Genomic DNA, 46537 nt, shown 5'->3' with positions numbered 1-46537 from the left:
CGACGGAAAGAACCGCCAAAGTGACGGATAGAATCATCGAAGCGACGGATAGAAGTCGAGGCGACGGATAGAACTGCAAGGACGACGGAAAGAACTGCAAGGACGACGGAAAGAACCGCCAAAGTGACGGATAGAATCATCGAAGCGACGGATAGAAGTCGAGGCGACGGATAGAAGTCGAGGCGACGGATAGAACTGCAAGGACGACGGAAAGAACCGCCAAAGTGACGGATAGAATCATCGAAGCGACGGATAGAAGTCGAGGCGACGGATAGAACTGCAAGGACGACGGAAAGAACCGCCAAAGTGACAGATAGAATCATCGAAGGGATAGAATCACATATGTAAAGATAAGAAATTCCTAGAAAATGCGCGTTCTAAGTGTTACGCTATAGGCGAATTAAATAGAGGGGTGTTCGGAATATGAAAAAGAAATTATTTATTACACGTAAGTTCCCAACGCATATAGTTGAGCCGTTAAAAGAGTATTATGATATCGAGCAATGGGAGGAAGAGGAAATTGTTATACCGCGAGAAAAACTACTGGCAGCTGTCGCGGATTGTGAAGTATTGTGGGTAACGCTTGCTGATCAAGTCGATGAAGAGTTATTATTACACGCACCCAATTTAAAACTCGTGACCAATTTAGCGGTTGGATTTAATAATATTGATATTAAAGCTTTGCGTAAGCGCGGAATAATGGCGACAAATACTCCAGGAGTTTTAACAAATACAACTGCTGATTTTGTAATAGGATTATTGCTTGCGACTGCTCGTAGAATACCAGAAAGCGAACGATATTTACGTGAAGGTAAATGGAAAAGCTGGTATCCAATGCAATTAGTAGGTAAAGATGTGTCAGGAGCTACTATAGGAATTATTGGCATGGGGCGTATTGGACAGGCTGTTGCAAGACGAGCAAAAGGGTTTGATATGAAAATTTTATATAACAATCGTAGACGTCGCCATGAGGCTGAGGAAATGTATGGATTTGAGTATGTGTCGTTGGAGGATCTTTTACAGCAATCGGATTTTGTTGTGATTATGACGCCGTATAATAATGATACGGTAGGACTTATAGGAGCAGAGGAACTTGCTTTAATGAAAGATGACGCGGTGTTAATCAATGCATCACGAGGTGGCATTATTGATGAGAATGCACTATATGAAACTTTGAAAAGTGGTAAGCTGTGGGCAGTAGGTCTAGATGTGTTTGAACATGAACCGATTGCGTTGGATCACCCATTATTAACGCTTCCAAATGTTTTGGCACTTCCGCATATCGGTAGTGCCTCACTTCAAACTAGAACGGCTATGCTGACGCTGAACGTTAAGGCTCTTACTGCATTTGGGCAGGGCAAGGCTCCATCGAATCGAATAGATTAATGACAAATATGACGCCTTAATTTCATTAACACAATAGCTTTTCAACAACATTAAAAGAGCACATCGAAAAAAGATGTGCTCTTTTAAAAATAAGGCTAGCGTCTATTATTTATTAAACATATCAAATAAACCGCCGATGCCGCCTTCACCTCTGGATTGACCGCCACCGCCTTGTGAAATTGGTGCTGCAGCGAAGACGCGGCTTGCTAAACGGCTAAATGGTAATGATTGAATCCATACTTTACCTGGACCCTTTAAAGTCGCAAAGAAGATACCTTCACCACCGAATAATGCAGTTTTTACGCCCCCAACCATTTCGATATTGTAATCTACATCGGATGTCATAGCAACTAAGCAACCTGTATCCACACGTAATACTTCACCAGGTTGTAGCGTTTTTTCGTGAATTGCTCCACCTGCATGTACAAAAGCCATACCATCTCCTTCTAGCTTTTGCATAATGAAGCCTTCACCACCGAAGAACCCTGCACCGATTTTTTTCTGGAATTCAACACCAACTGAAACTCCTTTTGCGGCAGCTAAAAACGCATCTTTTTGACAAATAATTTTGCCGTTTAATTGACTTAAATCCATTGGTATAATCTTACCAGGGTATGGAGAAGCAAAATACACATGACGTTTACCTGAACCAACGTTCGTAAATGTCGTCATAAATAAACTTTCACCTGTAATTAGGCGTTTTCCAGCTCCGAATAATTTCCCCATAAGACCATTTTCTTGGCTTCCGCGTGAACCGTCACCAAAGATTGTTTCCATATGGATAGAATCATCCATCATCATTAAAGCGCCAGCTTCAGCTACCACTGTTTCCTGTGGATCAAGCTCAACCTGCACGTATTGCATATCATCGCCATATAATTTGTAGTCAATTTCATGATTATTCATAATAGGATTCCTCCAAAAAAAGTAATTTTGTTATATATACGATTATAAGTCACATTAGTTTCAATGTATAATTAATTAATTTAGAAAAAAAGGGATTAAGATAGGAAATGTCGAATATAAAAAACTAGAATGTGTATTTTATTTTCGTTTAGCTAAAATTTTGTGATTGTATATCCAGTGCTCACAAAAGAATTCCATCAGTGACTCTTCATCTATGTTTAGCTAAAAGAAAATAAAGCCTCTGGCGATTGTCATCGATGTTGTTAAGCTGAAAGTATAGCTTTATAGATTATCATCCATTGAAAATTCGGAATTTTGACACATTTTATTCTGTAATAGATGATATCTGTCCGAAGCGATGCGGCTGGTAACAACGGAGCAGAGGCATCATAGATATTTCAGGGGGTGTTTGTAGTGGAAATCAAAAACTATATCGGTGGTGAATGGGTAACATCACATTCACATTTGCAAAGTATAGTAGTGACCAACCCTGCAAATGGGGAGCAGCTAGCTACAATACCGCGTTCTACGGCAAGTGAGGTAGATGAAGCGGTAGCAGTTGCGAAGCAAGTACAAAAAAGCTGGGCATTAGTACCTGCGCCTAGACGTGCTGACTATTTATATGCCATCGGTCAAAGAATGAAAGAGAAGAAGGAGCATTTGGCGACCGTTTTAACAAAAGAAATGGGAAAGGTCATCGAAGAAGCTAGAGGTGAAGTACAAGAAGGAATCGATATGGCTTATTATATGGCTGGTGAGGGGCGTAGGTTGTTTGGGGAAACAACACCGTCTGAGCTTGCCAATAAATTTGCTATGAGTGTACGAGCACCTATTGGAGTTGTTGGTTTAATAACTCCGTGGAATTTCCCTGTTGCCATTGCTACATGGAAGTCGTTCCCTGCAATTGTTGCGGGTAATACGTTTATTTGGAAGCCGTCTAATGAGACACCAATGATGGCGTATGAAATGGGCAAAATTTTTGAAGAGGTGGGCTTACCAGGCGGAGTAGCAAATATTGTCTTTGGTACAGGCCCAACAGTAGGATCTGCATTAATTGAACATCCTGACGTCAAGGTCATTTCATTTACCGGCTCTACAACAACAGGCAGTAAGGTGGCAGAGCTAGGTGGTAAACATCTGAAAAAGGTTTCATTGGAGATGGGTGGAAAAAATGCAGTCATCGTTATGGATGATGCCGATTTACAGCTAGCTACTGAAGGCATCTTATGGAGTGCATTTGGCACTGCTGGTCAAAGGTGTACGGCATGTAGTCGTGTTATCGTGCATAAAGATGTAAGAGAGGAATTAGAAAAACGTCTATTGGAAGAAATGCGAAAGCTAACAATTGGAGACGGCCTAGATGAAGGCGTAAAAATCGGACCTGTCATTAATAAAGCCGCATTGGAAAAAATTAATCACTATGTGCAAATCGGCAAACAAGAAGGGGCGACATTATTAGCTGGAGGTAGAATTTTATCTGAGCCTCCTTATGATAAAGGGTTTTATTATGAGCCTACGCTATTTACTAATGTGAAGCCTGACATGATTATTGCACAGGAAGAAATCTTTGGTCCGGTCGTTTCGCTAATTGAAGTAGCAAGTTTGGATGAAGCAATCGAAGTAAACAATGGCGTAAAATTTGGCTTATCAAGTTCAATTTTCTCACAAAATGTTAATACGATTTTCCGCGCACAACGAGATTTAGATACAGGTATTGTTTATGTGAATGCAGGCACAACGGGTGCTGAAATCCATTTACCATTTGGCGGCACAAAGGGTACGGGGAATGGTCACCGTGATTCAGGTGTTGCTGCTTTGGATGTTTATACAGAATGGAAAAGTATTTATGTAGACTATAGCGGTAAATTACAAAGAGCACAAATCGATACAGAATAACAGATCAATGAAAGGGGATGTTCTTGATGAAAGTTGTTGTATTAGGTGCAGGTTTAATGGGGAAAGAGGTAGCTCGTGATTTAATAAAAAATAGCAAAGTAGAGCGTGTGTTTTTAGGGGATATAGACGTAAAAATAGCGCAAGATTTTGTGGACTCGTTAAATACAGAAAAGGTTGAAGTTGTAGAGCTTCATGCGGAGCGTGATGACTCGTTAATGGGGGTCATCTCTAAAGGCGATGTCGTCGTTAATGCTTTATTCTATTCCTTTAATGAACGTGTAGCAAGAGCGGCCATTGAGGCGGGGGTTCATTCCGTAGATTTAGGTGGTCATATTGGCGGTGTAACGGAAAAAATATTAGATCTCAATGAAGAGGCAAAAGCAAAAGGTGTAACGATTATTCCAGATTTGGGTGTTGCCCCAGGTATGGTCAACATATTAGCGGGTTATGGTGCTTCGAAATTAGATGAGGTAGAATCGATTAAACTTTTTGTTGGCGGCATTCCTACAGAGCCTAAGCCACCTCTTCATTATACACGGGTATTTTCTCTAGATGGTGTCTTTGATCATTATACAGAGCCATCAAAGACGATTCAAAAAGGCAAACTTCAAGAAGTTCCATCATTATCAGGTGTTGAACCTATTTATTTCGAAGGTTTTGGTGTGCTTGAGGCATTTTATACATCTGGCGGCATATCGACATTGTATAAGACATTCCCAAATGTCAGCACATTAGAATATAAAACAATTCGTTATAAGGGACATGCAGAGAAATTTAAGCTATTAGCAGACCTAGGATTCCTTGATGCTGGTAATAAGGTAGCGGTAGAAGATCAGGAAGTTCCTGTGCGTGCAGTTGTTCGTGAGGCACTTAAGAAGAAGCTTGAACTTGGTTCAAAACAAGATGCAGTACTACTGCGTGTTATTGTAGCAGGTGAAAAAGCACAACAGCAGGTGACTTATGAGTACGAAATGATTGTGCGTAAAGATATGACGATTAATGAAACAGCTATGGCTCGTTCAACAGCTAATACAATTTCTGTCGTTGCACAGATGATTGGTGAAGATAAAATTACAGAGCGCGGTGTATTTGCGCCTGAATCAATTGTACCAGGTGATACTTATATTGAAGAGATGGCAAAAAGAGGCGTTGTTATAAAGGAAACCTCTCATAAATCTACAATGATCGTGAAATGGTAGGTGCCTAGTCTTGAATTTCGAATTTACTACTGAGCAAGAAATACTACGAAAAACAGTCCGGCAGTTTGTAGATGATGAAATCATTCCACATATTGCGAAGTGGGATACTGAAGGTGGCTTTGATCCGAAGATTTGGTCAAGACTTGCTGACCTTGGACTAATGGGGGTTTGCGTACCTGAACAATACGGTGGCAGTGGCATGGATTACAATGCGCTGGCCATTGTCTGTGAAGAACTTGAACGTGGAGATACAGCGTTTCGCACAGCTGTTTCAGTTCATACAGGGTTGAATAGTATGACCTTAATGCAATGGGGAACAGAGGCTCAAAAACAGCAATACCTTGTTCCGCAGGCGAAAGGTGTTCGGATTGGGGCGTTTGGTTTAACAGAGCCTGGCGCAGGGTCAGATGTAGCGGCGATGTCTACCACAGCTGTACGTGATGGAGATGACTACGTCTTAAATGGGCAAAAAACATGGATTTCCTTATGTGATATAGCTGACCACTTTATCGTCTTTGCCTACACTGATAAAGCGAAGAAACATCATGGTATTAGCGCCTTTATCGTAGAGCGATCCATGGCGGGCTTCACATCAAAGGCCATTAAAGGCAAATACGGTATTCGTGCTGGCAATACTGGGGAGCTCTTTTTCGAAGATCTACGTATACCTGTAGAGAATCGTCTAGGAGAAGAAGGAGAAGGTTTTAAAATCGCCATGTCTGCGCTAGATAATGGTCGTTTTACAGTAGCAGCAGGTGCTGTCGGTCTCATTCAAGCATGTATCGAGGCGAGCGTGAAATACTGTCATGAACGCGAAACATTTGGAAAATCTATTGGAGAGCATCAGCTAGTTGGGCAAATGATTGCCAAAATGGAAGCGGGCTATCAAATGAGTCGCTTGCTTGTATATCGTGTTGGTGAGTTGAAAAACAAAGGGGTACGCAATACACGAGAGACATCATTAGCAAAGTGGCAGGCTTGTGATTTTGCCAATAAAGCAGCAGATGATGCTGTACAAATTTATGGTGCATATGGTTATTCGGATGAATACCCAGTCGCTCGTTATTTACGTAACTCGAAAGCTCCAGTGATCTATGAAGGTACGCGTGAGATTCATACAGTTATGCAGGCGGACTATGTATTAGGAAAACGTCAAGATAAGCCACTAGCAAAAATGCTACCGAGATGGCCATTTGAAGAGTAACCATCTTATCAAGACTTTTTATATTAGGTTTATTTTCTAAACACATGAATACACAGATCTAAATGTCAAATGAAAAACAACTTGGTCCCCTTTCTAAGGAGAGGAGGCTAGGTTGTTTTTATTTTAACTTTAAAATGACATGTAACTACTTATTGTGGTTTGTAATGAAGTTTGATTAAAGTTCCTCACAAACATTGAATTTAAAATAAAGAAAACGACCTCTCTTTGAACAATATTTGATAAAACAAGGTCACTTTTTAATATTGATAGATTTCAGGTGTGTTGAGTAACCATTTTCATACATTCGAAGAGGCTGATTTCCGCTACAGGCTACTTGCTAACCTGAGATCATTACCTGAACCTCGCTTCAATCTTCTTCAATCAACCTTTTTACAGTATTTAATTAGTTTTTTTATAACAATTGACAATGAAGATTATTTGATTTAGTATAAACTTAAAATATTTTAATTAAAAATTTTTAAGTTTATTGTGGAAAGGAGAAATAAATGTGTTGAATGAACTCTTTGAAGATTTGTATATGAAACTTGCTATGAATTTTTATAAAAATTCATCTCGAGGTCAAACAGTAGAGATTGAAAATATAAGTGCTGTAGAAATGGCATGCCTTGAAGTTGTATATTTCTTGAAAAAGCCTACCTATAGCGAGCTAGCAGAGTTTTTTAATATATCACAGCCGAATGCCACGTATAGAATCAACAAATTGATTAAAAAAGGATATCTTACAAAATTCAATGACGAAAAAGATAAACGTGTATATTACCTTCAAGTAACAGATAAATTTATGGAGTATTACAGTCTTAATGATAATTATATTAATAATATAATTATGAATTTGAAAAAAAGATGTACCGCAGAGGAAATAGAACAATTTGAAAAAATGTTAAAAATACTAGTAAAAGAAGCTATGGAGTAATTACAGATGGAATTTAAAATTGCAAAATAGAATGAGAAATATCAATACAGTATCTTTAGTTAGTAGAATTGCAAAAGCGTTTAGATATTGAAGTATCTATTTCAGATTTCGATCATGATAAATGGGAAACACCAAATACGATTGTTAAGAAATTGGGAGATCTACGATGAAAAAAATAACCTTTGGAGAGATGACATGGGATGGATTTATGAATTATTTCAACAGTATGGATACTATGTTGTATTAGTTGGATTGCTGTTAGAGTATATCGCCTTTCCATTTCCAGGGGAGCCAGCATTAGTTTATGCAGGGTATTTAGTACATACAGGAGACTTAAACTTACTGATATTAATTATACTATCGTTTATTGGGACAAGTGTTGGGATGACGATTCAGTATTTTCTAGGTAATAAACTAGGTATGCCGTTTGTACAAAAGTATGGAAAGTATGTGTTTTTAACACAGAGAAAAATCGATTTAACGAAAATGTGGTTTGATAAATATGGATATTCCCTGCTTTTTATTGGATTCTTCATTCCAGGTGTACGTCATTTTACTGGATACTTTGTAGGAATAATCAATTTATCATTTCGCCGTTTTGCAATAATAATTTATTCAGGTGCTCTGTTTTGGGTATCGTTCTTCTTAATTGGTGGTTACTGGTTAGGTGATAAAATGCATGATGTCTTTAGTATGATGGGACAACACATCGGGAAGATTGTTTTTGGCGGTATTATAATTGTGGTTATTATCCGATTCCGTAAACAATTGAAACGTTTATTTGTACAAAAGACAAAGTAATTTGAAAACTATTCTATGTAAAAAATTAGAAGCCTCATAGACAGTTAGAGCTATTTCACATCAGTGATTCTAATAGAAAGAGAAGTTGATACATGAAGAAAACAATAAAAGAACAAAAGTCGATATTAATTATACTTCTAAGCAATGTATTCATTGCATTTTTAGGAATTGGTCTCATCATTCCAGTTATGCCGTCATTTATGAATAGCATGCAATTATCAGGAAAAACGATGGGTTATCTTATTGCCGTATTTGCGATGGCACAACTACTTATGTCACCACTCGCAGGTCGTTGGGTTGACCGTTATGGCAGGAAAAACATCATCACAATCGGTTTATTCCTTTTTGGTATTTCAGAACTTATCTTTGGTTTAGGCACGCATGTATCGGTGCTTTATCTATCAAGAATGTTAGGGGGAATTAGTGCCGCCTTTATTATACCAGGTGTTACTGCATACGTTGCAGATATTACATCCGTTCAGGAACGACCAAAAGCGATGGGTTATATTTCTGCCGCTATTAGTACTGGTTTTATTATAGGACCTGGCTTTGGTGGCTTTATTGCAGAATACGGTATACGCATGCCCTTCTTCTTTGCGGCAGCCATTGCCTTTTTAGCGTGCATTGCATCAATATTTATTTTAAAAGAGCCGCTAACGAAGGAACAGCTTGCAGAAATTTCTGCTAAAACAAAGCAAACAAACTTTATAAACGATTTAATAAAATCACTTAGTCCACTTTATTTCATTCCATTTATCATTGTATTTGTACTCGCTTTCGGCTTGTCTGCGTATGAAACTGTTTTTAGTCTATTTTCTGATCATAAATTCGGCTTCACGCCGAAGGACATCGCAACCATTATTACGATAAGCGCAATCTTCGGTGTTATTGTGCAAATATTTATGTTTGGAAAAATGGTAGATAAACTCGGTGAAAAGAAATTGATCCAATTATGTTTAATTACAGGTGCAATATTGGCGGTTATATCCACCGTGATCTCAGGATTTTGGGCAGTGTTGGTGGTAACTTGCCTTATCTTCCTCGCATTTGACTTGCTTCGTCCGGCATTGACGACATTTTTATCAAAAGCTGCCGGTAATGAGCAAGGATTTATTGCTGGAATGAACTCAACCTATACGAGCTTAGGTAATATCATCGGGCCAACGATAGGTGGAATACTATTTGACGTAAACGTCCACTATCCTTACCTTTTCGCTGCTGTTATTATGGTCATTGGCCTCGGTATTACATTTGTGTGGAAAGAAAAACAATTGACAGAAAACTTAGTGGAATAACTAGAAAAGTGGGGGAAGTCTTCAGAACAATCAAAACTCAGATTGTTCCTGTGACATTCAAAGAAGCCTCTTTGTGGACATAGACAATTCCCTAATTCGAAAAGTTTTACCTAGTATTATCGTTTACTTATATACCATTCACAATATAATTAGCAGTTTGTGAAGAAGTCGAGAAATCAATTTCGCATTTATCTCACCACCTTCAGAGGGGGATTATTCAGTAGTTTACGTTTTACTTTCTCTACAAAAACATTTACCGAATAAAACCTCTATTTTTCAAGGTGTGCTGTAAGACTGTTTTTTATCCATTGTGTTGGTTTGAATGAATTGGAGGTTTATTATACTGTGAAATATATACCCTGTATGATTACAATTGGAAACTTTATTTGCGGACTTCTTGCTATTCGCTCTTTGTTTATTCAAGATTTCTATTCAGCAGTGTTCTTCATTTTTGTTGGTATGTTTCTCGACTTTTTCGACGGTATGGCCGCACGTAAGCTGAATGCCGTTTCGGATATTGGGAAGGAACTTGATTCTTTTGCTGATTTGATTACGTTTGGTGTGGCTCCGGCTATGCTCGCTTACAATGTAGCATTGTATAGTATTCCGTTTTTGGGGATTTTGTGTACGCTGGCATATGGCACTTGTGGAGCAATTCGCCTTTCAAGATTTAATGTTCTTCAAAGCAAGTCTCCGACATTCATTGGAATGCCGATCCCGTTCGCGGGAATATGTCTTGTTATATTAAGTTTCATGAATAACTCAATCGTATTAGCATTAAGCACATGTGTACTTTCTTATTTGATGGTGAGCACAATTAAGTTTCCACATTTTAAAAGACTTGCGGTTGAAAATTCAGAGGTGGAAAGATGGGAACAATTCAAGAATTAATCGGATCTTATGGGTATATAGCAATTTTTTTCATGTTGCTTCTTGGAATCGTTGGATTGCCGATACCCGATGAAGTCCTAATGACAATTGTCGGTTATTTTACAAATATTCATGTCCTGAATTATGAACTTGCTATTTTCGTTAGTTTTGCAGGAGCGCTTATAGGGATGATGATTAGTTATCTAATCGGAAGAAAAGCTGGTCGTCCTTTAATAGCTAAATATGGAAAATGGATAGGACTGAAAGAAAAGAGAATGATGAAAGTAGAAAGGTGGATGAAGAAATACGGGCCATATACACTTCTTTTCGGGTACTTTATTCCCGGTTTCAGACACGTAACCTGTTACTTTGCGGGAATCGGCAAAATGAAATTAAAAACATATATTACGTTTGCTGCGATTGGTGCTTTTTTATGGTGTTTCACCTTTATTACAATTGGAAAGGTCGTAGGGGTTATACAGGATTAATCCCATTTCCTATATTTGAGTATTGCCCCACATCCATCAACTTAAGAATTTAATAACGCTAACGCCCAAAAATGAGGAAATGTACAATTTTATATAAAGTTGTACATTTTCTCATTTTTGGGATATTTGTATTGACGCTAGTGATAAAGTTAAATTAACAATATCAGCCTTAATATGAGAATAAATCTAAAGAGTGGTTTAATTTGTCTAATTAGCAGGTGTGTTGATCGAAAAAAATTCAGAATAGTGTAACTTTCCTATTCTTTGGTAGTCTAATTAATAAACAACATTATGAAAGGAAGGAAAAATGATGAAAAATAAGTGGATAGCCATTTTACTCATCGCCGTACTAGCTATTTTGCCAGGAACTTTTTCGTTGATGGTGCCCCCAAAAGTGGAGGCACAGACTGCAAGTGCGAGTATGACAAAGCATAGCTGGCAAGTGTCCTTTACAGAGGTAATAAAGGAAAGCAAAATAACGGATACCAATGTATACGTAACAAATAGCAAAAATAAAAAGGTGCTAGCAACAATAACATTGGAGGACGATAAAAAGACACTGATCGTTAGCGATTTAGCACCTGGTAGCTATAAATTACATGTGAATAAAGAAGCATTTGCACTAAGCGGAACTAAAACAGCCTCACAAGTAATACCATTTACCATCATTGAAAAGCTAGAAGCAGTAAAATCAGAAAAAGAGCTGCAACAATATTTCGAAGCACTTTTAGCCAACCACTCACAAAAAGAGTTGGACTATGAAACAAGCGTAGAAATGGCAAGCAGCGAGGATAAAGCGAGTGCAAACGATGCCTCCACAACAAATAATCAAGTAGAGGGCGTGGAGGAAGGTGATATTGTTGTTGTTAAAGATGACTTTATTTATGCTGTAAAGGATCAAGGTATTACGGTAGTTGATGCGAAAGATCCGAAAAATTTAAAATTAGCAACAACAATCAAGCTGAAAGGATCACAATATATTTCGAAGCTAGCATTATATAATAATTTATTAATAGCGATTGGAGATGAATATTTAGAAAAAGCAGGCACAAGTATGTCGACAGCTACTTTGTATGATATTTCAAATCCTAAGAATCCTAAGTTTATACGTGAAGTGGGGCAAGAGGGATATTTACAGGATATTCGAATAACAAACGACACATTATATTTAATCGGTAATATGTATCCGAATTATTGGATGCTTCGAGAGCAAAAAGCGCCAGATTTAAAACCGAAAACATTTGATAGTTTAGAAGGTAAAGAGTACAAAAGCTTACCTTTAGAGAAAATTTCTATTTTACCAAATACTATGGATGGAACATATAGCTTGATTACAGCTATAGATTTAAAAAATGGTGCCAAGACAACTGCGAATACTAAGGGATATTTAGGTGGCAGTAGTGGGCTTTATATGTCGGAGAATGCACTTTATTTAACAACACCAATTTATGATGGAAGTCCAGCCGTTCCTGCGGCTGGTCGCATTACGGATATGATCTGGATGCCGAGAACAACGGATACACAAGTTTTTAAATGGAATGTTGATGGAACTGCCATGAATTTTGTAGGTACTACGAAAGTAAAAGGATCCGTGTTAAACCAATATTCAATGGATGAGTATGAGGGCAATTTCCGCATCGTTACAACGGAAGGGGATACATGGAATGAACAAAATATATCACGTAACCATCTATTTATTTTGGACGAAAATTTACAACAGCTTGGTGCAGTAAAAGATTTAGCTCCTGGTGAAAAAGTATATTCTGCACGCTTTATGGGTGAAAAAGCATATGTGGTAACTTTTAAACAAGTCGATCCACTGTTTGTGATTGATGTAGCAAATCCGAAGAATCCAACTGTGTTAGGTGAACTGAAGATCCCAGGTTTTAGTAACTATTTACATCCATTAGACGATACGCATTTAATCGGCATTGGCTATGATACAGAGCAACGTTATGATGCCAATTCGAAGCGTAATTTGACAGTTACAACAAATATGAAAATGTCATTATTTGATGTTTCAGATTTCCAAAATCCAAAGGAACAATCATCAGTGAAAATCGGTGGTAAGGGCTCGTACTCGGATGTTCAATACAATCCTAAAGCGCTATTCCGCAATAAGGAATACAATTACTTTGGTTTCCCAGTCGTCCTTTATGAGGCAGGGAAGGGCGATGAAATTGTCTACAAAGGTCAAGGCGCACAAATCTATGAAATCACTGCAGATAAAGGCATCGTGCTAAAAGGAAATATCATTAACGAAAGCACTGGCGAGCAGTATGAAAATTGGGAGCAGCTTGTACAGCGTGTAGTCTATATAGATGACGCTCTTTACACAGTTGCACGTAATGAAGTGAAGAGTTATCGCTTAAAAGACTTTAAGCCACTTGATACATTAACAATCAAATAAAAAGAAAGTCCAATAAACCTTGAGTTTATTGGACTTTTTCTTTAGTTAGCTATTGGCGATATGGAAGAATCTCTGAAACTGTCACGAATTCATAGCCCTGCCCTTGCAAATAAGCAAGTGCGGCATCAAGGCCGTCAGCAGTTGATTGATGAATATCGTGCATTAAGACGATCGCATTATTGTGTAAATTATTTTTGATATTAGGTAGTAACTGTTGTGCATCGCGATGCTTCCAGTCCAACGTATCAATCGTCCATAAGACAACAGGAACAGGGATTTGAGCGTTAATAGCATCATTTGTTGCTCCGTATGGTGGTCTAAATACAGTTGGCTTTTGATTAATGGCTTTCTCTATCTCCGCAACTGTAGATGTGCATTGGTTTATTGCCGACTCTAGTGACAGTTTTGTTAGTACAGGATGGTTCCATGAATGATTACCTATTTCGTGTCCACGTGCAAGTACGTCTCTCGCAATATCAGGGTAATATTGTACACGACTGCCAAGCATAAAGAAGGTAGCCTTTGCATGATATTTATCAAGAGTATCTAAAATTTGTTCTGTAACGTTTGGATGTGGGCCATCATCAAAAGTTAAGGCAATACGTTTTGCATTAGGGTCACCTGTATTAATTGGTTTTGCCGGTTTTTCCATGGCAATCTGGAAATCAGGGGCTAACAACGGATTAATAAGTGAAAGGGGAAGCTTCACAATTGGCGCACCTGCTGCTCCGCTAGCAATCTCATACTCATCAAAATAGAATTGTAATGAATCATCAACGATGGCAAAGCGATTGAAGTTAGACCACTTCGGTTCAGTTACCTTTAATAGCTCATCCTGGATAAGCTCATCTTTTAACTGGGGGTTTCGTTGTAAGTCATTACGTACATGAGTTGCTAATGTCGATAAGTTGTTTTCATCGTTGTGTAATAATGCTTGAATAGAAATTAATTCACCAGTTTCATTATTGATGAAGAATGTTTTGGTTGAAACCTCGTGATTGGCTCCGCCTGTGTACAGCATTGTTGTTAGAACAAAGGAATAGTAATGCTTTTGATATGGGAAAGTTTCCAGACTAATATTAAGCTCGCCCTTAGCCTTTTTATCTTTATTTTTTTTCATAGATGCCAGATAGTTTTCTTTTGAATCCTTTATGTACTGTAATACAGCGTCGTTAAAAGCTTCATTATCTGTTTCTGGGTAGTGAATAGCAAAAGGTGTTCGCTTATCATTAGAAACATCTGTTACAATACGTATACCTGGAAACGCAGAACTTTCTGTAGATAGATTACTCTTTATTGAATCTGAAGTTGTCTCTTTTGAGGCACTAATTTTTTGAAACTTAAAATCATCCTTTGATAGGATAATGACTAAAATAATAGTAGATAATGTAATGATGAGGCCAATTAATAGAAAATCAATTTTTTGGCCGCGTCTTCTTCTTCTGCGTTCCGGCATTTTGATGGATACGCTCCTTTCCTTATTTATTTTTCTATAAAATCAGACGTGTTAGTCATTGAAAAAGTTATACGAATCTACGAAGTTTTGCAATCAATTAATAGGGAACCGATCTTCATGAATAAATAACTCAGCAACTTACACATTTCAGCATATGAAAGCCAAAGTCTTTTTGTTAAAAGTTAAAAATTTTCAGTTGAGTTTTTATTTGCAGTTCGATACTATGGGCAAGGAACCTTTTGAAGGAGGCAGATAGCTGTAATGGTTTTACATGAAGCAGATAATGAATTTACGTTGGACTGCTTATTGCTTGCAGGGCGCATTATGATTGAAAGTGGTGCAGAAACATACCGTGTCGAGGATACGATGCTACGCATGGCACATTCTCAAAATATGCTGGATGCGCAATGTTATGCCACACCAACAGGAATCATTTTTTCGTTAGGCAAGACACAGCCAACGAGAATTGTATCAATTTCCAACAGAATTACAGATTTACAAAAAATAGCCTTGGTAAATTCAGTCTCTCGGAGACTCACATCTCACATGATAACATTAGAAGAAGCTTATGACGAGCTAAAGTCGATACAAAAAACAAATTATTTTTTACCAACATATATACAAGTCTTAGCAGCGGCTCTTGCGAGTGGTTTTTTCCTTATAATGTTTAAGGGAGGATGGTCTGATTTTCCTGTAGCGTTTTTAGCCGGAGGGGTAGGCTTCCTAGTACTTGTGATGATAAATCATTTAACAAAAGTAAAATTTTTCTCAGAATTTACTGCTTCATTAGCAATAGGATATATAGCTGTTTTTGCCGTGAAATGTGGCTATGGTGTTGAATTAGACAAAATTATCATTAGCTCCGTTATGCCGCTCGTACCAGGTTTATTAATTACAAATGCAGTTCGGGATTTAATGGCAGGTCATTTTATATCGGGGATGGCAAAGGGAGTGGAAGCTTTTTTAACAGCTTTTGCCATCGGTGCAGCTATTGCTGTCACTTTATCGTTTTAGGAGGCAGACGACATGGACTATATCATACAATTGATTGTTAGTTTTTTTGCGACTGCTGGTATCGCAATTATATTTAATGTACCAAGAAAAGTATTACTTTATTGCGTTTTTGTCGGGGTCATAGGCTGGATGATATATTTCGTCCTAACAGAACATGGCATGGATATTGTGAATGCCTCGTTCTATAGCTCATTTGTCATTGCCATTGTTGCGCATTTGTATGCTCGACGCTTTAAAATGCCGATGATTATTTTTATTGTTGGTGGTATTATCCCGTTAGTTCCGGGAGGTATGGCTTACAATGCAATGAGAAATGTTGTAGAGGATGATTATTTACAGGGGCTACAGTATGGGTTAAAGGCATTTTTAATTACAGGTGCAATCGTTATGGGGCTTGTGTTCGCGGAAGTATTTATGCAGCTTATTTTTCGTTCTGTTCGTACTAGTAAAGCGACATTCCGAAAGGTCTATAAGAAGTAAGGCTCTACAGCAAATGTGGGGGAGAGCTTGGAGGATAGAAGACCAGAGCGATGGATAGAAGCTAGAGCGGCGGATAAACCCAACCAAAGTAACGGATAGAAAAGCCGAAGCGAAAGATAAATAAATAGGAAGAAGGAGGTTACGTTCTTAATCGTAACCTCCTTCTTTAAATTAACTATTTAACGAGTAATGCTTCAACTTCTTCTGACGTAATTGGTTTACTAATATGGTAACCCTGAATAACATCGCAACCATAAGTAATTAAAAGGTCTGCTTGTTCAGCAGTTTCAACACCTTCTGCTACGACTCTAAGTTCCATGGATTTACCAAGTTGTATCATACCGTTAATTAGCTTTTGTGTTTTTTCAGATTTCAATAAAGCACTAGTAAATGCTTTATCAATTTTTAATGTATCTATTGGTAAAATTTGCATATATCTAAATGAGCCATACCCGGTACCGAAATCATCTAGTACAAAGGAGATGCCTTCATTTTCAAGCTTATGCATTTGTTGTGTAATAAAAGTAGCAGCTTCTGCTTCTAGGGCAAATTTTTCTGTAATTTCTATTTGAATAAGGCTTGCAGGACAGCCCGTTTTCGCTAACATTTCAAGTATTGACTGTGCCATGTTTTTATCACGAAATTCGCGTACAGAAGAGTTAATGGATACTTTTAAATCAAGACCGGCTTTTTTCCAGATTAGTGCCTGTTCACAAGCTTTTTCTAACATAAAGGAACCGATATTATTAATGAGCCCCGTTTCCTCAGCAATTGGAATAAGCTCATCTGGTGAGACAACGCCTATTACTTCATCTTCCCAACGAACTAATGCTTCTACAGCTGTGATTTTACCTGAATAAACGTCAATTTGTGGCTGATAAAGGACTTTTAGATTTTTTTGGTCAAGTGCCTGAAGTAAACGTTTTTCAATTAAAGCTTTACGATTTAATGCCTTGTGTGTTGCTTTTGATAGTGAGACGATTTTACCGCCACCTGCTTGACGAACAGTTGTAATAGTAGCAATTGATGCTTTCATTAGTTGGGAGAATGTAGCTTGATCCTCAGGGTAACGTGTAATTCCTCCACTAATAGAAATAGGGACAGCAACATTACTGTTATAAATTGGATGGTGTTGTAAATAAGACAGGAAGCCCTGAATAAACCATTCACTTAAAGGTGTAATTACGACAAAATCATTTTCGTTAATGCGTGCCATTGTGCTATCTTGGAAATACATTTTTATACGGTTTGTAAACTCTACAATAAGGCCTTGGTCGATATGATGATCATGTAACTCTTTTAACGTATAAAATTTATCTATACTTAAATAGACAAAAGAGAAGTTTCTTTCTTCTTCAATCATGCTGGAAATCTCTTTTTCGAGTCGATGTGCATTCATGAGGCCTGTTTCTGTATCAATATAAGCGATTTTTTCAAGCTGATGTTGTATTGTCTTTGACTTCGTAATGTCTTTTTCAATTAAAATAAATTGTTGCTCGTTTGCTTCAAGATTAAATGTCGGGATAGCTGTTAATAGTACCCAATAAGACTGGCCCGTTTTTGTGATTTTTTCAACTTCACCTTGCCACGTGTTGCCATTGTTCAAATTACGCCAGATAGTATTTGTGATCTTTTCGCTCACTTCATTATTAGGGAATAGCTGCCAAAACGTTTTACCGATAACGCGCTTAGGTGTCCATTGACTCGTTTTTAAAAATTCAGCATTACATTCTAAAATAAATCCATCATGATCAAGTGTTATTGTCATAAATGTCGAATCTAAGCCTTGTTTTAAGTCTACGAGAGTACTGCTATTTGAGACAGAATGAATCATTAATTCTGGTAACATAAACACTATAAGGATAAAACGCTCTCCTTGTTCAGTAAATGGTTTAGTTAGCAGCTTTGTCGTAATTTTTTCATTGGTATACGTGTTCATTTGAATTGGATCTATATACATGCTGTCATCATTTTGTAAAATTGTTTTAAACGTCTCTGGTGAAAGCTGGCGTAGTAAATTTTCATGTATGAATGAAGCAGTAAGTTCTTTAGTATCAGTAGCTGAAAAACCAAATAGCTGTTCAGCAAGTTTTCCCAAAATTATAACTTGTCCATCTTGATTTATGACAATTGAAGGAAAAGGAAGTGAATTTAAATAATTTTCATCAATCGTAAATGATTTGTGCATATGACTCATGATTATTCGATCTCCTTGAGTAATCTATATATACTAATATTATAGTTAATTATCGGGAATTAGTCATTATGAATATAATTGTAAATATTTGATAATGAACAAAATTAGGACTTTTCTAGTGAAACTTAAGAAAAAAATTGGAGAAAAATAACATTCCTTAGTACGTATATAGGATGTAGGAATTGTATGGAACGGTTAAAAGGAATAATATTTATCGTCTTTAGTTCGATGAAATTGATCATCAACTGGAAAAGATGTGAAATTCACAGCAAAAACTATGGAGTAGACAGCCCCTTATTCTCGGATATAGTAGGGATGTTGATTGTACAGTTTGCTCTCGTGGCAGCGATCAACGAAAGTAATGCTGTACTGTTTACCTTACTACAGTTTTTTAGAACCGATATTTATTATTGCTTTTGTCTCTCTTAGTTTAAATAAATGGCCCCTAAAATATCAAGTGATAAGGATTATTGTTACGCTTAACGGTCTTTTTCTCCTACTAACGAACGCTTTGTTTGAGATTTTGTTAGTTAGTAAGAAAGTCTTATTATGGGGAGTAGCTGTTGATCACATTGTATTCTGCACGTCGGATGAAAGAAAGGAGTGTACTTCTTGTTGTCGGCTGGGGAATGCTTATAGGTGGTGTAACGCTTAATATTCTTTGGAACTGTGGCTTTTAAGTAACATGAAATATATTACAACAGTTGAGACTAGTATTCTTTCTAGTATTGAACCATTAACAGCTATGGTTATTTCAGTGATCATATTTGGTACATCATTAGGTTATTGGCAATTAGTTGGGGTGTTCGTTATGCTTGTTTGTGTAACGTGGCTTTCGATAGCAGGAGAAAAAGCATAAAAATACTATCTTTACAGGAGATTATTACTATGTTCGAGTTATAGGGAATCTCTTTTTAGGACAAGGGGGAAGAATATGAAAGAGGTTTTTTCCTATGTAAAGCCTTATAAATGGACTGCATTTATTGCGTTATGTTTAATGTTGTTGGAATTATTTGTCGAGCTTGCTCAACCACTTATAATGGCTAAAATCATAGATGATGGAGTGCGAGCCCAAAACGAAGGGATGATTTTGCAATGGGGTGCTGTTTTACTGGCTTTATCCTTTGTAGCTTTTTTAGCTGGTATCGTTAATTCATATTTTTCATCACATACAGCACAAAGCTTCTCCTATGATTTACGAAATGCACTGTTCGAAAAAATACAATCCTTCACATTGGCTACTTATCAAAAATTTTCAACGGCGTCACTTATTACAAGGTTAACAAATGATGTGACACAAGTGCAGACGGTGTTGTTTATGAGTCTACGAATTATGCTCCGAGCACCACTTGCGGTTGTTGGCAGCATTGTGATGGCTTTTGTTGTAAATGCAAAGCTGGCATTGTGTTTAGTTATTGGTGCACCCATTATTTTTGTTTTTCTTATTTTTATGGTGGCCAAAGGTGTGTCTTATTTTGGGCTTGTACAAAAAAGAATAGATCGTTTAAATCGTGTACTACAAGAAAATTTGCAGGCGATTCGATTGGTGAAGGCTTATTTACGCGGTGCTTATGAAGCGTCGCGTTTTGATGAGGTTGCCTCACGCTTAAAGATAGATACAGTAAAGGCTCTTCGTACAATGGAGTATATTATGCCGGTATTGTTATTCATCATGAATATGAGTTTACTTGCAGTACTATGGTTTGGGACGAAGCAAATAGCTTCAGGTACGACACCACTTGGAGATATTGTTGCCATTGTTAATTATGCAATGCGTATGACAGGCTCGTTTTCGATGTTTGCCTTTATCATTATTTTTTATGCGCGTGCAAAAGCCTCAGCAGAGCGTATGGCAGAAGTACTTTCTATTGAAAATGAGATTGAACTACCGTCATCTTTAGAGAAAACATCTAAGGGCATGAACTTTGGAGAATTAGCTTTTGATCATGTTAGCTTTACTTATCCTGGGGGAGATTCACCTGCACTATCCGATGTAAGCTTCCAAGTGAGATCTGGTGAAAAGTTAGCCATTATGGGGGCAACAGGTGCAGGGAAATCAACATTGCTACAGCTTATTCCTCGCTTCTACGATGTCACAGAAGGCAAAATAGAAGTAGAGGGAAAAGATGCGCAGCGGTGGGATTTACAAGAACTACGTGAAATCATTGGTTATGTCCCGCAGCAATCGTTGTTGTTTACAGGAAGTATTGCCGATAATGTTCGTTGGGGGGATGCAGAGGCTGAAATGGATGCCGTGCTACAGGCTACAATGCAAGCGCAAATCCATGCTTCTGTGGAGGATTTCCCGAATGGTTACGAGACAAGAGTCGGACAGAAGGGTGTCAATCTTTCAGGTGGTCAAAAACAAAGACTATCTATTGCAAGAGCGTTATTAAGAAAAGGTCATATATTGATGCTCGATGATAGTACAAGTGCGCTTGATGTTAAAACGGAACAAGCGTTGTGGGAGGCATTAAGTGAAGAACAAGCAACAATGCTAGTGGTCACTCAAAAAATTCGTACAGCTAAGGGTGCAGATCGAATTTTACTCATTGATACAGGAAAAGTGGTCGCATACGGGACACATGAAGAGCTATTGCGAACTTCAGCGCTCTATAAAAAAATCGCAATCTCCCAACAGGAGGTAGAGGAATAATGGGATTTTTCCAAAAACCTTTTGGCTATGAACCGATTTTGACGCAAGATGATGTGAAGCAGGCTGTTAAGAAAAAGAAGGGACCTCGTGCGGCAGATTGGAAAAGTACACTGTTACGTTTATGGAAAATTGTTGATGAACAACGTGCACTATTAATTGTTGTGCTGTTACTAGTCACGGTGAGCTCAATATTGGCTCTACTCGGGCCATATTTAATCGGTAAAATGATTGACATGTATGTAATGCATGGAGAGCTTGCAGGATTAGGCAAAGGAATTAGGCTGTTAATCGGCATTTACGCTCTATTAGCAGTATCATTATTTTTACAAAACTATTGGATGATTGGTATTGCTCAGCAAACAATTTATAGATTACGAACGAGTGTATTTGCCCATTTCCAAAGACTCCCGATTGCCTTTTTCGATCGTCGTCAGCATGGAGAATTAATGAGTCGGATGACGAATGATATTGAAGCAGTTAGCTCAACTTTAAACAGTTCCTTTATCCAAGTGTTTTCCAGTGTATTAACGCTTACAGGAACAGTGATTATTATGTTAAGTTTAAGCCCTTTGCTAACGGTATTAACGATGACGATTATACCAATAATGTTTTGGGCAATGCGTTGGATTACACGGAGAACAGCACCATTATTTAAAGAGCAACAAGTGGCCTTAGGAGCGCTTAATGGCATGATTGAAGAAACAATCTCAGGTCAGCGGATTGTGAAGGCTTTTTCACAAGAGGAACGGATGAAAGAGGAGTTTCGCGAAAAAAGTTTACGATTAAAAAGAACTGGCTTTTGGGCACAGACATACTCTGGGTATATTCCAAAGGTCATGAACTTTTTAAATAATATGAGCTTCACAATTGTGGCTGGTATAGGAGGCGTACTTGCTTTTTATGGCCATGTGTCAATCGGAGTAATTGTTATTTTTACAGAATATGCAAGGCAATTTACACGACCATTAAACGATTTAGCCAACCAATTTAACACAGTACTGTCAGCGATTGCTGGTGCGGAACGTGTATTTGCGTTACTGGATGAACAGCCTGAAGAGGAAGCTGCTTTCGCACAGAAGCATAAACTATTAGGACAGGTGTGTTTTCAACATGTGTACTTTAAATATGAGCAAGAAGCGGAAGCTTACACTTTAAAGGACGTTAATTTTAACGTAGAGCCTGGACAGACGGTAGCTCTTGTTGGGGCAACTGGGGCAGGGAAAACAACGATCTTACAGCTTATTGCAAGGTTTTACGAGGTAGTGAAGGGTGAGGTTTTATTTGATGGTGTGAACGTTCAGCAAATAGCACGACAAGCTTTGCGTTCGCAAATGGCCTTTGTATTACAGGATCCGTTTTTATTTGAGGCTTCTGTACGTGAAAATATTCGTTATGGGCGATTAGATGCTAGTGATGAGGAGATAGAAGAGGCGGCTAAGCGTGCGAATGCACATGACTTTATCATGAATCTAAAGAATGGCTATGATACAGTACTTGCGGCAGATGGTCGTGAAATTTCGCAAGGTCAAAAGCAGTTATTGTCAATTGCACGTGCATTGATTGCAGACCCGAAAATTTTGTTGTTGGACGAGGCGACAAGTAGCATTGATACTGTGACGGAACTTGCGATTCAAGAGGCTCTAGACACGTTAATGCAGGGACGAACAAGTTTTGTTATTGCTCACCGCTTAAATACAGTGCACAATGCCGATATTGTGCTTGTTATGCACAAGGGTGAGTTAGTCGAAGCGGGGCCACAACAAAAGTTAATTGAATCAGGTGGCATTTATGCACAGATGTTACAATCTTCATCTTATCATCTTGATGAGTAATTGTAGCAATGTGTGAAAAACAAAGAGCAGGGTGAGGAGTAAGGTGTTGAACGTTACTACTCACTCTTTTTATCTGTTGAAATTGATTTTTTTATGTATCCACAGGTTTTTACTAAGCGTTCTTCAGGATGGAATATGTAGTCAAGTACATATTTGGGTGAAGAATCTAAAACGGAAATGTGATTTAATGGAATTAATGGTAGTGTTGGTTATAAAATAAATGAATCTATTGACGATAAATAAGATGTAAATATAATTATATGTATCTATAGCTTCTAGTTAGTTTTAGTCATTTTAGAGATGGATAGTAGTAAAAAACCATTATTTATTATTTAAAAGTGAAATAGCTGATTATGAGAAGTTACAATTATATTTTGTTGCCAGCTTATTTTCTTTCTTGCTACAATAGGGCAATAGTTTGATACAAGAACGGAGTAAACAATGGATATTTCAGTAATTACAGTGTCTTTCCCGTTAGATGGGGAAACCTTAAATGAATTAAAATCATTATGTGAAGAAGCAACTTTAAACGATTATCGTGTATATGAAACGATTATGAATATACCAATGGCAAGCTCCTTTGATTCGAAAGGTTTTATGGTTCTTGCGTATGACGATGACAAGGATGTGTTAGTCGGTGCGGCTAGTGCAATTGATTTAATGGGGTTACATACGTATGAATGGTCGTTAGTAGTTACACCATTATATCGTCAAAAGGGAATTGGAACCGCTTTAGTCGGGGGGCTACAAGCGGGACTAGATGAACGAGGTGCAGAAGGTCAATTGGCACTAGTCATTGATGGATCACCTTTCGGCCATGCATTTATTGAAAAAAGGGGCTATACATATAGCTTCTCAGAGGCAACGCTAGAAACAAGAGCGGAACGAGTTGAATTACGTAGTGATATTGAGATTTCTCCATATGCTGGGGAGCATGCAGCGTTAATGACTATTTATAGTGAGGCATTTGGTGATTTACCAGAAGAATCCGAGGAGCTAATTGCCTTTAATACGTCAACGGATGGACGAAAGCTTTGGGTAGCACGTAAAGACGATATGGTAGTCGGTACAGTAACAACGGTTGAAGAAAATGAAATTCAATGGGTAACGGCACTTGCTGTTCTTTCAACTTGTGAAGGACAAGGTATTGGTACAGCTTTACTGACATTTTCAAAGGATTTTGCAAGTGAAAATGGAGCGAAATATGTCATGCTTGATGTAGAAATTGAAAATAGAAAAGCACTTTCTGTTTATGAGAAGGCCGGCTTTATGAAAGCTCAACAAATAGATTATTTCGTGAAAAACTAAAAACAGGGTGAGGAGTGATGTATGGTGCATCGCTGCTCACTCTTTTTATTTGGTTCTCTACAATTTGTTTAGGGTCAGCGTGAACGTTTGATTCGAATTTTACCATGAACGAGTTAACAATGTCAGTTGAATAGAAACTTTGCTGGCACAATTCAAAATCCGGCCGCAAAAATCATCAGTACCTGCCGCTACGCTTTCGGTACAAAAACCATCAGTTGAAAGAAGTTAAAATTGAACATAAGTTTGTCACTATCTTCATATAGTATTACGAAGCCTATGAAAGGAGTCGTTATCATGCGTATGCCGGCATTGCCTAAAAAAAAGTCTCCTCGAAAGGAAGCACCTCGTTCATGGTGGAAGGTTGTTAAAGCGTATTTATTCAGAGGGAAGTTTTACCGTCTACCACCTCGGAATTGATAAATGAGCATTCCATAAAATAAAAAAGTCGCCGAGATAGCGACTTTTTTATTTTTATTCAGCAGAAGACTCCCGCCTCAGAAAGTGGTGAGATGTATGCGTGTGTGGTTTCTTTTCAGTAACACCTGCTGAAATAGAGGAACTCAGTCTACCAAGGCGAAATTGATTATTATATCTGTTCATTTTCTAATAGAAAAGTATTTTTTGATGGGCCAATTAAATAAAGCTCATGCATTGCTCGAGTGAGTGCCACGTAAAGTAGCTTTCGATCAATCTTCGTATCATAGAAAGGGATATTGAAGGCAGCTACGATGACCGCATCAAATTCAAGGCCTTTAGCTAAATGACTTGGAACAACGAGCAATAATTCCTGATTGATGGACTCAGTTTCAGTTAGGAGCTGAGCAGCAATCTTATTGTTTTTTAATGCTTGCTGCATGGATCTTGCCTCTGCAGTAGTTTTGCAAATTAAAGCAATGGAATGATGTCCATTGGCTCGAATGTTCTCAAAAATTTGCTTAATTTGCGGGGCATCAAATGATTGTGCCTGTATATAGGTAGGTACATTGCCATGACGAACCACGGGCTCAACTAAGGGAAGCTGTTCGTCCATTTGTGCTAAAATCTTGTTCGCTACCTCCATAATTTCAATTGTTGTTCGATAGCTTTTTTGAAGTGTTCTGAAGCTTGCTCGGGGAAATAGATTTTGAACGGGTTCCCAGGCAGTAAGAGATCGATAGCTGTGAATGCCTTGTGCTAAATCACCAACCATAGTAAACATATCCGTTTCAAGGCCTGTTTTTAAAGCAGCAAGCTGAAATAAACTATAGTCCTGTACTTCATCGATAAAGACAACTCGCATTTTCCATTCATCTGGAATTCCTTTTATACGAGCTTGTAAATAATAAATTGCAGCTAAATCTTCAAGCACCCATTGTTCTTTAGCATGCATTTGTAAAAATTGCTGTTGCTCAAGATAATGCCATTCTGGTGCAAGCTCTGCTAAAAGCTCAGCATTTGTTAGAAGGGTACGATAGAGAGTTTTGATGTTATGTTTAGCAAAGCGACGCATATAAACAGATACTGTTGATTTTGCCTCTTTCTCAATAGCAGGAATACGTTCATCACGTTCATCGATAAACTTAGTGACAACGCGACGACGTTTGTCATCATCACGAATTCCATTCAGTGCTTTGCCAAGTGCTTCGTCATATTTTTTATGGAGCATATTTAAAATAGCCTGTTTCTTTTGACGAACATGGCTTGCTAGCACCTTTTTAATATGAGCTAGTCGTTTTTCAATCGGCATATAAGAAAATTCATATAAAAATAGCTTCTTTAAATGGGAGGCGCGCATAATGCAATATTTTTCAATGGAAACATCCTCGAATTGGTTGGCAATTTCCTGTTCTATTTTTTGAACATATCGTTCTATTACATCTCGATAATAAAGAGAGCCCTTTATTTCGGATATCCAAGAGATGGACTGTTGGGCTTCTCCTGCAACAAGAGATTCTAATTGTTCATTAGGGTTTTGAAGTTTCAGTTTCAGTTTAGTTGCAGCTAGAACATAATCAGTAAAGGTTGTTTGACAAATTTTATCGACACCAAGCTCTGGTAAAACGTCACCAATATAATCGATAAATAACTTATTTGGTGCTAAAATCATGAGCTGCTCAGGGTTAAAATGTTCGCCCATTGTGTAGAGGAAGTAAGATATTCGGTGTAGGGCAATTGTTGTTTTTCCACTACCAGCAGCCCCTTGTACGATGATCGGCTGACGAAGATGTGCTCGAATAATTTCATTTTGCTCTTTTTGGATGGTGGAGACGATTTCTGTTAAACGCACATCGGCTTTTCCAGCTAACGCTTCTTGCAGTAATTCATCGTTTGTTGTTAAATCAATATCCCGTATATCAAGCAATTCACCATCTTCTATTTTATATTGACGCTTGGCAAATAGGTGTCCCTGATGGATCTCTCCACGCACATCATATTCCATATCCCCAAGGCGACCATCATAATAGACGTTTGCTACCGGTGAACGCCAATCGACTATAATAGGCTCATGGGTTTCTCGATGAAACAAAGAGGTTTTACCGATATAAAGAAATTCTTCAGGATCTCCAGTTTTTTGAAAATGAATTCGGGCAAAGTATGGCTTTTTTTGAACAGCCTCTAAGCCTTCCTTTTGGTTTCGAGCCATTTCAAAGAAACGAGCATTTGCTAAGATATTTAGATAGCTCAAACTTGAATCTAAATAATCAAGATCTGCCATCGACTTACGGATATTTTCCTGAGCAGATTGCAAATCTTTTTGCGATTCATTTAAAATTTGCTGCATGTAATTTTTGGTGTAAACTAGCCGTTCCACTTCAGCCTGAAAATCTGGATGTTTTGCAGTCATTTTTTAGCACCTCCTAAGTACTTACAATTTCAAGTAGATTCTCATACTACTATATAAAATATTTACCATCAAGTGAAATTGTAATAGGATTATTTAGGAAGAAGGGAAACCGAAAATCAAGGCCCGCCCGCTAATCTGATGAGAGGTGGGCGAAATAGGAGGTTATTAGATATGGATATTTTTGCCCATAGGGGCGTTTCTGCACATTGCCCTGAAAATACTATCGCTGCGTTTGTAGCTGCATCAAAGCTTGCGATTGCAGGGATTGAATTAGATGTTCATTTAACAGCGGATAGGGAGTTGGTCGTGATTCATGATGAAATGATTGATCGCACATCTAACGGTTCTGGCTACGTAAAGGATTATACGCTACAAGAACTTCGTGCATTTGATTTTGGTTCATGGTTTTCTCCTGAATTTGAGGGTGAAAGCATTCCAACGCTAGGTGACATATTCGAGCTGTTTGCAGGTACAAATCATCGTATTAATATTGAACTTAAAACAGATATATTTCCGTATAACGGTATAGAAGCTCTTGTCATTAAGGAAGTTGCTGCATACCAAATGACAGAGAGAGTGATTATTTCCTCCTTCAATCATGAATCCATTCAGATTGTCTCACAAAGAGCACCGTATATCGAAAAAGCGGCGCTATTTGCAGAAATTTTAGTTGATTTTTATGGCTACACAGTTCAAATTCCGGCAAATGCTATACATGTCAGCTTAACAACGGCGTTTCGGAAATCAGTTAAAGAAGCTCTTAATGAAGGAGCCACTGTACGTGTGTATACAGTCAATGATGTTGAGTATGCAAAGCAATTGCAGCAGCTTGGTGTACAGGCAATATTTACAGATGACCCAGAGAAGATAGTATTTGGATTGGCAGATTGATTGGATGGAATGGCCGGGGGGATAGAAGTAGTGATGGAACGGTCAAAGTGGCGGATGAAAGAGCTAAGGTGACGGCTAGAAGTCGAGGCGACGGAAAGAATCACCAAAGTGATGGGTAGAAAGGCCAAAGCAACGGATAGAAAGGCGAGATCGACGGATAGAATCGCCAAAGCAACGGATAGAAAGGCGAGAGCGACGGATAGAATCGCCAAAGCGACGGATAGAAAGGCGAGATCGACGGATAGAATCGCCAAAGCAACGGATAGAAAGGCGAGAGCGACGGATAGAATCGCCAAAGCGACGGAAAGAAAGGCCAAGGTGACGGATAGAAGTCAAAGCGACGGATGGAAGAGCCGAAGTGACGGAAAGAAAGGTCAAAGCGACGGAAAGAGTGGCCAGAACGACGGATAGAACCGTCAAAGACGTGGATAGAACAGCCAAAAACGTGGATAGCCCACAAATCGAGGGAAAGAAGAGCCAAGGTTATGGATAGAAGTCAGAGCGACGGATAGAAAGGTCGAAGCGACGGATAGAAAGGCGAGATCGACGGAAAGAAAGGCCAAGGTTATGGATAGAAGTCAAAGCGACGGAAAGAAAGGTCGAAGCGACGGAAAGAGTGGCCAGAACGACGGATAGAACCGTCAAAGACGTGGATAGAACAGCCAAAAACGTGGATAGCCCACAAATCGAGGGAAAGAAAAGCCAAGGTTATGGATAGAAGTCAAAGCGACGGAAAGAAAGGTCGAAGCGACGGATAGAAAGGCGAGATCGACGGAAAGAAAGGCCAAGGTGACGGATAGAAGTCAGAGCGACGGATAGAAGAGCCGAAGTGACGGAAAGAAAGGTCAAAGCGACGGATAGAGTGGCCAGAACGACGGATAGAGCGACCAGAACGACGGATAGAACCGTCAAAGACGTGGATAGAACAGCCAAAAACGTGGATAGCCCACAAATCGAGGGAAAGAAGAGCCAAGGTTATGGATAGAAGTCAAAGCGACGGAAAGAAAGGTCGAAGCGACGGATAGAAGAGCCGAAGTGACGGAAAGAAAGGTCAAAGCGACGGATAGAAAGGCGAGATCGACGGATAGAATCGTCAAAGACGTGGATAGAACCGTCAAAATCGTGGATAGCCCACAAATCGAGGGAAAGAAGAGCCAAGGTGACGGCTAGAAGTCGGAGCGACGGATAGAAGAGCCAAGGTGACGGCTAGAAGTCGGAGCGACGGATAGAAGAGCCAAGGTGACGGCTAGAAGTCGGAGCGACGGATAGAAGAGCCGAAGTGAAGGAAAGAAAGGTCAAAGCGACGGAAAGAAAGGCCAGAACGACGGATAGAACCGTCAAAATCGTGGATAGAACCGTCAAAATCGTGGATAGCCCCGACAGAGCGACGGGAAAGAACAGCCAAAGCGACGAATAGACGCGAGTCATGGGCTTTTTCGGATTTAACGCGCTGAGGATGTGCGAATGTCAGTGCGTTAAACCCTAGTATGAGAAGAATATAGCAATTAAATTATTTTGTTCTTACCATTTCACACGATTTTCTTCTATACTGCCTAGCATTTGCTTGATTACAAGTGTTTCACCGTTGTCTAGTAATACGGAGCCGTCGTAATAGCCAAACATTTGATGTACTTCAGATTTTACAAGTCCGGCCTTTGTTACGGATACGCGCTCGAAAAACGGGGAGAATGTTAATGAAACTTGGTTAGAGAATTTCGTCTTAATTTTCCACCGTTGCATTAAATCCTCTTGATTATAATTGAACAGTACATCTTCATGTATTTTTGTCATTTGACCTTCAACGAAAACAGCATTTTCGGTCATTCCAGTCCCGTCAGTCCACTTACCGCCTAAATTGAGCCCAATTCGCCTACCTCGAACTCGCTGTGAGGCCATACCCCAATTCCATGTTGACTCACGCGGCCAAACACCACGACTATATTCTAGTACAGAGAAGTTTTCCTCAGGTGAAAATGTAAAGCGACGAGTTCCAATTGTTACAACCCCAGAAGTAGGAAGTATATGATGCTTACCTGTAAATTGGAATGTTTTACGGTTCCAAGGAATGACTACATTCAATGACTCATCTGTTGGTGGATGCTGAATGACAAGCTTCGCACGTAAAACATCTCCATCGAAGTCCGGAATGGAAACTGATAGATGTGTTTCATTTTGTATATAAGTCATCTCAATCATCATGTCACTATTTTTGTATGATACGGAATCTAACACCTGTGTAGGCATTTTTAAATTTCCGCCTAATGGAATTGTAATCGTTTTTTCAAAATAGCGCTGTGTTTCATATTCAAGGAAATAAACGAAGCAGACCGCCGCGTAGTCTAGATGACTAATAGTAGCAGAGAATATAATCTCGTCACCGTAGACACACCAATAATTCCATTTCTTTTTGCGCAGAATATGGCCACTTAAATTGCTGTTTATGAGGGGTTTACGTGCAAATCCGATGGCAGCTGGATTTAAATTACCTTTTTTATCGCATAAAAGAGTAGGCTGTATAATTTCTTTCTCAGCATGCTGCTTCACTTTCAACATCCCTTCCAGTCATAAAATAAAAATGTATATTTCTTTTAACCTTATTGTAGCAAAAACTACCTTAAAATTGAAAAGATACCACCAATAAAGACCACTTTATATAGGTTTTCGAATATGGGCCTAGCTAATAGAAACACCTCTTTGTACATATGATGAATATAAGGAGGGGAAGTGTGGCAAAAATGTATAACAGACAGGCCGCTGTACAATATGCGAATTTGTGGTGGAACAGGCGTAATCCAGCATTTCCGAATTTTACTGTCGATTGTACGAACTATATTTCTCAATGCTTACTTGCTGGAGGAGCACCAATGCGAGGTGCTCCAAATAGAGAGAGAGGTTGGTGGGTTCAACATAGCAATTGGAGCTTTAGCTGGTCTGTTGCACATTCCCTTAGATGGTATTTGGAGGGCTCTAAAAATGGATTGAAGGGAAGGCGTGTGCAATCTGCTGAGGAATTAGATCTTGGAGATGTCATTTTTTATGATTTCCAAGGTGATGGAAGGATTGACCATTCCGTAATTGTGACGAGTATTCAAAATGGTATTCCATATGTTAACGCACATACTTCAGATAGTATTAATCGGCCATATTTTTATGAAGATTCAACGGCCTATACGCCAAGCATGACTTATTATTATATTCATATAGATGATAGTTTTGCTTAGGAAGGTAGCGGTATTAAAGCTCATCATTTTGTGATAATGTAAAAGATAGAAAATATTGCAGTAATGTTATAAAAGGAGATACGAGTATATGAGCGAACAATTTTTGTCTGTTAGGGATGCGATTATTGAGCGTCGTTCTATTAAAAAGTTTAATGGGCAGCCAGTAAATCGTGAAGATTTACTGGCAATTATTGAAGATGCGGTATGGGCACCGAATCATGGTAATCGAGAGCCTTGGCGTTTAGTTGTTGCATGTGGAAAGGAGTTATCTGCCCTTCATCATGTATTACGTGATTTAGCTATACCGAAATGGCAGGAGCTTTCAAGTGAAGATTTAGAGAAGCGAATGATGAATTTCACATTACCGGGTGGTTATGCTTTTGTGATTGTTCCTGAGGATGTACGACAAAAAGAGCGTTTAGAAGATTACGCAGCGGCAAGTATTTTTATTCAAAATATTCAATTGCTAGCATGGGATAGAGGAATCGGCTCATGCTGGAAAACACCCGCTTTCCTAGATAACTCAAAATTCCGTGAAGCCTTAAAAGTTCAGCCGGGTGAGCGTGTTATCGCAATGCTACAAGTTGGCTATTTTGATGAAATACCAAAAGGGAAAGAACGTAAAAAATCAGCAGATATCGTTACGATTTTTGGAGAATAACATAGTAAAATCCCCTCGTAAAAAAATGCGAGGGGATTTGTTGATTTTATTTTTGTAATTCAGCTACTTCGAATAAATAATCGCTTAAAACGCGTAATCCTTTATCGAAGTTTTCTAAATGGAAGTGTTCATTTGGGGCATGGAAGTTTTCACTAGATAAACCGAAGCCCATTAGCACTACTGGTAATTCTAAAATTTCGTCAAAAGCAGCCACGATAGGGATTGATCCTCCTCCACGTGTGTAAGCAGTTGGCACATTATATACTTTTTCGTACGAGCGACCAGCTGCTTGGATAAGTGGATGATCAAATGGTGTTAAGAATGGACGACCTTTATCGAATTCAGAGATTGTCACTTCAACGCCAGTTGGCTTATGTTTTTCAATATGTGCTTTTAAAAGTGCTACAATTTCATCAGGTTCTTGATTTGGCACAAGACGGCAAGTGATTTTTGCGCCAGCCTCAGCAGGAAGCACCGTTTTAATGCCTTCGCCAGAGAAGCCACCAAACACACCATTGATCTCTAATGTTGGGCGTGCCCAAGTACGTTCTAAATAGGAATAGCCAGCCTCACCGAATAATTCCTTCACGCAAACTTCTTCTTTCACTGATTCTTCATCGAAGCCAAGCGCGCGGTAAGCTTCACGTTCCTCTTCAGTTAACGGTAAAACTTTGTCGTAGAAGCCTTCAACTTGAATAGTGCCATGCTCATCACGGAAAGATGCTAAAATGTCAGCCAATGCATGAATAGCGTTTTGTACACCGCCACCGTAAAGACCTGAGTGAAGATCACCTTTTGCACCGCGAACATCAATTTGAATCCCTGTTAAGCCTCGTAACCCATAGCATACAGCAGGCTTACCAGGACCGTATAGACCTGTATCAGAAATCAAAATTAAGTCTGCAGCTAATTTCTCCTTATGTTCTTCAACATAAGCAGGAAGGTTTGGACTGCCAATCTCTTCTTCACCTTCATAGATGAATTTCACGTTCACTGGTAATGTGCCAGTTGTCGCAAATAATGCTTCAATCATTTTTAAGTGCATAAACACTTGTCCTTTATCATCACTAGCACCACGAGCAAACAATTTGTTATCACGAATTGTAGGGTTAAATGGCTCGCTATCCCATAAATTTAATGGATCAACAGGCTGTACATCATAATGACCGTAAAACAGAATAGTTGGTTTGTCCTCTGCATGTAACCAATCCGCATAAACAACAGGGTGACCTGCAGTTTGAGTAATGGAGATGTTTTCTAGATTGAGTTTCTTAAAGGCATTGGCAAGCCACTCGGCAGCATTTTGTATATCTCCTTTATGCTCAGATAAAGAACTAATACTTGGAATACGTAAAAATTCGTTTAATTCATTTAAGTGTGTCTCGCGATGTTCTGTGAAATACGCATCTAATTGCTGTAAATTTGTCATCTAGCATCCCTCGTTTCAAATATTTCGATAATAGAAATAGTATAGCATAATGTGGTTGGAGAATCCTGTGATAGCAATGGTTTCTGAGATTTTTATTAATGATTAACCCCAGTTTTATAAAAGTACCGCGAGAGACATCAAGTGAAGATGATTGGCATTGAAAGAAGTTTCGAGAGCAAAGAAAAAAGCCGTAACGTTGGCAGGCGCTACAGCTTAAATCCATTCTTTATGTTATTAAAATTTGTTGGTCATTCCATATATCATTCCAGATATATAAGGAATCAACCAAATGAACCATACTAATATACTAAACGTATGGAATTTTATCATCATATTTGAGTCTTTTTTTACCAATACAATAGAAGCCCAAATTGCATGAAATAACATTAACAAGATTGCTAATAAACCTGTTAGGCCATGAAAACTAAATAGAGATCCTTGTGAGGACATCTTTTCCATCATGGTAGTTCCGAGTGTATCGCACAGTAAGCCTATCCAAAAAATAATCACATGCCATAACTTTAATGTTTTTTGGAATTTTTCTGCCCATACTCCTACTGAATAAAAAATTAGTGCTGCTGTAATAAATATAGTAGCAATTATTAGCATTTCAATCACCCTCTAAAAGAATATATACACCTATTGCTCGGATTTATTATAAAAAAGCAATATGAACAACAGATGAACAGCAACTGCTACATCAAAAGAGTTTCGGGATTCTATGCACTACTGCGCACCATGAAAATAATTAGAACATGAACGTATACATCCATTCCATAATCATCATTGGTGTATTGCCTAATCTCTCAGCGATAACTTTCACATTGAATTCACGATTTAACAGGTGGTGCAATGTGTATGTCAAAAAAACATATGTCGTTGTTTTTAGTAGTCCAGTTCGATCTAAAATTTTATTGAATGCATAAATAGGACTTGTCTGATGGCTAATATTGTGCTTCCGCCACTTTTTTGACGCGTTCTAAAAATTCAACGACTACTTTGTCCGAAGCAAACAATAAAAATAATTTTACGAACCATTTTAACGGATTATTTGTTACAGTATAAGTAAAAGAAGTCTCTGTTTCATTTAGTTTATTTAATTCATAGTAAGCCGTAATTTCAAACATATTAGCGAGTGTAAAGCCTACTTTCAATATTTTTTTATCAGGCGTATTCGTATATTCTAATGTTTCGACATCATACTCTTCGATACGTTTTCCTTCTTTATATTTTTGGCGATAAACACTGCCAACCACTTCTTCCGTTATTTTCATAGGTTTGTTTTCAACTACTTGTGGCATAATTTTTTGCAAATCAGCTAAAGAGCCATCAAGCAATGTCCAAACGTTTTCTATGGGAGCATTTATGTTAATAGTCTTTGTCCATGTTTTCATCAAAAAACACCTCTACTTCCAACAATAAAATACATAATTTTTTTATTTTATCCTTTAAATCTGCGCCTCAAACAAAAAATTTAAGGTTATCACTAAATGTAATTGTACTAGATAGTTGTAAAGGAATATATCTATTTGAGAGCTATTATTTTAAATAACATTTCACTTTGTTGATAAAATAGTGAATCTAGTAATGTTTAGCATTGTATTACTATTGATCTGCAGCATGTTCGAATCAATCATAAAATCATACAAATAAAATACCAGATACTCGATTATTTGAGTATTTGGTATTTTTTTGCTTAGTGCATACTTAGATTTTTATTCGAAAGGGAAGGGGAAATCAGCATCATTTTCTTCTTATGATCTTCAATATTAAAGGTTCATCACCAAAACGTGTGGTTGATTTCCGTTCCGACTGGGCGCTTTGCCGCTGACGCTTCGCTTTCGCGCAGAGCAGAGCTTCCTGGGGGCGTCCGATGAGCCGCTTCACTCGCGTTGCTCGCTCCAGGGTCTCGGGCCTACACGATGTAGGTCACGAAGGCGTTATCACAGGACGTGATGCTCTTAGCCTTCGTTCCTCTTTCGCTGATCCCCAAGGAGTCACCCAGCCTTCACTCCAATCAACTTATTTACATAGTATATGTTTTAACAAATGTCATCCACAACTTTTGGCGATGAACCATATTAAATACAATGTACATAAAATTTGGTAATTTCCTTTAATTTTTTGATGATATTTTCGTTGTTTATCAAATATTTAACTTGACGCCATTTATAAAAGCATGTAATATGAAATAAACTTCACATGAAGTAAACTTCATATTTCGGAAGGGGTATTGTATTGAAACGGAAGTTATTTCAAAGATTATTAATATCGTTCCTCGCAATAATGTTAGGTGTTATTAGTCTTTTGATGGATCCAGAAGATAAAGTGTCAACAATCTATCTTTTCATTGTTGGCATTATTATTTTGATTGTATCGATGACAATCTATATAAGAAAATCAGAAAATGAAGATGATTTATCGAAAGAATATGATGAAAGAGATGCTCTGGTTGAAGGACAAGCTTCAAATATAACGATGCATTGTATAACTTCATTAATAATAGTGTTGCTATTTTTGAGTAATTTTATTGTATTATCTGTAAAAGCGGTTCTTTTACTATTAATACTTGCTCTTTTCATCCTAAATACTGTAACTAAGTTTTTCTATGAACGAGTCCTTTGATATTGAAGGGGGATGAATATGGAAAATAGAGTGCGGGATTTAAGAAAACAGCATAATTTAACTCAACAAGAACTGGCTGATCGTGTAAGTGTATCGTCAAGGACGATTATTTCACTTGAAAATCAGAAGTACAATCCTTCTGTATTACTTGCCTATAAAATTGCATCGATTTTTAATCAATCGATAGAGGAAGTTTTTATTTTTGATGAAAATGACAAATAAGGAGATTTTTTAATATGTTAGGTTTAATTGGTATCGTTTTTGGTATTGTTTTAACTGCTTGGGGAATTTATCGTATGAAAACAGATGATGCTTTATTTGGAAAGACTCAAAAAAGAAAAAATATTTTTAATCTATTTTTAATGGGAGAGGCGTCTGGGATTGGTCAATTTTTAGGCGGAATTGTTTGTGTAATTTTAGGAGTTGCTTATTTATTGTTCGGGTAATCTAAAAAGCTACCAACCGTTTAAGTTAATATATTTAGCAAAAGACCGGGACTTGTGATTCAGGTCTTTTTGTGTTTATTCACCTTGCAATTCCTTTTATCGAGCTTCCATAATTTTGTAAGGCTACAGGAGTAAGCATCACTAATAATAATAGATTTTTCCTTTCGATTCTTGCTGTAAGAGAGGTTAGAATAGGAGCACCTATAGTTACATCATATGTAAAAAAATTTAAAACTTGAACATTTAATCTATAGGATAATCTCCAATCAAAAAAGCATCCGCTCTAAGAGAGTAGATGTTTTTTGTGCTGCTATCAAAGTTCTTTTTCACTAAAATTGTCACGTTTGAATTTGTTATAAAGGTTTGAGGTGTCCTGCCTAAAAGAATCGTTCATATACGAAACAAGAGGTGATCGAAGCCAAAACCATTTTTCGCTTCTTTCATGAAATTTTCCATCGTGCCTCGTTTTCGATAAGACTGCACAATCACTTGGGGGGAGAAACTTTTGCTGAAATTGGTCACGAAGAACGTTTGCGAAAAGAATAATTCAAAGCTGGACGAACCGATTTCTAGTCTTATATTTTTACCTAAATGGGCATTTTGCATAGGTCGATTACTCAAATATACATATAGATAACAAGACAATACTATTAGGAGGCTAAAGGAATGAATAAAGATCTTCTGCTTACGTTAATGAATAAAGTTATAAGAGTGGATCGGGGAGGTCCTGAATCACGTATAGGGAAGTTAATGGCTGCTGAAGACGATCATTTTGTATTATTAACAGAAAAAGATGGGATTGTTTACTACAGAACGCAGCACATTAAAAGCATTTCTCTTAACCCAAGAGATGGGATGGCATTTAGTGCTGCAGATCCAGCAGCAGGTTCGTACCTACTTGCACCTGATTTTAAAGCAGTAGTAAGCAGCCTACGACATCATTGGGTTAAAGTGAATCGTGGGGGTCCAGAAATGTTAGAAGGAATAATGGATGAGGTTTCGGACGATTATATTACTATTTTTTCTAAAGAAGAAATTATCCGTCTAGCAATGTATCATGTTCGAAATATTAGTTTAGGAACAAAGAGCGAAAAAGCTAATGAAGGAAAGAAAGATCAAGAAAAAGCTAATGAAGGACAGAAAGATCAACAAAAAACGAATGAAGGAAAGAAAGATCAAGAAAAAACGAATGAAAAAAAAAATAGTGAAGCAAAAGATAGCAATGAAAGCCCTAATAATAAGACAGAAAACAGCAATAAACAAAAAAATGAAAACGCAGTGAATGATAGGGGAAGAAATGCGAGAAATAGAAGAAGGTAATGATTTTGTATTACGAAATGATTCGAGTCACGCATTGTCATATGAATATCCTTTTCAGCTGAATAGCGGAATCATTTCGTATTTCTATAAGCTCGTCAAAAGCTTCACTTGTATATTGTAGAACCTAAATCCGTATGTATACTTAGCCCTAGTAGTGGATTTTGCGCTGCTACTGCGTTATCAAATGTTTCTAAAACCAGTTCAACCTCATACCATATTCGCTAGCTTAGCTGATTGACCGTTGTCTCGAGCGATAAAGCTCGACTAAAATTTGTAATTTCTTAATTGTACTTTCTTAGACTCTTTTCGGACACGTCCTCTTGTATACTAAATTTTATTGATTGATCCGAGGCATGTCTATTCAACTATAAACATCCATTCAACAAATTTTCTTATATAATGTGATTTGAAGCTGAACTAATATCAATAATTAGTTCAGCTTCAAGTTGTTGAAAAACTAGTATGTCAATGAAATTAAGGTATCATAATGAATTACGCCAAGGCGAAAATTGATATCAAAATATCGATAAACTATCCGCTGGTTTAGTGCAAAAACTGTAACAAAAAAGTGACAAACTTTCTTGAATCACAACCCCTAGTTACTTTGATAAAAGGAAACAAAAAAATAACCTACATAACAAAATAGACGCACCTTACACTTGATGAACAGTTTGAATATGTGAAAGGTTAAAATACGTTGAATTAGATTTCCCGTTTTGTATCTCAATAATTTGACCTGTTACAGTTATTACTCTACCTATATGGGAGAATTCTTTTCCAAGATTTAATACAACAAGTTGATTTCTAAGTTGGTCAAATTGAGACTCGAATGTATCGTTTAGTGACTGATTGTTAATAGACGACAGGCTTAAAAATTCATTTTCACTTAGTCCGTAAGGAAACTGATCCTTAGAATATGGAATGAGCCATTTTAAATGTTTTGTTGAAATGAACATGGTTTTGTAAATAGGAGATTCAAATACAAAATAATCATTCCTAACAGACGTTATAACTCCATGTAGTGCTTGGTTTTTTGCTACAAAAATCTCCACGTATATTCCTTTTGCATGTGAAAGTATATTTGTAAGGGTTAGGTCTTTATTAGACGACACTTGAGAATCAAATGCCGGTCTTTCTGAAGGTTGTTGAACATCATCTTCATTGTCATAATCTATTTCTAAAGATTGAATATGATCGATTGGTAAATAGACAAACATATTTCCATTATAAATCACAATAATGTCACGACTAGAATCAATCACTGAACCTTTTAATATCTTTCCTCCCGAGAGTTCAATGCCAACAATTTCTTTATTTAAATTTTGCAATAACAAAATCAATTTACCTCCCTTTCTATATAAGTACTCAAACTACCCACAAATACTAACTGAATAAATTAATCAATAAGCTAATCGGGATGACTAAAATGCTACTTTAAGCTATCCCTCCGTTAGATTAATTTTCTATGTTTTTTTAAATAAATATCCATATTAGTGTTGCTGGGGGTATTAATAGATGTCAATATGACACTGATGTCTCCTCAAGTACACTTGCCAGACTTGTAACTTGAAAAAGTAAGGTCTAATCCCTAATCGCAATGTACCAATCATCACAACTTATTCATTTGAAATTGCTTTTATGTCAATATTTTTTATGGTTTTACGGTGCTAAAGAGCATCCAAAATGCTTTTCCAAACGCCCGTAAACTAAATGTTTGCGATTGAATTAATTATTTCAATTTCAAGATGGCGATTACTTTATAGTTTCTTTAACAATAAAAAAGAGTTCATCCTATTAGGAGGAACACCTCTGATTATAAAACGACCTATTTTTATTTAGTTGAAATTAAGGATCTAACACTATTTTAGACGTCTCTTTATCCAAAACTTAAAGAAATACATGGCATGAGTTCAGAATTTGCTTGAACACATGCCTTTTTATGTTTGCTTTAAATCAATCTAATTCTTTACGGCATACTATTTTAATATTTAGGTAATTTAGTATGAATATTAGAGAAAGTAGGTATAAAACTAAGGGAGTTTTAACTTTTTACATATTTATACTAAGACAGCATCACTAACCTAATGGATGAGAGGGAGAGCCTATTATTTTAGTCTAAAAATAAGATATTTTTTAGAATCAAAAAACTGCTTGAAGGTGAAAATACTATGCAAATATTTGAGATAATAACAATACTTACATTTTTAGTTACTCTTGGTTTCATTTTTTGGAGACCTAGAAATATGAATGAAGCTATTCCTGCATTGGTTGGCGCGATTATTGTAATACTTTGCGGTAGTGTGACTATGACAGATCTCGTCACAATTTTCCAAACCATCAGTGATGCTGCGATTACCATCATGGCTACAATTGTCATGGCGATTGTATTAGAAAGCTTTGGGTTCTTTAACTGGGTTGCAGAGCTCCTTGCTGAAAAAGCAAATGGGTCTGGCATTCGATTATTCTGGTATGTCAATCTCTTATGCTTTCTCATGACACTCTTCGTTAATAATGACGGTAGTATTTTAATCGCAATACCAATATTAATAATGTTATTAAACAATATGGGATTAGAAAATTATCAAAAGATTCCATATTTACTTTCTGGAGGTTTAATTGCAACAGCATCCAGTGCTCCAATCGGGGTAAGTAATATCGTAAATCTAATTGCATTAAAAATTGTCGATATGACTTTGTATGCACATACAGCAATGATGTTTGTCCCTGCAACAATCGGTTTATTACTACTAGTTGGCTTACTGTTTTTATACTTCAAAAAGAACATACCTAAAACTGTTCCTACAAATGTAGCAGGGATGTCACTTCCTTCTTATCATCCACTTAAACAAATGTCTTTAGGACAATCGAAGCAAAAGCGTACTAGGTTTATGCTAAACGTACTTCTATTTGTATTTTGCGTTCGGTTAAGTCTGTTCTTCGCCTCGTTTTTAGGAATTCCAATTTCTATTATGGCGGTGATTGGATCCCTCGTTCTTTTAGGGTGGAGATGGGCTTATTTAAAAATACCTCCAGGTGATATGCTGAAAAAAACACCTTGGTATATTATCGTTTTCGCATTTGGTATGTATGTCATCATCTATGGTCTCAATAATATTGGCTTAACAGAATGGTTAATTCATTTTATGCGCCCACTGGTTTCAGAAAACCTACTCAATACAAGCGTCTTAATGGGCGCACTACTTTCGGTACTTTCTAATATCTTTAATAACCACCCTGCGCTTATGGTTGGAACTATTACGTTAACCAATATGGGGCTCGACCCTATTTCTTTGAAAGTTGCTTATTTAGCAAACATTATTGGAAGTGACATAGGTGCACTGTTACTTCCTATGGGTACCCTTGCAACACTAATGTGGATGCACATCTTAAGAAAAGGCAAGGTGAAAATCACATGGTGGGAATATATTAAAGTTACGATTATTGTAATTCCACCTACAGTCATCTTCACATTAGTTATTTTATATTATTGGGTAACGTGGCTCTTTTATTAGCACTGTGGAATAGATGACCTAAATTTAATATATGATTATTCGACAAAATGGTTCTAACATTACTATTTATTTGTTATTAATCGAAGATGATTTTTATATTAGTTGAGAGAAATAGCCACTTTAATTTGTAAATCAACGATTCTTTAGAATCAGCTTTTTAAGCTTATACAATTGTAGTAAAAAGGTGACTTTAACTCATGCATTAGGTCTGAGTATTAATAGAGAGAGTCTACGATTTTCGTAGACTCTCTTCTACATAGCGTCAACTCGTAATGTTTTGTGTAACTATTTGAAATGGATGGAAAAAATAAAATTATTTGCTCAGAGATTCAGGAAAGAACAAAGTGAGGAAGGAAATTAATAAAGGAGTATTGGCGCCTCAGCTTTTACATAAAAAACATCCTATACAAAACGAAAAAGGATTAAGTCCGGTTCAACACCGAACTTAATCCTTACAGATTTTTTTAAAAGATAGGGGATCACTCCAAAATGAAGTGGTCCCTAATCGTTAGTGACAAATTGTATAAAGAGGTACTGCATTTAGAAATCATATTAAACTCGGAATTGAGCTGCCAAGTCTCTTAACTCTTCTGCCAAGCTTGCTAGTGAATAAGCAGATGATGAAATTTCCTCCATTGCTGCCATTTGTTCTTCGGACGAAGCAGAAATACTCTCAGTGCCAGCGGTAGTAGATCTAGTTATAGAGTGGATTGTATTCATACTACCAACAATTTCTTCAGTTCCTGCCGCCATTTGCTCGACCGCTGCAGATACTTCTTCTACTTGCATCGTAACACTTTGAATGGCATCTTGAATGGAAGCAAAAGTTGTACGTGTATTTTCTGTTGTTTTAATCCCTTCATTAACTCCAGTTGTTACTAACTTCATTGATTCAACAGCCTTTTGAGTATCTTTCTGCGTCTCTGAAATCAACACTTCAATTTGGTTTGAGGAAATAGCGGACTGTTCTGCTAATTTTCTAACCTCATCTGCAACGACAGCAAAGCCCTTCCCATGCTCGCCAGCACGTGCGGCTTCAATTGCTGCGTTCAAGGCAAGGAGATTTGTTTGTTCAGCAATTGCTGTAATTGAATCAATAATTTGACCGATTTCATTAGAACGTTTTCCTAACACGTCGACAACTTCTGATAAGCCATTTACTCGTTCTGTGATGTCCATCATTTGTTGATTTATTTGATTCGCGGCATCTATACCATGTATCACTAGAGATAAGGAGTCACCTGAAAGTTCGGTTACAGCTTGAGCATTTCCAGCTACTTGTTGTACACCTATTGAAAGCTCATTAACGGTATTGACGGTGTTAGAGACATTGTTTAGTTGCTCTACTGAACCATGAGCGATCGTTTCCATCGTATTTGCAACCATCTCTGTTGCTTTCGTAGTTTCAGCTGCATTGGCATTCAATTCTTCAGATGCTGCGGCTACATGATTAGCAGTTTCAGTCACTTTAGTTACGGTAGTACGAATATTATTAAGCATCGAATTAAATGAAAGGGTTAATTGACCAATTTCATCTTTGGATGAATAGGTACCTTGTACAGTCAAATCTCCATCGCCTGCTTTTAACATATTAGCCTGCAACTCTTTAACCGGATTTACAATTAAACGGCTAATCCATGTTGCCAATGTAATAAAGAAAATAATGGCTATAAAAGTGAGAATGGCAGAAATAAGCATAGTATTGTATAGACTTTGTTCATTTGCTTTATTCAACTGTTCAGCATCATCAGAACATATAATCATAAGATCACGTGCATTATTTGCCACTTTCTCACGAAAATCCTGCATAGATGTAGTGTATAAAGAATAAGCTTCCTCGTTTTGGTTTTTACTAGCCAAATCAATGACCTCTGTCATAGTACTAAAATAACCGTCGAGATTGGATTGAATAGATTCTAACAGTTTTCGTTCATCTTCATTTCCGCTGTAAGAGTCTTTGAATTCTACAATTGATTCTTCAATATTTTGAGATCTTTCTGTGACGTTCGCTTGTAGCTCGGTATTACGTTTAGTATCCATAGTAATCATAAGCTCTAAAACGAAAGAATCCATCGCACGAATGTCAGTTCGAATTTGACCGAGATATTGGATTGGCAAAAGTGACTCTTCGTACATCTCCTTAGTTCTTTTCGCCATATCGTTAATATAATAAAAACCTCCACCCGAAATAATTAGCAAAAAAATAACAGCAGACGTAATAAGTGTTAGAATTTTCTGTTTGATTGAAAAGTTTTTCATATGTATTACCTCCCTTGTCTCAACTATCTTCAAAATTCCTTATTATTATTGTGGTATATACTAATAACTTTGGATATATTGAGTAATTTAGATTATGTAATAGTATACTACATCTAAGCTATTAATAAGAGAAGAAAAAATTAAAAAAATATAAAATAAGTATTAATTATTTGAAAAAAAACCCTGATAGTAGTTTTAAAGTAGCGAACATAAAGTGCTATGTTTGAAGTTAGTAAATTGTGTCTTTTAAGAAGTAGTATAGAAAACATACATATTTTGTTATGGAAAATTAAAGGAGAAAAGTCCCGGGGAATCTTTGTGACATTTATAATAGTCCCTTATTAGCGCGCTTTTTTGATTGAAAAGACTGAATACTCATTCTTTGTGCAAAGGGTATATCTGTAACATTAAATTGTTTATTGAGTAATAGGTTCGTGATGAGAGATGGGGGAGAAGATCATGAACAACCATCGTCAATTGTAAATAATCGTTTAGGTATGTTGAGGTTTTTATTATCATGGGGTGAGTATTGCTTCCATTTATACAGCAATTTTATGTTTTGTGCGGATTAAGGGAACAACAGACAACATAGCTGTAGTAATTATTACTGACTCCTATGTTTTTGTTAAATAAGAAAGAAGTCAATGAATTAAAGTAAGAAGAGTTCATGCTGATCATACCTTCAAAAATCAATGAATGGCCTACAAGTGCAAATCCAAGAACACCTTTATTGGGGTGTTCTTTTTATTTTAGCTAATGGATCCCATTGGGAAAATTAAATCCAAAAACGGGGGTTTGTGGACTACTACATTTATTAAAGAAATGGTAGTGAAAATACACCTAGAGGACACTTTTGTAAATGATTGTAATTAACATGATGAAGGGAGTGTGGGCGTTGTTTTATTTATAAGTGAAAAATTTGTCGAAAAATATAATTTAATGTAAAAAAACTTTTGGCACAGTTTGTATTTATTGTAAAAGCAAAATATGGTTCTATTAACATTTTTTAATTCCTTAAAATGGATTTTAATGAGGTTTGCGAAATTGATAAAAATACTAGTTTCTAAACATTTTTATAAAATGGTACTATAGTAATGTTTTGGGAATCCTTAAAATATTTTTCAATTCTTTAGTCGTATGTTATATTACTTTAGGTGCTTTTTGGTTTATATTATTGAGAGTTTACTCACCTGCGAGATTTTGTTAGGTTCTATATCGATAGTAAAAAGGTCTGTAAAGTTTTCCTTTCACTAAAATCCAAAGCAAGAAATTTTTACTGAAATAATATGAATCATATAAAGTTTAGCGATAATAGGGAATCTACATACGATACTCTGAAATTCAAACAGGAGGTTTATAAACATGCATGCCAAGAAATTATTTCCATTATTATTGTGTTTTGTAGTCGTACTATTTCAAACAATAGTACCCAATGTAGGAAAAGCAGATGAACTAAACAATACAAAGCTTATTGATAGTGCGCAAATTACAAAAACAGATTTAACATACGGAGAACAAACAGGAGTCCGTGTAACCTTTAGTGAAAAGCCTAATCTGAAATTAAAATCAGGCGATACAATCACAATGACATTACCACCTGAATTAAAAGGTTTTAATAAATTGATTAATCTAGATGATTATGGTACGTGTAATGTGACTGGCGAACAAGTTGTGTGTACGTTTAATAGTAAAGTAGATAAACGTGAAAATATTAAAGGTTTCTTTGAATTTACTATTCAAGCAACAAACGTAGAATCTGGAAGTTCAAAAACGATTAATACGAACTTTGGAACAAGTTTAAGTGAACAAGCTGTAAAAATTACTCATCCAGCTAGTAGCGGTTCTTCGCCAGGAATCTTCTTCTATAAAACAGGAGATATTCAGCCAAATAATTCAGACGAAGTCCGTTGGTTCCTAAACTTCAACTTAAAGAAGGAATATCTTGATCGTGATATCGTTTTAAAAGATTATTCAAAAGGCGGTCAACAAATTCAGAAAGATAGTTTTTATATCCAAACAAGTGGCCACTTAGGTGATCGTCAATTCACACCTGAAGAATTTTATAGGAATGGGCTTGGATATGTGAGTATTACGAGTGATAATACATTTAATGTATTGATTTATAGTGGGCGTGCAAGCGGATCTTCGTTCACGGTAGGTTACAAAACGACTATTACAGCTGAAGGCGTAAATGAAGAATATCTGAAGAATGAATATGATTTGACTTATAAAGTTCACAACCAAAATCCGGTAAATGAGAATAAAGTGGCTCAAGTAAAAAATATTTCAGCTAATGGTGGGGCTGTAGGGGATTTACCAGCTAAAGGTACATTAAGAATACTGAAATATATAGATGGTCATAAAGAACAAGTCATTTCAGGTGTTCAATTTAAAGTTTTCACATCAGGTGGTCAACAAATTGGCGATTTTACAACCAATGACAAAGGAATTGTAGAAGTGCCAAACTTGAAAGCTGGTGAGTACTATGTACAAGAAGTATCAGCTCCTGAATATGTAACATTTGACGCGAATGAAAAAATTCCATTTACAATAGATGAAGATGCTGCAAAAGGTATTGAATTACCAATTGCTAACAGTTTGAAAAAAACCTCGATTGAAGGAACGAAAACTTGGAGCAACGATCGTGAACAAGATCGCCCTTCAGAAATCAAAGTAGATTTACTCAAAGATGGAGAGGTTATTGCTACAAAAACAGTAACAGCAGAAAATGGTTGGAAATATCAATTCGATCACTTAGACCAATACACAGTAGAAGGTAAAGAGATCCAATATGCGGTGAAAGAGCAACCGGTAGAGGGATATGAGTCTAAAGTTAATGGTCATGATATTTTAAATACTAAAATAGAAAAACCAGTGGACCCAAGTGAAAAACCAGTGGACCCAAGTGAAAAACCAGTGGATCCAAGTGAAAAACCAGTGGATCCAAGTGAAAAACCAGTGGATCCAAGTGAAAAACCAGTGGATCCAAGTGAAAAACCAGTGGATCCAAGTGAAAA

At 37.2% G+C, this 46537-nt stretch carries 41 protein-coding genes and 3 pseudogenes; 26 read left to right on the top strand and 18 right to left on the bottom strand.

From position 1 onward, the window contains the following. The coding region (locus tag ACVWXS_RS20800; RefSeq protein WP_456959996.1) for a hypothetical protein at nucleotides 1-323 on the bottom strand (323 nt) is incomplete at its 3' end. Between the two features lie 100 nt (nucleotides 324-423). On the opposite strand from ACVWXS_RS20800, the gene ACVWXS_RS20795 reads away from it, so the two are divergent. After that, nucleotides 424-1386, top strand: a complete 963-nt coding sequence (locus ACVWXS_RS20795; protein ID WP_456959995.1) for a 2-hydroxyacid dehydrogenase — start codon at nucleotides 424-426, stop codon at nucleotides 1384-1386. 105 nt (nucleotides 1387-1491) lie between these two features. On the opposite strand, the gene ACVWXS_RS20790 is transcribed toward ACVWXS_RS20795, so the two are convergent. Then, on the bottom strand, nucleotides 1492-2292 hold the full coding sequence (locus ACVWXS_RS20790; protein WP_068985123.1) for a TIGR00266 family protein: 801 nt from the start codon (nucleotides 2290-2292) through the stop codon (nucleotides 1492-1494). 414 nt (nucleotides 2293-2706) lie between these two features. On the opposite strand from ACVWXS_RS20790, the gene ACVWXS_RS20785 reads away from it, so the two are divergent. The 10 genes and pseudogenes from ACVWXS_RS20785 to ACVWXS_RS20740 all read left to right on the top strand — a co-directional run bounded on the left by ACVWXS_RS20785 (nucleotide 2707) and on the right by ACVWXS_RS20740 (nucleotide 13389). Beyond that, complete coding sequence (locus ACVWXS_RS20785) at nucleotides 2707-4188, top strand: aldehyde dehydrogenase family protein (RefSeq protein ID WP_374964041.1); 1482 nt, start codon at nucleotides 2707-2709, stop codon at nucleotides 4186-4188. A 26-nt stretch (nucleotides 4189-4214) separates the two neighbouring features. Further along, nucleotides 4215-5387 carry a saccharopine dehydrogenase family protein gene (locus ACVWXS_RS20780; RefSeq protein ID WP_456959994.1) on the top strand — a complete coding sequence of 391 codons (1173 nt, stop codon included), beginning with the start codon at nucleotides 4215-4217 and terminating at the stop codon, nucleotides 5385-5387. A 10-nt stretch (nucleotides 5388-5397) separates the two neighbouring features. Then, complete coding sequence (locus ACVWXS_RS20775) at nucleotides 5398-6591, top strand: acyl-CoA dehydrogenase family protein (protein WP_456959993.1); 1194 nt, start codon at nucleotides 5398-5400, stop codon at nucleotides 6589-6591. Nucleotides 6592-7099: 508 nt separating this feature from the next. After that, nucleotides 7100-7525 carry a MarR family transcriptional regulator gene (locus ACVWXS_RS20770; protein WP_456959992.1) on the top strand — a complete coding sequence of 142 codons (426 nt, stop codon included), beginning with the start codon at nucleotides 7100-7102 and terminating at the stop codon, nucleotides 7523-7525. 59 nt (nucleotides 7526-7584) lie between these two features. Beyond that, nucleotides 7585-7695, top strand: a pseudogene (locus ACVWXS_RS20765) (D-alanine--poly(phosphoribitol) ligase subunit 2); the annotation flags it as partial. A gap of 25 nt (nucleotides 7696-7720) precedes the next feature. Then, complete coding sequence (locus ACVWXS_RS20760; RefSeq protein WP_456959991.1) at nucleotides 7721-8326, top strand: DedA family protein; 606 nt, start codon at nucleotides 7721-7723, stop codon at nucleotides 8324-8326. Between the two features lie 92 nt (nucleotides 8327-8418). Continuing rightward, entirely contained in the window at nucleotides 8419-9621 is a 1203-nt protein-coding gene (locus ACVWXS_RS20755) for an MFS transporter (RefSeq protein ID WP_456959990.1), read from the top strand. A gap of 345 nt (nucleotides 9622-9966) precedes the next feature. After that, nucleotides 9967-10512 carry a CDP-diacylglycerol--serine O-phosphatidyltransferase gene (gene pssA / locus ACVWXS_RS20750; RefSeq protein WP_456959989.1) on the top strand — a complete coding sequence of 182 codons (546 nt, stop codon included), beginning with the start codon at nucleotides 9967-9969 and terminating at the stop codon, nucleotides 10510-10512. Beyond that, nucleotides 10491-10979, top strand: coding sequence for a DedA family protein (locus ACVWXS_RS20745; protein ID WP_456959988.1), 489 nt, complete (start codon nucleotides 10491-10493; stop codon nucleotides 10977-10979). Before pssA ends, ACVWXS_RS20745 begins: the two co-directional genes overlap by 22 nt. Before the next feature lie 310 nt (nucleotides 10980-11289). Next, nucleotides 11290-13389, top strand: a complete 2100-nt coding sequence (locus tag ACVWXS_RS20740; protein ID WP_456959987.1) for a beta-propeller domain-containing protein — start codon at nucleotides 11290-11292, stop codon at nucleotides 13387-13389. A 49-nt stretch (nucleotides 13390-13438) separates the two neighbouring features. On the opposite strand, the gene ACVWXS_RS20735 is transcribed toward ACVWXS_RS20740, so the two are convergent. Continuing rightward, nucleotides 13439-14845 (bottom strand): polysaccharide deacetylase family protein, encoded by a 1407-nt coding sequence (locus ACVWXS_RS20735; protein ID WP_456959986.1) that lies wholly within the window; start codon nucleotides 14843-14845, stop codon nucleotides 13439-13441. Between the two features lie 261 nt (nucleotides 14846-15106). On the opposite strand from ACVWXS_RS20735, the gene ACVWXS_RS20730 reads away from it, so the two are divergent. Both ACVWXS_RS20730 and ACVWXS_RS20725 read left to right on the top strand, forming a co-directional pair. Next, a complete protein-coding gene (locus ACVWXS_RS20730; protein ID WP_368636017.1) occupies nucleotides 15107-15859 on the top strand; it encodes a threonine/serine exporter family protein in 753 nt (250 codons plus the stop codon). Between the two features lie 12 nt (nucleotides 15860-15871). Further along, nucleotides 15872-16339 carry a threonine/serine exporter family protein gene (locus tag ACVWXS_RS20725; protein ID WP_068985134.1) on the top strand — a complete coding sequence of 156 codons (468 nt, stop codon included), beginning with the start codon at nucleotides 15872-15874 and terminating at the stop codon, nucleotides 16337-16339. A 175-nt stretch (nucleotides 16340-16514) separates the two neighbouring features. Here the strand turns inward: ACVWXS_RS20725 and ACVWXS_RS20720 are convergent, their stop codons facing one another. Further along, nucleotides 16515-18536, bottom strand: coding sequence for a sensor domain-containing protein (locus ACVWXS_RS20720; protein WP_456959985.1), 2022 nt, complete (start codon nucleotides 18534-18536; stop codon nucleotides 16515-16517). Nucleotides 18537-18972: 436 nt separating this feature from the next. Between ACVWXS_RS20720 and ACVWXS_RS20715 the strand changes: the two are divergent. The 4 genes and pseudogenes from ACVWXS_RS20715 to ACVWXS_RS20700 form a co-directional block, all read left to right on the top strand. After that, nucleotides 18973-19395, top strand: a pseudogene (locus tag ACVWXS_RS20715) (DMT family transporter); the annotation flags it as partial. A gap of 75 nt (nucleotides 19396-19470) precedes the next feature. After that, the gene (locus ACVWXS_RS20710; protein ID WP_456959984.1) at nucleotides 19471-21192 is read left to right on the top strand and encodes an ABC transporter ATP-binding protein; all 1722 of its coding nucleotides are present in this window, start codon (nucleotides 19471-19473) and stop codon (nucleotides 21190-21192) included. Then, on the top strand, nucleotides 21192-23024 hold the full coding sequence (locus tag ACVWXS_RS20705; RefSeq protein ID WP_456959983.1) for an ABC transporter ATP-binding protein: 1833 nt from the start codon (nucleotides 21192-21194) through the stop codon (nucleotides 23022-23024). The genes ACVWXS_RS20710 and ACVWXS_RS20705 overlap by 1 nt, the downstream gene beginning before the upstream one ends. Before the next feature lie 441 nt (nucleotides 23025-23465). Further along, entirely contained in the window at nucleotides 23466-24332 is an 867-nt protein-coding gene (locus ACVWXS_RS20700; RefSeq protein ID WP_402991043.1) for a GNAT family N-acetyltransferase, read from the top strand. A 586-nt stretch (nucleotides 24333-24918) separates the two neighbouring features. Here ACVWXS_RS20700 and helD read toward each other — a convergent pair. Beyond that, nucleotides 24919-27156 carry an RNA polymerase recycling motor HelD gene (gene helD / locus ACVWXS_RS20695; protein ID WP_456959982.1) on the bottom strand — a complete coding sequence of 746 codons (2238 nt, stop codon included), beginning with the start codon at nucleotides 27154-27156 and terminating at the stop codon, nucleotides 24919-24921. 171 nt (nucleotides 27157-27327) lie between these two features. Here helD and ACVWXS_RS20690 point away from each other — a divergent pair, with 171 nt between their 5' ends. Continuing rightward, a complete protein-coding gene (locus ACVWXS_RS20690) occupies nucleotides 27328-28047 on the top strand; it encodes a glycerophosphodiester phosphodiesterase (protein ID WP_456959981.1) in 720 nt (239 codons plus the stop codon). A 75-nt stretch (nucleotides 28048-28122) separates the two neighbouring features. Here the strand turns inward: ACVWXS_RS20690 and ACVWXS_RS20685 are convergent, their stop codons facing one another. The 6 genes from ACVWXS_RS20685 to ACVWXS_RS20660 form a co-directional block, all read right to left on the bottom strand. Beyond that, nucleotides 28123-28488, bottom strand: coding sequence for a hypothetical protein (locus ACVWXS_RS20685; protein ID WP_456959980.1), 366 nt, complete (start codon nucleotides 28486-28488; stop codon nucleotides 28123-28125). Nucleotides 28489-28612: 124 nt separating this feature from the next. Further along, a complete protein-coding gene (locus ACVWXS_RS20680; RefSeq protein WP_456959979.1) occupies nucleotides 28613-28753 on the bottom strand; it encodes a hypothetical protein in 141 nt (46 codons plus the stop codon). Nucleotides 28754-28768: 15 nt separating this feature from the next. Further along, nucleotides 28769-29020, bottom strand: a complete 252-nt coding sequence (locus ACVWXS_RS20675; RefSeq protein WP_456959978.1) for a hypothetical protein — start codon at nucleotides 29018-29020, stop codon at nucleotides 28769-28771. A 2-nt stretch (nucleotides 29021-29022) separates the two neighbouring features. Beyond that, a complete protein-coding gene (locus tag ACVWXS_RS20670) occupies nucleotides 29023-29205 on the bottom strand; it encodes a hypothetical protein (protein ID WP_456959977.1) in 183 nt (60 codons plus the stop codon). A gap of 88 nt (nucleotides 29206-29293) precedes the next feature. Continuing rightward, nucleotides 29294-29452 carry a hypothetical protein gene (locus ACVWXS_RS20665; RefSeq protein WP_456959976.1) on the bottom strand — a complete coding sequence of 53 codons (159 nt, stop codon included), beginning with the start codon at nucleotides 29450-29452 and terminating at the stop codon, nucleotides 29294-29296. Nucleotides 29453-29568: 116 nt separating this feature from the next. Next, a complete protein-coding gene (locus ACVWXS_RS20660; RefSeq protein WP_068985141.1) occupies nucleotides 29569-30591 on the bottom strand; it encodes a DUF2804 domain-containing protein in 1023 nt (340 codons plus the stop codon). Nucleotides 30592-30773: 182 nt separating this feature from the next. On the opposite strand from ACVWXS_RS20660, the gene ACVWXS_RS20655 reads away from it, so the two are divergent. Together ACVWXS_RS20655 and ACVWXS_RS20650 are read left to right on the top strand one after the other, a co-directional pair. After that, nucleotides 30774-31268 carry an amidase domain-containing protein gene (locus ACVWXS_RS20655; protein WP_068985142.1) on the top strand — a complete coding sequence of 165 codons (495 nt, stop codon included), beginning with the start codon at nucleotides 30774-30776 and terminating at the stop codon, nucleotides 31266-31268. 88 nt (nucleotides 31269-31356) lie between these two features. Continuing rightward, complete coding sequence (locus tag ACVWXS_RS20650) at nucleotides 31357-31929, top strand: nitroreductase family protein (RefSeq protein WP_368636029.1); 573 nt, start codon at nucleotides 31357-31359, stop codon at nucleotides 31927-31929. A 46-nt stretch (nucleotides 31930-31975) separates the two neighbouring features. Here ACVWXS_RS20650 and ACVWXS_RS20645 read toward each other — a convergent pair whose 3' ends face one another. The 4 genes from ACVWXS_RS20645 to ACVWXS_RS20630 all read right to left on the bottom strand — a co-directional run bounded on the left by ACVWXS_RS20645 (nucleotide 31976) and on the right by ACVWXS_RS20630 (nucleotide 35245). After that, the gene (locus ACVWXS_RS20645) at nucleotides 31976-33358 is read right to left on the bottom strand and encodes a dipeptidase (RefSeq protein ID WP_368636030.1); all 1383 of its coding nucleotides are present in this window, start codon (nucleotides 33356-33358) and stop codon (nucleotides 31976-31978) included. A 234-nt stretch (nucleotides 33359-33592) separates the two neighbouring features. After that, on the bottom strand, nucleotides 33593-33967 hold the full coding sequence (locus tag ACVWXS_RS20640) for an HsmA family protein (RefSeq protein WP_402991115.1): 375 nt from the start codon (nucleotides 33965-33967) through the stop codon (nucleotides 33593-33595). A 335-nt stretch (nucleotides 33968-34302) separates the two neighbouring features. Further along, nucleotides 34303-34752 carry an SRPBCC family protein gene (locus ACVWXS_RS20635; RefSeq protein ID WP_427418862.1) on the bottom strand — a complete coding sequence of 150 codons (450 nt, stop codon included), beginning with the start codon at nucleotides 34750-34752 and terminating at the stop codon, nucleotides 34303-34305. A gap of 349 nt (nucleotides 34753-35101) precedes the next feature. Next, entirely contained in the window at nucleotides 35102-35245 is a 144-nt protein-coding gene (locus tag ACVWXS_RS20630; protein ID WP_456959975.1) for a hypothetical protein, read from the bottom strand. A 351-nt stretch (nucleotides 35246-35596) separates the two neighbouring features. Between ACVWXS_RS20630 and ACVWXS_RS20625 the strand changes: the two genes are divergently transcribed. The 3 genes from ACVWXS_RS20625 to ACVWXS_RS20615 are packed head-to-tail and all read left to right on the top strand — an operon-like array spanning nucleotide 35597 to nucleotide 36429. Beyond that, nucleotides 35597-35983 carry a hypothetical protein gene (locus ACVWXS_RS20625; protein WP_456959974.1) on the top strand — a complete coding sequence of 129 codons (387 nt, stop codon included), beginning with the start codon at nucleotides 35597-35599 and terminating at the stop codon, nucleotides 35981-35983. Nucleotides 35984-36001: 18 nt separating this feature from the next. Further along, nucleotides 36002-36205 carry a helix-turn-helix transcriptional regulator gene (locus tag ACVWXS_RS20620; RefSeq protein ID WP_068985171.1) on the top strand — a complete coding sequence of 68 codons (204 nt, stop codon included), beginning with the start codon at nucleotides 36002-36004 and terminating at the stop codon, nucleotides 36203-36205. A gap of 14 nt (nucleotides 36206-36219) precedes the next feature. Continuing rightward, nucleotides 36220-36429: a hypothetical protein gene (locus tag ACVWXS_RS20615; RefSeq protein ID WP_456959973.1), complete on the top strand. Its 210-nt coding sequence runs from the start codon at nucleotides 36220-36222 to the stop codon at nucleotides 36427-36429. A gap of 405 nt (nucleotides 36430-36834) precedes the next feature. Here ACVWXS_RS20615 and ACVWXS_RS20610 read toward each other — a convergent pair. Beyond that, nucleotides 36835-36998 (bottom strand): annotated as a pseudogene (locus tag ACVWXS_RS20610) (transposase); the annotation flags it as partial. 97 nt (nucleotides 36999-37095) lie between these two features. On the opposite strand from ACVWXS_RS20610, the gene ACVWXS_RS20605 reads away from it, so the two are divergent. Beyond that, nucleotides 37096-37749, top strand: a complete 654-nt coding sequence (locus ACVWXS_RS20605; protein ID WP_456959972.1) for a hypothetical protein — start codon at nucleotides 37096-37098, stop codon at nucleotides 37747-37749. Nucleotides 37750-38402: 653 nt separating this feature from the next. Here ACVWXS_RS20605 and ACVWXS_RS20600 read toward each other — a convergent pair. Continuing rightward, nucleotides 38403-39083: a DUF2642 domain-containing protein gene (locus ACVWXS_RS20600; protein WP_456959971.1), complete on the bottom strand. Its 681-nt coding sequence runs from the start codon at nucleotides 39081-39083 to the stop codon at nucleotides 38403-38405. Between the two features lie 834 nt (nucleotides 39084-39917). Between ACVWXS_RS20600 and ACVWXS_RS20595 the strand changes: the two genes are divergently transcribed. Beyond that, nucleotides 39918-41261, top strand: coding sequence for an arsenic transporter (locus tag ACVWXS_RS20595; RefSeq protein ID WP_423475368.1), 1344 nt, complete (start codon nucleotides 39918-39920; stop codon nucleotides 41259-41261). Nucleotides 41262-41813: 552 nt separating this feature from the next. Here ACVWXS_RS20595 and ACVWXS_RS20590 read toward each other — a convergent pair. Then, nucleotides 41814-43520: a methyl-accepting chemotaxis protein gene (locus tag ACVWXS_RS20590; RefSeq protein WP_456959970.1), complete on the bottom strand. Its 1707-nt coding sequence runs from the start codon at nucleotides 43518-43520 to the stop codon at nucleotides 41814-41816. Between the two features lie 1362 nt (nucleotides 43521-44882). Between ACVWXS_RS20590 and ACVWXS_RS20585 the strand changes: the two genes are divergently transcribed. Next, a partial coding sequence (locus ACVWXS_RS20585; protein ID WP_456959969.1) for a Cna B-type domain-containing protein occupies nucleotides 44883-46537 on the top strand: 1655 nt, incomplete at its 3' end.

The organism is Lysinibacillus sp. TE18511 (assembly GCF_054062295.1).
This window is presented reverse-complemented; position numbering and strand designations above follow the sequence as displayed.

Bases quoted from the DNA above. Each gene is read 5' to 3' on its own strand.
- ACVWXS_RS20795 (WP_456959995.1), top strand. From the start codon at position 424: ATGAAAAAGAAATTATTTATTACACGTAAGTTCCCAACGCATATAGTT.
- ACVWXS_RS20790 (WP_068985123.1), bottom strand. From the start codon at position 2,292: ATGAATAATCATGAAATTGACTACAAATTATATGGCGATGATATGCAA.
- ACVWXS_RS20780 (WP_456959994.1), top strand. From the start codon at position 4,215: ATGAAAGTTGTTGTATTAGGTGCAGGTTTAATGGGGAAAGAGGTAGCT.
- ACVWXS_RS20760 (WP_456959991.1), top strand. From the start codon at position 7,721: ATGGGATGGATTTATGAATTATTTCAACAGTATGGATACTATGTTGTA.
- ACVWXS_RS20755 (WP_456959990.1), top strand. From the start codon at position 8,419: ATGAAGAAAACAATAAAAGAACAAAAGTCGATATTAATTATACTTCTA.
- ACVWXS_RS20745 (WP_456959988.1), top strand. From the start codon at position 10,491: ATGGGAACAATTCAAGAATTAATCGGATCTTATGGGTATATAGCAATT.
- ACVWXS_RS20740 (WP_456959987.1), top strand. From the start codon at position 11,290: ATGAAAAATAAGTGGATAGCCATTTTACTCATCGCCGTACTAGCTATT.
- ACVWXS_RS20735 (WP_456959986.1), bottom strand. From the start codon at position 14,845: ATGCCGGAACGCAGAAGAAGAAGACGCGGCCAAAAAATTGATTTTCTA.
- ACVWXS_RS20730 (WP_368636017.1), top strand. From the start codon at position 15,107: ATGGTTTTACATGAAGCAGATAATGAATTTACGTTGGACTGCTTATTG.
- ACVWXS_RS20725 (WP_068985134.1), top strand. From the start codon at position 15,872: ATGGACTATATCATACAATTGATTGTTAGTTTTTTTGCGACTGCTGGT.
- ACVWXS_RS20720 (WP_456959985.1), bottom strand. From the start codon at position 18,536: ATGAGTCATATGCACAAATCATTTACGATTGATGAAAATTATTTAAAT.
- ACVWXS_RS20710 (WP_456959984.1), top strand. From the start codon at position 19,471: ATGAAAGAGGTTTTTTCCTATGTAAAGCCTTATAAATGGACTGCATTT.
- ACVWXS_RS20705 (WP_456959983.1), top strand. From the start codon at position 21,192: ATGGGATTTTTCCAAAAACCTTTTGGCTATGAACCGATTTTGACGCAA.
- ACVWXS_RS20700 (WP_402991043.1), top strand. From the start codon at position 23,466: ATGGATATTTCAGTAATTACAGTGTCTTTCCCGTTAGATGGGGAAACC.
- helD (WP_456959982.1), bottom strand. From the start codon at position 27,156: ATGACTGCAAAACATCCAGATTTTCAGGCTGAAGTGGAACGGCTAGTT.
- ACVWXS_RS20690 (WP_456959981.1), top strand. From the start codon at position 27,328: ATGGATATTTTTGCCCATAGGGGCGTTTCTGCACATTGCCCTGAAAAT.
- ACVWXS_RS20650 (WP_368636029.1), top strand. From the start codon at position 31,357: ATGAGCGAACAATTTTTGTCTGTTAGGGATGCGATTATTGAGCGTCGT.
- ACVWXS_RS20645 (WP_368636030.1), bottom strand. From the start codon at position 33,358: ATGACAAATTTACAGCAATTAGATGCGTATTTCACAGAACATCGCGAG.
- ACVWXS_RS20640 (WP_402991115.1), bottom strand. From the start codon at position 33,967: ATGCTAATAATTGCTACTATATTTATTACAGCAGCACTAATTTTTTAT.
- ACVWXS_RS20635 (WP_427418862.1), bottom strand. From the start codon at position 34,752: ATGAAAACATGGACAAAGACTATTAACATAAATGCTCCCATAGAAAAC.
- ACVWXS_RS20620 (WP_068985171.1), top strand. From the start codon at position 36,002: ATGGAAAATAGAGTGCGGGATTTAAGAAAACAGCATAATTTAACTCAA.
- ACVWXS_RS20615 (WP_456959973.1), top strand. From the start codon at position 36,220: ATGTTAGGTTTAATTGGTATCGTTTTTGGTATTGTTTTAACTGCTTGG.
- ACVWXS_RS20605 (WP_456959972.1), top strand. From the start codon at position 37,096: ATGAATAAAGATCTTCTGCTTACGTTAATGAATAAAGTTATAAGAGTG.
- ACVWXS_RS20595 (WP_423475368.1), top strand. From the start codon at position 39,918: ATGCAAATATTTGAGATAATAACAATACTTACATTTTTAGTTACTCTT.
- ACVWXS_RS20590 (WP_456959970.1), bottom strand. From the start codon at position 43,520: ATGAAAAACTTTTCAATCAAACAGAAAATTCTAACACTTATTACGTCT.